The sequence below is a fragment of the Nocardia arizonensis genome (assembly GCF_001310275.1).
GTDB lineage: Bacteria > Actinomycetota > Actinomycetes > Mycobacteriales > Mycobacteriaceae > Nocardia > Nocardia arizonensis.
Window position 1 is genome coordinate 171,777 of the sequence record NZ_LGYZ01000087.1, and the last position, 56,319, is coordinate 228,095.

Consider the following 56,319-nt stretch of genomic DNA (forward strand, 5'->3'; position numbering starts at 1 on the left):
CAGTCATTTTGGCTGGACCCTCGCACTGCGGTCCGAGCACACGGTGGAGGTGGCGGTCGGCGCCCCGGACATCGCGCTTGTGCCTGAGGACTACTGGCTCGATGACGCCGAATTCGGTGCGGCGGAGGTTCTGCTCGCGACCATCCCCGCCACGGCGTCTCCGGAAAAGGTGCTCGATCGGCACGCGCGGATCGGCTGAGAGGCGAATCATGGACAAGGTTGTCAACACCGCCGATCGGGCCGTCAAGGAGGTCGAGACCGGGATGACGATTGCTACGGGCGGATTCGGGATCTGTGGCATCCCCGCGGTGCTGCTCGAAGCGCTCGCCCGCCGCAGTAGCCGGGAACTCACCATCGTCTCCAACAACTGCGGACTCGCCGGAATCGGCAACTCGCTGCTGCTGGAGAATCGCCAGATCCGACGGCTCATCGCATCCTACGTGGGCGAGAACAAGGAACTCGAACGACAGTATCTGCAGGGCGAGGTCGAGATCGAGCTCACCCCGCAGGGAACACTCGCCGAACGGCTGCGCGCTGGCGGTGCGGGGATCGCCGCCTTTTACACTCGGACCGGGGTCGGCACCCAGGTCGCTGGTGGCGGGCTGCCGGTCCGGTACGCCGAGGACGGGTCCGTCGCCGTCGCCTCCGCCGCGAAGCCGACCAAGCTATTCGCCTGGGACGGTGCCGAGCAAACGTTCGTCCTCGAAGAGGCGCTGCGGCCGGACGTCGCCCTGATACGAGCGTGGCAGGGCGACCGGCACGGCAACCTCGTGTTCCGGAAGGCCGCGCGCAACTTCAACCCGCTGTGCGCGATGGCCGCGCGCTGGACCGTCGCCGAGGTCGAGCATCTGGTCGACCCGGGCGACATCGACCCCGACCAGGTGCACCTACCGGGGATCTACGTCGACCAGGTGCTGCCGCTCACCCCGGAGCAGGCCGCGGACAAGGGCATCGAGCGCCGAACGGTCCAGGCGCACCCGGCCGGCGAGCTGGCCACGCACGAAGGAGCACGTTGATGGCATGGAACCGTGACCAGATGGCCGCCCGGGCCGCGGCCGAACTGCACGACGGTGACTACGTCAACCTGGGCATCGGGTTGCCGACGCTGGTCCCCGGGCATGTGCCGTCGGGGGTCCACATCGTCCTCCAATCGGAGAACGGCATTCTGGGCCTGGGCCCCTACCCTCGGGAGGGGGGAGAGGACCCCGACCTCATCAACGCCGGGAAGGAGACGGTGACGACGACAGTCGGGGCGAGCTTCTTCGACTCGGCGACGAGCTTCGGCATGATCCGCTCTGGAAAGGTAGACGCGGCGATCCTGGGCGGAATGCAGGTCAGCGAGCGGGGCGACCTGAGCAACTGGGTCGTGCCCGGCAAGCTCGTCAAGGGCATGGGCGGGGCCATGGATCTCGTCCACGGCGCCCAGCGGGTCATCGTCCTCATGGAACACGTCGCCAAGGACGGCACACTGAAGATCATGCGCCACAACACCCTTCCGCTCACTGGCGAGGCCGTGGTCCATCGCATCATCACCGACCTGGCGGTCCTCGACGTGACCGATGAGGGCCTGCGTCTGGTCGAATGCGCGTCCGGCGTGCGAGCCGAGCAGGTACGGGCGTCGACGGACGCGCCGGTACTGGAGAATTGACCGCCTCGCCGAGCGAAGCGGCAAGCAGCCGAACAAGCACGGCTGGCAAGGCTCGTTGATATCAGCAGCCAGTGCAGACCTGGCCAGCCGCACCCCACTGACCGTAGCTGTGTCCAGACGGCCGTCTGATGGTGGGGATGCACTGCGTCGCGTCGTCACACCTCACGCAGCCTGCTCCGACGGGTGGTGGCTGCCCCGATCGGAGGCCGTCATCGCAAAAGACATGTCCAACAACATCCGATTGCACCACAACCGACAGCAAGGATTGAACCATGAAGGCACTTGTATACGGCGGACCCGGACTCAAGGAGTGGACTGACGTCCCAGACCCGGAGATCCTCCAGCCGACCGACGTTATCGTCCGGGTCGACACCACGACCATCTGTGGGTCCGATCTCCATATCCTCAAAGGAGACGTCCCCTCGGTCGAGCCGGGCAGGGTGCTCGGCCACGAGGGCGTCGGTACAGTCGTTGAGATCGGTACGGCCGTCAGCACCTTGACAGTCGGTGACCGAGTGATCATCTCCTGCATGACTGCTTGTGGCTCCTGCGGGTATTGCCGTACCGGCCTCTACTCGCACTGTCTCGCCGACGAAGGTGTCCCTGGTCTCGGGTGGGCGCTGGGTCACGTCCTCCACGGCACCCAGGCTGAGTACGTCCGCGTTCCGTTCGCCGATCACTCCGTGCACAAAGTCCCGGCGGGAGTCTCCGATGAGGCAGCGGTGATGCTCTCCGACATCCTTCCTACCGGCTTCGAGATCGGCGTCCGTTACGGACGAGTCAAGCCCGGCGACGTCGTCGTTGTCATCGGTGCCGGGCCCGTGGGCCTGGCAGCGATCATGACCGCAGGCCTTTACGGAGCCTCGCGCATCATTGCAGTGGACCTGAACGACAACCGCCGGGACCAGGCTCTCGCCTTCGGGGCAACAGACGCGGTCGACGCGGGCGCTGCCGATTGGGCGTCACAGGTGCGATCAATGACGGATGGCTTCGGGGTGGACGTCGCGATTGAGGCGGTCGGCGTGCCGACCACCTTTGAGGCCTGTACCCAGATTGTTCGGCCCGGCGGAACGGTCGCCAACGTGGGTGTGCATGGTGCGCCCGCCGAGCTGCGCCTGCAGGACCTGTGGATCCACGACGTCACGATCACCACGGGCTTGGTCAGTACGTCGACGACGCCAATGCTGCTCAACCTTGTCGCCCAGAACAAGCTCGAGGCGGAGCGGTTCGCCACCCACCGGTTCGGCTTCGAAGAGTTCCCGACGGCGTATGACACGTTCGCCAACGCCGCAGAGAGCAAGGCACTCAAGGTCATCCTCAATCAGTGACATTGGGATGAGCGGCGCCTCTTTTGTCAGCGCTTTTGCGCGCTGCTCGCCTGGCGTCGGCTCAACGCTGGCCGATACGGCACCGGGAACACGAGCGCGGTGCCGTACCGGCCGAGGTCGAAATCCTGCTCGACGGCGGCGTACGCCGCGGCAGCGACGTCGTCAAAGTCCTCGGCTCGGCGCCCAGGCCGTCATGATCGCCTACCTCTGGGTATGGCCGCCGTCGGTGATATTCAGCATCGGCGTCCACAGCACCGCCAACCTCGTCATGGCCGCTATCGCCGCCACGCTTTCCCCGCGAACCGTCGGCCCTTGAGTACCAAGGCCGCGCAGTTAGTGGTGTTGCCCGGTTGTCAACCGGGCAATACTTCGACGCGGATGCTGGTCCGGTAGCTGTGCCGGTCGACGTCGCCCTTGGCTCGGTGTTTCGAGACGGCGCGTTTGACGATTCGCGGGTTGGATCGGGCCCGTCGTGGGGGCATCGGCCGGGCACGGACCGCACGGCCGATCTCACCGACCAGACCGGCGGCGAAGACACCTGCGGGGTGAACGAGCTGATCGCGGGCAGTGTGCAGGGCGATGGTAAAACTCGCGCGGTCCGGTACCAGGTCGGTGCCGGTGACGGCGTCGTGCATCGCGATCCGCAGGGCCTGGTAGGTGGTGAGTAGAGCGTAAACCTCCTGTTCGACACCGGCGGGAGTACGGGCGCGCAGGACACGTCCGCCGAGGATGCTCGATTTCAGTTCCATATACCGGTTTCGATCTATCGGGTAAGGCCAGCGGGTTGCCCCGCTGGCCTCCCCTCAGCACTGCCCGTGCGGCTTTCACCGCGAGTCAGCGCAAGCAAGCCGCGAGGGCGACGTGGGAGTGCAGGCGGTGCGACTGCGCTGGCGAGTGAGGAGTTCACGCTGGCAGGCCGCGTGGACGAGGCGGGTGTGGTCACCGTCCGGTGAGCTGGGCCGTCCGTGGTGGGTGAGGTAGTCGGCGTTGATCGCCCTGCGGATGATCTGCTGCCACCACCGTTCCCATTCGTGGGGGGACTGCGGCGGTTGGTCGGCGGTCAGGATCGGTCCCCGGCAGATCGGGCAGCGGCCGTCCTGCTTGGTGAGCAGGCGCAGCGTGTAGCTGTCCAGCGGGGGTTTGACGCGCCGTCGCCGGTTGGCCCAGTACTCGGCCAGGGCGGGGTCATCTGGGGATGCCGCGCCCTTGACCATGGTGTGCCGGACGATGCCGGTCCAGGAGGGTTTCGCCAGGTAGGTGCCGCTGGCGGCATCACCGAACACCCAGCGATCGTTTCTGAACTTGTTGTATTTGCCGAAGTAGCGGGCCACGATCCATTTCTTCGGCTTGTTGGCGTGGCTGAAGGTCGCCCATTTGTAGCTGAGCGCCCACAGGTAGCTGTCCAGACTGGAGAATGTGCTGGACGAGACCACGCCCCGGTAGTAGGCCGTCCAACCCCGGGTGATGGGGTTGATCCTGGCGATGACCGCCGCCGCGTTCGCCCCGCGCAAGGCGCGGAACTCGGTGCGGAGCCGTTCCCGGATTCGCTGGATAGCCGCTTTCGACGGTTTGATCAGCAGCTTGCCGTGATACCGCCTGATGTTGAAGCCCAGGAAATCGTATCCATCGTCATCGATGTGTACGATCTTGGTCTTTTCCTCGTTGAAGGTGAGACCCCTGGGTGCCAACCATTCAGCGATTCTGGCCTTGACTTCCTGCGCCTGCCGCTGGCTGTGGCAGAGTGCGACCAGGTCGTCAGCGTACCGAATTACCATCGGTGAGCCCGGTTTGATTTTCCCCGCCTCGCTGGTTCCGGCGGGGTAATATCGGACTCCGGCGGCCGTTTCCAACCCGTGCAGAGCGACATTCAGTAGGAGTGGGCTGATCACACCACCCTGGGGTGTTCCCTCATCGGTTGGCGCGAACCCTTTTCTTTCCTCTATCACCCCGGCTTTCAGCCATTTCCGGATCAGATCCCTGGCCGGGAAAGACCCGAGCGCTTCCAATAACCGGTTGTGATCGATCTTGTCGAATGCCGCTGCCAAGTCCGCGTCCAGAGCCCAGACCCGCTTGGTCTTGGCGGAACAGCAAGTCTGGAAGATCGCCCCGATCGCGTCATGGCAACTTCGCCCCGGCCGAAACCCGTAAGATTTGGGCTCGAACCGGGCTTCCCACTCTGGTTCCAGTGCATTACGGACCCTGCCTTGATGGCAGCGGTCCGCGATGACCGGAATTCCGAGCGGCCTCAATTTTGCACGGTTTCCCGCCTTGGGTATATACACCCTCTTCAACGGCCGGGGACACCAGGTTGAGGCTTCGCGATGCACCCGCACCGCCAACTCCACCCTGGCCCGGGAAGTCAAAGCGACTTCCGCATCGACCCCGGCGGTTTTGCGTCCTGCGTTCAGCTGCGTCGCTTGCCGCACGCTGACCAGCGTGTTGCTCCAGCTCCGCAGCATGAGTTTCTGTAGGTCCCTGACCGTTGCCAGGGAACCCTCCCGCGTCGCCTTGAAGATCCGCTGCCGTAGCCGCCGTACGTTCTCCTCGTGCACGCGCCAGTCGATGGCGGCCCAATCGAGGGTCACGTCCTTGGGTCCGTTCACCATTGGTGTCTAACTTGTCCTTCGGTTCCGGGGTTTCGGCTGCTTGTTCTCAAAGGCTCACCTGCCCACGTCAGCGCCCTTTCGGGCCCGGGCACCAGGCCCGGTATCCGGCCAGTTATCCAGCGGCAGCGGCTGGAGGTGCCGCCGTCATGCCTCTGGTTTCCTGCTGACTTTCGTCCACCGCCACCAGGATTTCACCCGATAGCGATGACGCCGTTCTCGGCGTGACCGGCTTTTGCTTCTTGGGCATCTTGTTCCCGCCAGAGAATTCCGCCTCCCTTACGGTTGGCCTACCTGTCCGCCCCCAGGCGTTCAGGACTCTGCCGGGTTTTCCGTGTTCCGCACGTGCGAGATGCGGCCGGGGTGGGTGCCTCCTATACTCCGGGGCGGTGGTGTCCTCCCGATCAGCGATGGGTCTCCGATCGGCACCTGCCGTTTCTCACCGGCCAGCCCTGTCATCCGCCTCACGCATTCCACCGGCGGAAGCCACTATTACGAAGCATGCGGAAATTCACCTACATTCACCCGTCCGGCCTTCTCCTCGCCCGCCGCCGCTGGATGGAACAGCAACAGCTTCGGCTTCTACCCCGGGCTTCACACCCCGCAGTCACCCGCGACGCATGCCAGGGCGGAGACAATCCCATAGACACTGGATCGGGTTCACGTCTTCACCAATGGAACCTCCAAACAACGTGACCACTCACATCGTGCGACTTTCACGTCGCACCCCACCGCTGGTGGTAGAGGGCTACCAGGTCTTTCGCCGGGTAGCGGCGCGGGTCGAGCAAGGTGTCCATGACTCAGGATCGCTACTTCGGGCGCGGTCGGCAGCATCCGCAGGTGGCAGCGATGCTCGACCGAGCACTGTCCATAAGCGATGAATAAACGATGGATTGAGGCTCAGCGAAGTACCTGAACTGCGCAACCTCCGAGAACGGTCAACTGTAAGTGACGGGACAACCGAATTATTCCGAGGTCGTCCGGGCGGACGATCAGTGGACGTTGAGGTAGAAGACGAGGACGGCTATGAACGCGGCGGTGAGCAGCAGGGTGGACAGGCGGGGGCGGCCCAGCGTCGGGGGGCGGCGACGCCCGAGCCACACGGAGTCGACCGAGGGGTCGAGGGAGTGGCGCGGGGGCGGGCCATCGGGGGTCTCGGCCTGCGCGGGGCCGGATATCTCGGAGTCGTCGGAGGAGTCATCGCCGGATCCCATGAATGCACCGTAGTGCCGAGGGGCGCCATCGCGCCCGGTTTGCCGGGCCGGTTTCCAATGCCGTTGCTATTCGGTGACGTTCCCGACGCCCGAACGGCGAGTCCGGTATCAGGTGAGGCGGCGGCGGAATGCCTCGGTGCCGGCGCCGGAGGCGAGATCGACCGTGACCACGCGCAATTCGATACCCGACCGGTCGATGTCGAGAACCATGAATCCGAGCTGGTTGTAGGTCTCGAACAGGGTCGGATGGCCCGCGTTCGCCCCGGTCTTCGGTTCGGCGCCTACGGTTTTGGCGGCGGCGCCGGAGATCAGCTGGCGGGTGCCCTTGGCGGCGGGGCTCGGTTCGAGCACCTGGAGGGAATGATCGTGACCGGAGAGGATGAGATGGCAGCGGCCGATCACCAGATCCTCGAAGAAGCGCTTGACGTGCACACCGTTGATCGGTTCTATCGCCAGGCCCTCGTAGTTGCCCGCGTCGCCGTGCGGGCCGTTGTTGAGATAGGGCTGGTGGGTGCAGGCGATCTTCCACGTCGCGGGTGATTCGGCGATGGCGCGGTCGAGCCAGGCCCGCTGGGCGTTCATATACTCGCCGTCGGGCGACCAGTACGGGGACAGAAACGGCGGAATGTAGGCGGCGATGGGGTTGACGTCGAGGACGAAGAATTCGACCACCGGGTTCTGTTCGGGCAGCCGCACCGAGTAGTAGCGGCTCGGCATCCACCAGCGCGCCGAATTCGCGTGGTATTCGACCTCGTGATTGCCGCGCAACAGCCAGCCGCCGTCACCGGGCAACACCGAACTGGTGTCGTGATTGCCCAGCACCATCGCCCACGGGAAGTCCAGGCCCGTGTTGGGATTCTCGAATTTGTCGGTGAACTGCACGTCGGTGCCGCTGGTCGGGCCGGTTTCGTAGATATTGTCGCCGAGGCCGAGCGCGAGTCCGAACGGTGCTCTGCGGTGGTATTCGCGCGCAGCGTCGGCCACCGCCCACTGGGTACGGGTTCCGGTGCCCGCGTCGCCGGTGACCAGCACGCGCACCGAACCCCCGGTGGGAAATTCGAATTTCCGTATCCCCGCCGACACCGGTACCGCCTGCGCCGGGGCGAGGCCGACCAGTGTCGCGCCCGCCGCGACGGCGGCGGCGCCCGCCAGCAGTTCCCGCCGTCCGATCCCCTGCCCGCTGCTCATCCGATGCCCTTTCGTTGGTCCGCCACGCGCCGCCCGCGCCACCCCAAGCCATCTTGGACGATCGACCAAGGCAGGTCCACCCGGGACGGCGCAGTTCACCGAGTGTCAATCCGACGACTACCGGTCCGCCCTTACATCCGGGCGACCGCTTCGAGCACACCTTCGCCGTATCGGGCGAGCTTGTTCTCGCCGACCCCGCTGACCGTGCCGAGTTCGGCCATCGAGCCCGGTTTGCGCGCGGCGATCTCGCGCAGAGTGGAGTCGTGGAAGACGACGTAGGCGGGCACACCCTGTTCCTTCGCCGTCGCCGCCCGCCATTCGCGCAACCTCTCGAACAGCCCCGCGTCGGCCGGGCCGAGATCCACGGCAGCGGCCTTGGCGGACTTGGCCGGTTTGGCCGCGCGCACCGATTTGGAGACCCGTTCCAACTCGCGGCGCAACCGCACCCGACGCCCGGAGAACAGCACCTCGTTGCTGGCCTCGGTGAGGGTGAGCACACCGTATTCGCCGTGCACAGCGAGCAGTCCGTGCGCGAGTAGTTGCCGCACCACACCGCGCCATTCCGCATCGCGCAGATCGGTGCCGACCCCGAAGACCGACAGTTCGTTGTGCGCGTGTTGCAGCACCTTGGGATTGGATTTGCCGAGCAGGATGTCGATGATATGACCCGCGCCGAAGCGCTGCCCGCGCTCGCGATCCAGCCGCAGCACGGCCGAGAGCAGTTTCTGCGCCGCCACGGTGCCGTCCCAGGACTCCGGCGGGGCCAGGCAGGTGTCGCAATTGCCGCACTCCCCGCCGGGCTGGCCGAAATAGGCCAGCAGCTGCCCGCGACGGCACGAGACCGTCTCGCATAATGCGAGCATGGCGTCCAGATGCAATTGCAACTGCCTGCGATGGGCGGCGTCGCCCTCCGAGTTGTCGATGAGTTTGCGCTGTTGCACGACATCGTTGAGTCCGTAGACCATCCACGCCGTGGAGGGCAGTCCGTCGCGGCCCGCGCGCCCGGTCTCCTGGTAGTAGCCCTCCACCGATTTCGGTAGGTCGAGGTGGGCGACAAAGCGGACGTCGGGTTTGTCGATACCCATGCCGAACGCGATTGTGGCAACGACGACCAGACCGTCCTCGCGCAGGAACCGAGCCTGATTCTCGGCGCGGGTGCGATTGTCGAGACCGGCGTGGTACGGGATGGCGGTGACGCCGTTCTCGGTGAGGAAGGCGGCCGTCTTTTCCACCGAGTTGCGCGAGAGACAGTAGACGATTCCGGCGTCGCCCGCGTGTTCGGTGCGGATGAAATCGAGCAGTTGCCGATCCGCGCGGTTCTTCGGCTCGATGCGGTACTGGATATTGGGGCGGTCGAAACTGGCGACGAAGCGCCGGGCCGAGCCGAGATCGAGCCGGTGGATGATCTCGTCACGGGTCTTCTCGGTGGCGGTGGCGGTCAACGCGACCCGCGGCACCCGCGGCCAGCGCTCGTGCAGGACCGACAGCGCCAGGTAGTCGGGCCGGAAATCGTGACCCCACTGCGAGACGCAGTGCGCCTCGTCGATGGCGAAAAGCGAGACCGTGCCGCGATCGAGCAACTGCATCGTGGCTTCGGACCGCAGCCGCTCCGGCGCCAGATAGAGCAGGTCGAGTTCGCCCGCGACGAATTGCGCCTCGACCATGCGGCGCTCGTCGGGATACTGGGTGGAATTGAGGAAGCCCGCGCGCACACCGAGCGCGCTCAACGCGTCGACCTGGTCCTGCATGAGCGCGATGAGCGGTGAGACGACGACGCCGACGCCGGGGCGCACCAGCGCGGGCACCTGGTAGCACAATGACTTTCCGCCGCCGGTCGGCATGAGCACCAGCGCGTCGCCGCCGCCGATGATGTGCTCGACGATCGCGGCCTGATCACCGCGGAAGCTGTCGTAGCCGAAGACCCGACGCAGAACCTCTTGCGCCGCACCGTTTCCGGAGTCGGCGCCTTCGGTCACCGCGGCCGGGATCACTTCGGGGGGAGTCACCCGGCCCATATTACGAGCGACCCGCGACCTCCGTTCGGCGGGCGCGGAGCGTGACCGGGGCCGACGTCGGCCGCGCGGTTATTCGCGCACGTAGTAGCGCAGGGTCGCGTACGCGGTGATCGCGGCCACCACGACGCCGACCGGAGCGATGGTCAGCGCGACGATCGCGATGTCGTCGCCGGTGATACGCGGGAACACATTGCTGTCGAACAGCGGGCCCAATGCCCGGTCGATGACCAGCGGCCGGGCGGTGAGCAGTCCCAGAATCGCCAGCAGCGAGCCCGCCAGCGCCGCGACCACCGCCTCCATGAGGAACGGCAATTGGGTGTACCAGCGGGTCGCGCCGACCAGTCGCATGATGCTGACCTCGGTGCGCCGGGTGAAGGCCGCGATCTGCATCATGTTCGCGATCAGCAGCAATGCCGCCAGCGCCATCACCACTGCCAAGCCGAACGCGGCATTGCGCAGGCCGTCGAACAACCGCAGCAGCCGGTCGACGAACTCGCGGTCGTTGGCGACCGTGCGGACGCCATCGCGATTGTGGAAGCTGTTGTAGATGTGTTCGTACTGGTCGCCGTCGGTCATCTTGACCCGCATCGAGGCGGGCAGCGGCGTCTCGGAGATGTACTGCACCATCTCCGGCTGATCCTCGAACAGCTTCTTGGCCTCTTCCAGCGCGGCGGCGCGGTTGAGGAACTGCACACTGACCACGCCGGAGGTCTTCTTCATATCCGTCAACAGCGATTTGCACGGTTCGGCCGCGCAGTCGGGATCGTCGGCGGATATCGCGTCATCGAGGTAGAACCGCACCTCGAGTCGACCGGTGAAGTACTGCTCGGTCTTGTCGGCCATGCGCACCGACAGCAGGCCGCCGCCGAGCATGGCCAGCGAGACAGCGGTGGTGAGGATCATCGCGATGGTCATGGTCACATTGCGCCGCAGGCCGGTGAAGACCTCGCTGAACAGGAAACTCGCGCGCATTATCGACCTACCCCGTATACGCCGGTGGCCTCGTCGCGCACCAGACGGCCGCGATCCAACTCGATCACCCGTCTGCGCATCGCGTCGACGATGTGGTTGTCGTGGGTGGCCATGACCACGGTGGTGCCGGTGCGGTTGATCCGCTCGAGCAGGTACATGATGTCGGCGCTGGTGTCCGGGTCCAGGTTGCCGGTCGGCTCGTCGGCCAGCAGCACAAGCGGCCGGTTGACGAAGGCGCGCGCGATGGCGACGCGCTGCTGTTCACCGCCGGACAGCTCACTGGGCAGCCGCTCGGCCTTTCCGCCGAGCCCGACCAGATCCAGCACCTCGGGCACCGTCCGCTCGATCACCTGGCGACGTTTGCCGATCACCTCGAGCGCGAACGCCACATTCTGATAGACCGTCTTCTGCTGGAGCAGCCGGAAGTCCTGGAAGACGCAGCCCATGCGCTGGCGTAGTTTCGGCACTTTCCGCCCGGGCAGGCGGTCGACCCGGAAATCCGCGACACGGATCTCCCCCGCGGTGGGTTTCTCCTCCTTGAGGAGCAGACGCATGAAGGTCGACTTCCCTGAACCGGACGGCCCGATGATGAAGACGAACTCGCCCTTTTCCACATCGACCGTGATGTTGTCCAGCGCGGGTCTCGTCGAGGTCTGATACGACTTGGTGACGTTGCGCATGGTGATCACGGGGAGCCAGTGTAACCAGACCGGCGCCGTGACCCGCGCGGTCGCGCCGGCTACCGCCCCGCGGGCTCGGTCACGGCGGCCGCCGGAATGGTGTTCACCAGCAGACCGGTACCGATCGGAGCCGTTGTGTCGGGTTTCACGAAGAGGTAGAGCACGAAGATCGCGACCCACGCGATCATGAGCAGCGCGGTCGACTTACGCGGCCGCATCGATTCCCGCATGATCACCGTCACTTTAAGCTGTCTCACTGATTCCCTCCCGGCGCAGCGCAGCGGCGACTCGCACGCGCAGCTCACGGCCGACTTCGAACTGCTTGCCCGGCAGTGTGCGGGCAACCATCCGGATGTTGACCCGATCCATTGCCAGATCATCGATACCCATGACACTGGGTTCGTCGAGCAGCAACGGTTTCAGTCGCGGGTCCGCGTACGCCTCGGTGCCGACCCGGTGCAGGATCTCGTTCACGCGGGTGATGTCGACGGTGGCCGCCACCGGCACGTCGATCGCGGCGCGCGCCCAATCCTTGGAAAGATTGGTCACTTTCACGATCTGACCGTTGGGGACGGTGATCACCTCGCCATCGGAATTGCGCAAGGTGGTGATCCGCAACGTGACGTCCTCGACGGTACCCTCGGCCATCTCGGTCGAGCCCTGGACCGAGATGCTCACCACATCGCCGAAGCCGTACTGGCGTTCGGTGATGAGGAAGAAGCCCGCGAGGATGTCCTGCACGATGCGCTGCGCGCCGAAACCGAGGGCCGCGCCGAGCACGGCCGCGGGCGCGACCAGTCCGGTGACCTGAAAACCGAGACGCTGCAACAGTTCCATGCCAACCAGCACGTACACGACGGTGAGCACGACCCACGTGAGCACCTGCGCCAGCGCGTGCCGATGCTTGGCCGCCTCCGACCGCACCAGCGCGTCGCTGCTGCGGAATCCGGCGTCGATCTTCTGGGTGACCCGGTCGCGGACGAAGGTCGCGAAACGTCCGAACAACACCACGCCCAGCACGAGCAGGATGATCTCCAGCCCGCTCGAACGTAGCCAGTTCGTGGTGTCGGACGAGATGCCGAGCGCGATCACCGGATCGGCTCCTGTGATGTCTCACCAACCGCAACACACACGCCAGACAGGCTACAACGACGCACGCGACACCACCGCGCGTCGCCGCGATTCGACACTGCCGACACGCCGCGACGAGCCCGCATTCTGTTCCACGACAATCTAATTGGCCTGCTCCCGCATCCGCCAGCGGATTCCCGACTCGATGAAGGAGTCGATATCGCCGTCCAGCACCGCGGTGGGATTGTTCACCTCGTAGTTGGTGCGCAGATCCTTGACCATCTGGTAGGGATGCAGCACGTAGGAGCGCATCTGGTTGCCCCAGGAAGCGCCCTCGGTGGTCTTGAGCGCGTCCATCTGGGCGCGCTCCTCCTGTCGTTTACGTTCGAGCAGTTTGGCCTGGAGCACTCGCATGGCCGAGATCTTGTTCTGTAGCTGCGACTTCTCGTTCTGGCATGTGACCACGATGCCGGTGGGGATATGGGTCAGGCGCACCGCCGAGTCGGTGGTGTTGACGCTCTGACCGCCCGGGCCCGAAGAGCGGTACACGTCGACGCGGACATCGCCCTCCGGGATCTCGATGTGGTCGGTGGTCTCCACGACGGGCAGGACCTCGACCTCGGCGAAGGAGGTCTGGCGGCGGCCCTGGTTGTCGAAGGGACTGATGCGGACCAGTCGGTGGGTGCCCATCTCGACCGAGAGGGTGCCGTAGGCGTAGGGGGCCTTCACCACGAAGGTGGCGCTCTTGATGCCCGCCTCCTCGGCGTAGGAGGTGTCGTAGACCTCGACCGGGTAGTCGTGGCGCTGGGCCCAGCGCACGTACATGCGCATCAACTTCTCGGCCCAGTCGGCGGCGTCGACACCGCCGGCGCCGGACCGGATGTTGACCAGCGCCTCGCGCTTGTCGTATTCGCCCGACAGCAGTGTGCGGACCTCCATCGCCTCGACGTCGCCGTGCAGCGCCGCGCGCTCGGCGTCGGCCTCGGCGAGCGCGGCCGTCCTGGCCTCGCCCTCCTCGCCCTCGGCGAGTTCGTACAGCACAGGCAGATCCTCGAGCCGCTGACGCAACTCCTCGACGCGGCGCAGTTCGCCTTGAGCGTGGGAGAGTTCGCTGGTGACCTGCTGGGCGTGGTCCTGATCGTTCCACAGGTCCGGGTCCGCGGCCTGATGCTCGAGTTCATCGATGCGGCGCCGCAACTCCTCGATATCGAGAACCGCCTCGACCGTCTTCAGAGTGGTGTCGAGTTCGGCGAGGTCGGCGGAAACGTCGGGATGCACGAGGGTCAAGCCTAGCGGCCGTCCCGACGCACCTGCTCTTCAGGCCGGACGAGCCGATGCGGGACGGGAAGCCCTCGGTACGTGGATCGGATTACTCATGTGTACGAGAGTAGCGGGACGAGCCCGTCGGCAGCGAGGCGATTTCCTCAGCCGTTGACCGCGCAACGCGCCGGGACGCAGACCACGCAGGGTGTCGAGCGCCTCGGCGCCGGCCGGGTCGGCGGGCAGTGCACGACCAGGGCAAGTCAACCGCAAGGGCGACAGAAGGTTCACGAGTCAGCCCGCCCGGTCTCCTGCGGCACGTTACGGGTAGCTGATCCCGATCACCAGCCGCTGCAACCAGATAAGTCGACGGTTCACCCCGAGACCGCACGCAGCCCAACGCGGTGGCGCCCTGCGAGCTCGTCCAGAGCAACGACAGTGGCGTCGTCAGCCGGGAGATAGACGAACAACCGCTGATCGTCATCCGCGGGAAGATCGAGAGTTTCGTACGACAACCGCAACCGACCGGCCTCGGCATGCTCGACACGGGTGACACCGTTCGCGGCGGGCAGGCTGGGCACCGTAGCGACGCGACGCGTGAATTCCGCTCCCGCGACGATCTCGAGCTCATCGGCCAAGGCCGCCATCGCCGGATCACTACGGAACGGCCCCTGCTTCAAAGCAGCCACCTGCTCGTCTGCGATGTGGTCCCAATCCGGATAGAAGTCACGCGCCAAGGGATCGCCGAAAACGAACAATGCGAGATTGGCCGTGGACGGATCATCGAGAAGGCCGGTCGACGCCATCAACCGGTGATAGCCCTCGGTGTAAGCGAGAACGTCGCTGAGACGATTCACCACCACCGCGGCAGCAGGCTCCAGATGGTCCAGAACGGCACGGACCGAAGGGCGAACACTGCGGGTCGGGCGCGCATGGCCGATGCAACTGAAGCCAGGCTCGCCGGCTTTGGTCAAACGGAACAGGTGGATACGCTCACTCGGCGCCAGCAGTAGTGCATCGGCGATGGCCGAGAGCACCGACGGTGACGGGTGACGGTCACGGCCTTGCTCGAGCCGAACTATGTACTCGACGCTGACGCCGGCAAGGGTAGCGACCTCCGCACGACGCAGACCGGGCGTGCGACGCCGTGGCCCCGACGGTAAACCGACACGGGCAGGTGTGACCGCCTCTCGTCGGCTACGCAGGAACAAGCCCAACTCGTTCTCGGCCACTTCCCCTCCTCAGGGTTCCACACGGCTGCCCGATACCGCGCTGCCGCTTGCTCGAGGGCACCGAACCAACGCCCGACACCGACGTCAACGAGGGTGTAACCGAGATCTCATTCCGGCCGGCGTCGCCAGTTCCGAACGGCGCAGGCCGGGGTGCGGCGGCGCGGCCCCTCGGGCAGGCCGACCCGCGCGGGCGTCGCCGCTTCACGCCGGGTCCGCGGTAACAATCCCAGCTCACCCTTCGAACCTAACAAGGTTCGCCGCGCCGAGGGTGTCCCTGCCACTACCACTCTCACGGCGGTCTCCCGAGTCGCCCTCGGCCGCAGCAGACTCGAGCGGGCCGGGCCGATCGTGGTCGGGCCCGGAAATCGCGTCGGAGAAGGAGTGCGAAATGTCAACTGAGAACGTGAAACTCGCGGTGATCGTCGCCAGCGTCCGTGAGGGCCGGTTCGGGCCCGTCATCGCCCGCTGGTTCGTCGACCAAGTCGACCGGCACGGCGAATTCGAGGTCGACGTGATCGATCTGGCCGATGCCGAGTTGCCGGCGGCGCTGCCCGCGGCGCCTCCGCGATTGGAACCGAATCCGGTCCGCCCCGCCGGGATGAACGACCTGACCGCGCGGTTGGCGGCGGCCGAGGCGTTCGTCATCGTGACCCCGGACTACAACCGCAGCTATCCGGCCGCGTTGAAAACCGCCATCGACTGGCATTTCACACAGTGGGACACCAAGGCGATCGGATTCGTCGGCTACAGCGGCGCCTCCGGCGGTTTGCTCGCCATCGAACACCTGCGCCAGATCTTCACCGAACTCAATGCCCACACCGTGCGCGACTATGTCTCGTTTCCGCGCTACTACCTGCTGTTCGACGAGCGTGGGGAATTGCGCGATCCGGCCGAGCCCGTGGCGGCCGCGGAGATGATGCTCGAACAACTGTTGTGGTGGTCGCGGGCGCTGCGCGCGGCGCGCGCGAGTTCCGCGATGGCCTGAACGCCGCTCGGGCGCGGATAGGGTCGACATGTGGCTGCTCACTCCTCCGACCTGGAACTCGCCCTGCGATTGGCCGACGAGGCCGACGCAATCACCACCGCGCGCTACGGCGCACTCGATCTGCGGGTCGACGCGAAACCGGATCTCACCCCGGTCTCCGATGCCGACCTTGCGGTCGAGCAGTCGATACGCCGCCTGCTCGGGCATGCCCGACCCGAGGATGCCGTGCTCGGTGAGGAGTTCGGGGGCGACGCCCGGTTCCACGGGCGGCAGTGGGTCATCGACCCGATCGACGGCACCAAGAACTTCGTGCGGCGGGTGCCGATCTGGGCGACGCTCATCGCCCTGCTCGACGGTGGCGTCCCGGTAGTGGGCGTGGTGAGCGCGCCCGCACTGGCGCGTCGTTGGTGGGCCGCCGCAGGCTCGGGCGCTTGGACGCAGGTGCATCCCGATGCGCCGCGGCCGATTTCGGTATCGGCCATCGGCGCCCTCGACTCCGCGAGTCTGGCCTACTCGAGTTTGTCGGGTTGGGGTGAACGACGCGAGAGGTTCCTCGCGCTCACCGATGAGGTGTGGCGGGCGCGCGGCTATGGCGATTTCTTCGGCTACTGCCTGCTGGCCGAGGGCGCGGTGGATATCGCCACCGAACCGGAGGTGTCGCTGTGGGATCTGGCGGCGCTCGACATTCTGGTGCGGGAGGCGGGCGGGCGGTTCACCGCACTCGACGGCACGCCGGGGCCGCACGGCGGGAACGCGCTCGCCACCAATGGGGCACTGCACGATCAGGTGCTGGAGCGGCTGAGGTCCTGAACGGGGTCGGGTGAGCGGCCGCCGTCCTTCATCGCGCGGCGGCCGCGGTGGAATGTCAGCCGCCGGACAGGCTCGGCGGCCGGGCCGATCCGGTGCCCGAACCGGTACCCGATCCGGTGCCGGAACCCGAAGCCGAGCCGGTGCCGATCTTGAAGACGCCGGAGCCGAGGTCGACGCCCGCGCCCGCCTCCCCCGAGCCGAAATCGAGCACGGGCACGCCGGAGCCGAAATCGATGACCGGACCGCCGGGATCGAAATCGACGGGTTGCAGTGGCAGGCCGGGTTCGGCCGCGGCCGTGGCCGAACCGAGTCCGATCGAGGCCGCGACAACGGCCAGGACGACGAGTCGTTTCATGACGAGAATCTCCATTACTTGGCGAACAAGGTGCCGACACGGTAGCGGAAAATCGAACATTCTGAAGTAGATTCGTTTCACTGTGTGCCGCGATAGCGCCGCGCGGGCAATGCAGCGGCGCGCCACGGGATTACACGCCGTTCCACATGTGTACCGACCATCGCGCGGACCTGCCGGAACAATCCGTTCCACATGGGGTCGACGCATTTATTACTCCAGAGTAAGGTAGCCTTACCGAGGAGTAAGATAGCTGGGGCAGCCGCACCCGACCCACCCGAGAAAACAGGTGATGATGAGCACTCGAGACAGCGCAACGACGCGACGTCAAGACAACGGCCGCAGCAATGAAAGCGCTGTCGGCCTCTCCCAGCCCAAGCGGGACTGGATGGGCACCGCCATGCGGGTCATGACGACGATTACCGGCTCGGACCTCGCCGAGAAGTACAACTTGCGCAAACCGATCGAGCGCGCCACCTACGAGGGCACGAAGACCGGCTTCCGCACCCTCGGCGCCGCCACCCGGGCATTCGCCAGGGTCTCCGGCGGCGGTCAGCCCAAACGTCTGGCGGACAACGAGTCGAAGAAGAAGGATCTCTTCGACATCACCCCGTCCGACGAACAGCAGATGATCACCGAGACGGTGCGGGAATTCGCCGCGGAAATCCTGCGCCCGGCCGCCTACGAGGCCGACAGCTCGGCACGGGCGCCGCGCGACCTGCTCGAACGCGCCGCCGAACTCGGTATCACCCTCATCAACGTGCCCGAAGAGCTCGAGGGTGCGGCCTCCGAGCGCGGCGCGGTCACCAACTCGATGGTCGCCGAGGCGCTCGCGCACGGCGATATGGGCCTGGCGCTGCCGATCCTCGCGCCCAGCGGCGTGGCCGTCGCGCTGTCGCAGTGGGGCACCGACGCTCAGCAGCAGACCTATCTGCCCGCCTTCACCGGCGAGAACGTGCCGCAGTCCGCGGTGGTCATCAGCGAGCCGCGCGCCCTGTTCGACCCGTTCGCGCTGCGGACCAAGGCCACCCGCTCGCCCAGCGGATACCGCCTCAACGGCGTCAAGAGCCTGGTCCCGGCCGCAGCCGACGCCGAACTGTTCGTCATCGCCGCCGAACTCGACGGCCGTCCCGCCCTGTTCATCGTCGAGTCCGACGCGCCGGGACTCGTCGTGGAAGCCGATCCGAGCATGGGTCTGCGGGCCGCCGGCCTGGGCAGGCTGCTGCTCAACGATGTCGCCGTCGGCATCGACGCCATCCTCGGCGACGGTGATGCCGCCACCCACGCCGCCGACTACGCCGACGCCGTGCGCTTGGCGCGTCTCGGCTGGGCCTCGCTCGCCGCGGGCACCGGACAGGCCGTCCTCGACTACGTCATCCCCTACGTCAACGAGCGCGAGGCGTTCGGCGAGCCCATCTCGCACCGCCAGGCGGTCGCGTTCATGGTCGCCAACATCGCCATCGAACTCGACGGTCTGCGCCTGGTCACCCTGCGCGGCGCCTCCCGCGCCGAACAGGGTCTGTCCTTCGCGCGCGAGGCCGCCCTGGCCCGCAAGCTTGCCACCGACAAGGGCATGCAGATCGGCCTGGACGGTGTGCAACTGCTGGGCGGGCACGGCTTCACCAAGGAACACCCGGTCGAGCGCTGGTACCGCGACCTGCGCGCCATCGGTGTCGCCGAGGGCGTCGTCCTCATCTGACCGGCCCGTTCCACCTCATTCAGGAGACTTCCATGATCAACCTCGAACTCCCCAAGAAGCTGCGGGCCAGCGCGAATCAGGCACATCAGGTCGCCAAGGAGATCTTCCGGCCCATCTCGCGCAAATACGATCTCGCCGAACACGAGTACCCGGTCGAACTCGACACCATGGCCGCCATGGTCGAGGGTCTCAACGACTCCGGCACCCAGAAGATCGGCGGCGCGGCGGGTGGTCGCTCCGACGAGGCGGCGCCGTCCACCGAACTGCTCGGCAACAGCAACGGCGGCAATATGGCCGCGTTGATGAACTCGCTCGAGACCTCGTGGGGCGATGTCGGCCTCATGCTGTCGATCCCCTACCAGGGCCTGGGCAATGCCGCCATCGCCGCGGTCGCCACCGACGACCAGCTGGCGCGGTTCGGCAAGGTGTGGGCCGCCATGGCCATCACCGAACCCTCCTTCGGCTCGGACTCGGCGGCGGTCACCACCACCGCCGTGCGCGACGGCGACGAGTGGGTGCTCAACGGCGAGAAGATCTTCGTCACCGCCGGTGCGCGCTCCACCCACATCGTGGTGTGGGCCACGGTCGACAAGAGCCTCGGCCGCGCGGCGATCAAATCCTTCGTCGTGCCGCGTGACGCTCCCGGCCTGTCGGTGGCGCGCCTCGAGCACAAGCTCGGCATCAAGGCGTCCGACACCGCGGTGCTGCTGCTCCAGGACTGCCGTATCCCCGCCGACAACATCCTCGGCAGCCCGGAAGTCAATGTGGAGAAGGGTTTCGCGGGGGTCATGCAGACCTTCGACAACACCCGCCCGCTTGTGGCCGCGATGGCCATCGGCGTCACCCGCGCCGCACTCGAGGAACTGCGCACCATCCTCACCGACGCGGGCGTCGAGATCTCCTACGACACCCCGCCCAACAACCAGCACGCCGCCGCCGCCGAATTCCTGCGCATGGAAGCCGACTACGAATCGGCCTACCTATTGGCCCTGCGTGCCGCCTGGATGGCCGACAACAAGAAGCCCAACTCCCTCGAGGCATCGATGTCCAAGGCCAAGGCGGGCCGCACCGGCACCGACGTGACCCTCAAGGCCGTCGAGCTCGCAGGCACCATCGGCTACTCCCAGCACACCCTGCTGGAGAAGTGGGGACGCGACTCCAAGATCCTCGACATCTTCGAGGGCACCCAGCAGATCCAACAGCTCATCGTCGCCCGCCGGGTGCTGAACCTGACCAGCGCCGAGCTGAAATAGCCTGTAATACAACGGAAACCGGTGCGAGTCCGCTTCGCGACTCGCACCGGTTTTTCCGTTCGGGAACTCGCTGATCCGATCATGATCGCCCGCAGGCCGCCGCCAGGCAGTCTTCCGCCGCCCACTGTTTCCAGGCCGCCACCACCGCCAGCCGAGCCCGCTCGTGGCTGTCATCCAACAGATGTGCGTAGACCTTCGACGTGAACCCGGGATCGGCATGACCCAGATAGTCCGCCTGAGGTGCCCGAAAGTTCTCGGAGACAGTGACCCAACGTAGAATTTGGGAACCTGAGGAAGAGGAAGCCGCGTTCTGGGGTCGCATGGCGCGGCGGCGGCCCATGAATTGGTGGACGTAGCGGACGAAGAATGGGGCGAATTCGAAGAACACTTCGACAAACGAAAAGTCGAACTCGGCTCCTGCGGAAGACCTTACGGCACAAGCTGTCAACATTTCTCTGGCAGGTCTGAGCGTGTTGCGAACCCGACTGATCTCATGGGTTCGCGCTCGATGAAGATCCCCGGGATTGCTCGTAGCACGCCGGGCTGAGTCATCACCGTGCGGCCATGCGGTCAGTGCCCCGCCAGGACCCGTTCAAGGGTGGCGTAGCCCGCTGGTTCCCAGGTCGGTTTGCCCCCGGGCAGACGACGCTTGCCGTTCTGTCCGATCTGGATCAGGCCCAGGGCGCGCAGGACAGCCCAGCCGCGAGCCCGGGTGATGGTCGCTTCGTCGGCCTGCTCATAGGCGTCGAAGAACCGGCTCGCCGCGCCGGCAGGCAACAGGATCCAGGCGGCTGAAAGGTCGGTCGCGGGATCGCCTGCGCACATCTCGCCGAAGTCAATCACCCCAGCGAGCGTCCCGTCCCGGACGATCACGTTCGCCGGATGCAAGTCACCATGCAGCCACAGTGGCGCGCCCTGCCAGACCGGCGCTGCTACGGCCTTCTTCCAGACTTCCCGTGCACTGTCAGCGCTCGCGTGGTCGGCGAGGATCTCGAACCCGCGGTCGACCCCTTCCTGCAATCCGGCCAGAGGGATGCCGCGCGTAGGGTTAGTCGGCGCGTCTGCGGGCGCCCGGTCGTGCAGCGCGCCAAGGAACTCGGCGAGGACCTCGGCAGCATCAATGCGTGTGATCGGCTCGTGATCGGCCGGTTCACCCTCGACCCAGCGCGCGATCGTCCAGGTGTGCTCGAACAGACTCGAGGGTTTGCCGATACGCACCGGGGTGGGAGTTGGCAGCGGCAGGTAGTTCGCCAACACGGGCAGCCACGTCTGCTCGGTGTGCAGCAGGGCAGGCGCGCGCTCGGTACGCGGCAAGCGCACGGCCAACTTCGGCCCGAGTCGCCATTGCTGGTTGTCCCAGCCTCCGGCGACGTCCCGGAGTTCGAGGTCTGCGAGATCAGGATGCTGTTCCCGCAGCAGCGCCCGCACCAGGTCCTGCTCAAACTTGAACTCGTCCATCAATAAGCCTCCGACCGCTCCATGCGCAGGGACGCTAGCATCGGTCTTCCCCGGAAGGTCCAGGCGTGTTGCGTGCTGACGTGTTCTGACGCACCGCATGGAATCCGGTGCCGGTGATCTGCTCGGTGAAGAATGGCTGCTGTATTGGACGTCGCGGGATGCGGTGGTGCCGCGGGAGTTTCTGCCGAAGTTGGATGAGTGGGCCGTCATCGACAGCCGTGAGCGTGCGCTGAGTATCGAGCCGGGGACGCCGGTTCTGATCGACCCGGCCGGGCGTGTCGATGCCCGGCCGGCGTATTTCCTGCGCCGGTCGAAGTTCGGGTTCCTGGCCGAGGAGTCCAAACGGGCCTATGCCAAGGACTACCGGCTGTTCTTCACATTCCTTCCTCATCGTGAAAAGTATTGGGAAGACGCCGATTACGGGGAGATCGACGATTACGAGTCGTGGCGACACCGGTCGCCGGACAACCCGCGCCGCATCGGCGGCAACAAGTGGGCACGGGAACTGGCGGCGTTCAAGCTGCTCTACGGGTGGGCTGTCGCGGTCGGGCACATGAACCGGTCGCCGGTGCTGACACATACGGTGCGCCGCCGCGACGGCACCGTGGTCGAGATCGCCAATAACCAGCCCAAGGACGTGCGAAACCCGTGCTCGATCACATTGGCGGGCAACATGAAACGGCACCGGTCGCGATGCGGCCGGTGCCGGTCGAGTAGGGACGAGGTCAGGCTGTGGCCGTCCAGCCTTCGAGGTCGGCGGCGTCGCCTTCGTACTGGTCGCCGCGTAGCTCGAGGGTGCTGTCGGCGCTGAGGTAGGCGGTGACGTCCTCGGGTTCCAGGACCTCGACGGCCAACGCGAGTTCGACATCGACGCCCTGCGCCAGGGTGAAGCCGACGAGCAGGCCGACGACTTCGGTGTCGTGACGTTTCAGCTTCACCAACGCCCCGAGGTCGTTGTAGTCCAGACTCGCGGCCTTCTTGATGATGCTGCCCATGCCTGGACCCTAGTGGACATTCCGCACAACCGAGCGCGTGACACCGCTCCGACGCTGGGCGAGACCGTGGCGTCGAGCGGGAGCCACCGCGCCGGAAAGTGTCAGCAGGTGTAGTACTCGCCCGCGTTCACCCCGCGCGGCGTGGCCTCCTCGGCGAGACAGCCGTAGGTCACCACACCGGCGTCACTCGCGTGAAATCCGGTGCCCGCCTGCTTGTTCACGCAGTACAGGCCGGCCGAATCCATCCGGCACTTGGTGCCGTGTACGACGATCTCCGAACCGTAGGGCAGTTCCTGGCCGTAACCGCGCACGAACGGACCCGGGTCACCGTGCAGTCCGCCGACGGTCAGGGTCTGTCCGCCGAACTCGACCCAGCCGCCGACCCAGTTGCCCTGCTGCCCTTGCGGCTTCGATGGCGGGTTCTTCAGGTCCACCAGGCAGACCAGGGTGTGGTTGCCTTCGTGTCCGTCGGTCGTGCAACGGATCTTGCCGGTCGGACTCGTGAAGGCGCGATCACCGTCGCCGAGCGCGCTCCTTGTCCCGTCCTCAGTGCCGGCCCAACCGTATTTCGCGCCGTCGATCTGACTTCCACCGTCGACCCAGCTCGACACCTCGCCCAACGGCGCATTGTCGCTCGGCGCGGTCTCGGCCTTCGCGGTGGTGCTCGGCGCGACCGCCGCGGCGGTGGTCGAACTCGGCGCCTCCGGGACGGTGGGTTCGGTCGTCGATGAGCAGGCTGCCGTGAGAATTACCAGTGCCGCCAAGGCCACGATACGCATGCGAAGCACCCTAGCGCCCGGGTCCCGCGTCTCGATCGGCCGCCGCGTGAACTACGAATCCGCAAGGACGGAAAGATAATTCACCAAGTGTGCGAACCTGCGGCTCCCGAATTGTCAAGTACTACGTAATTCCATAATCTCGTCGGCGTGAACCTGGAAGGACGTGTCGCGGCGTTGGAACGCCGCATCGCGGCACTGGAGGCCGCCACCCGGCCGGGCCATTCGAGCGGCGCGGTCGCCGAAGGACCGAATTGGGCGATCCGACGACTCACCGCCGATTTCGCGGAAGCCGAGGTCGTCAACGGCGGCATACTCTTCGCGGGCTCCGGTCATCTGCCCGCGGGCGACGGCTACGGCTGGCAGATGAGCTTCAGCACCGACGACCTGCTGCTCGACGATGCCGACAGCGCCGCCGAATGCCTTGCCGCACTGGGGAGCCCGGTGCGCCTGCGACTGCTGCGGGCCATTCTGTACGGACGGCGCACCGCCGCGGAACTCGCCGAACTCGACGGTGTCGGCACGTCGGGGCAGATCTATCACCATCTGCGCCAACTGGCGGCGGTAGGCTGGTTGCAGACCGCGGGACGAGGACGTTTCGAGGTTCCGCCCGGACGGGTGGTACCGCTGCTTGTGGCCTTGGCCAGCGCCCGCCGCTGAGCCGCGCGACACGAACCGACAACGAGTGATGTCCATTTTGTCGGCTTCAAACGTGATGCACGACACATCCTGCTACGGTGTGCGCACTGGATCGTTTCAGATTCGCGCGGCCGGGTGCCTCGCGAGTTGCCGTGGAGGTGTCGGATATGAGGATCGCGCACGTACTCGAAGTCGTGAAAGCGCTCGGACTGCTGCGAAGCAATGGCATCTCCGATCCGACCAAGCCGCTCGAGACGTTGCGCACCCTCCGGGAATCCAAGGTCTTCGGGCCGCAGGCGACCCTCGTGCAGCACACGGCCCGAATCTCGCCGGACGCGCCCGCACTCGTCGACGAGCGCGGTGAGCTGACCTACGGCGAACTCGACAAGCAGGCCAACGCGATCGCCCGCGGTTTGCGAGCGGCCGGTATCACCGAGGGCACGGTCATCGGCGCGCTGTGCCGCGACCACCGCGGACTGATCCTGGCGATGGTCGCCGCGGGCAAGCTCGGCGTGCGAATCGCGCTGATGAACACCGGTTTCGCCAAGCCACAATTCGCCGAGGTGTGCGCCAGGGAGAATGTCAAGGCCGTACTGCACGACAGCGAATTCCTCGGCCTGCTCGACGCCCTGCCCGCCGACCTACCGCGCTATCTCACCTGGGTCGACGAGGGTGCCGAACTACCCGGCGACGAACAGACTTTCGACGATCTGATCGCCGCGAACTCCAGCGAGCCGCTGCCCGCCCCGAGCAAGCCGGGCGGGTTCATCATCCTGACCAGCGGCACCACCGGCCTGCCCAAGGGCGCGCCACGGCACAAGGCATCACCGTTGGCGACCGCGCAGTTCGTGGATCGCATCCCGTTCCCCATCCGCGGCACCCAGGTCATCGTGTCGCCGATCTTCCACAGCACCGGTCTCGGCACGTGGCTGGTCGGCGCGGCCATCGGCAACAAGGTGGTGGTGCGCCGCCGCTTCGACGCCGAGGCGACGCTGAAGATGGTCTCCGACCACAAGGCCGAGATGCTGGTGGCGGTGCCGACCATGCTGCACCGCATGACGGAACTGCCCGCGGAGGTCCGCGCGCGCTACGACCTGTCGTCGCTGAAGTGCATCCTGCTCGCGGGCTCGGCGCTGTCGCCGGAACTGTGCGTCAAGGCGACCGAGGTGTTCGGGCCGGTGCTGTACAACCTCTACGGGTCCACCGAATGCGCCATCGCCACGGTCGCCGTTCCCGATGAGCTCGCCATCGCGCCCGGCACCGTCGGACGCTCCCCCGTGACCTGCGAGGTCCGCCTCTACGACGACCAGGACCGCCGGGTGACCTCGATCGACACCACCGCGCGCATCTTCGTGCGCAGCGGCGCGCCGTTCGAGGGGTACACCGACGGCCGCCACAAGCAGATCATCGACGGCTACATGTCCAGCGGCGACGTCGGCCATTTCGATGAGCACGGCCTGCTCATGGTGGACGGACGCGACGACGACATGATCGTCTGCGGCGGTGAGAACGTCTTCCCGCAGGAGGTGGAGAACCTGCTGCTGGAACGAGTCGACGTGTTCGACGTGGCGGTCATCGGGGTCGATGATCTGGAGTTCGGCAAGCGGCTGCGCGCCTTCGTCGTCGTCGCCGAGGGTCACACTCCCGACGGCGAGGAGATCAAGTCCCACGTCAAGAACAATCTCGCCCGCTACAAGGTGCCGCGCGATGTCGTCTTCCTCGAGGACCTCCCGCGCAATCCGACCGGCAAACTGCTGCGCCGGGTACTCGTCGAATACGAGATCGACGCCTAGTTCGGCCTGAGACGACAACCACAGCGTTCCCATTTGCGGTTGCTATTGTTGGCGACAGCACTGGATCTCGAAGTTGCGGTCCACATCACCGCTCACCCCGTGGGTGGATCGCGGAAGGTTGTTGTCGATGTCGTCTCTCTCCTTCCCTGCCCTAGGTGGCACCGCCCGGAAGGCGGCCGATGCCGCGCTGGGCGTGAACGTCATGGTCAAACGGCGGCTGTTCAACCCGCTGCGGCCCGACCACGCCGCCCGTTCGGCCTTCAACGTGTTGAAGTTCGGCCCCTTCGCGGGCGTGGTCATGCATTCCGCACAGACGAGGCCGGGGGCAGCGGCCATCGTCGACGAACGCGGCGAATTGACCTTCGGACAGCTGAACGAGCAGTCCAACGCGCTGGCACGGGGCCTGCAAGCGCGCGGTATCGAACCCGGCGACGTGATCGCGCTGCTGGCGCGTGACCATCGCGGGATGGTGCTCAGCCTGCTCGCCACCGGCAAGCTCGGTGTGCGCGCGGTGCTGATGAACACCGGATTCGCCAAGCCGCAGTTCGCCGACGTGGCGGCTCGCGAGAAGGTCAAGGCCGTCCTGCACGACAGCGAATTCCTCGATCTCATGAGCGCCATCCCCGAGTCGATTCCGCGCATTCTGACCTGGGTGGACGAGAAGGACGGCGCCGACGCCGCGACCGCGACCCTGGAGTCGGTGGCGGCCGGGCACTCCTCGGCGCCGCTGAGCGCGCCCGCCAAACCGGGCGGCCTGGTGATCCTCACCAGCGGCACCACCGGCACGCCGAAGGGCGCACCGCGCGACCGGGTCAGCCCGTTCGCCTCGGCCCAGTTCGTGGACCGGGTGCCGCTGCCGAGCAACGGCACCATGATCATGGCCGCGCCGATCTTCCACGGCACGGGTCTGTCGCAGTTCACCATCGGCCTGGCGCTCGGCAACCGGGTGGTCTTCCAGCAGCGGCGCTTCGACCCGCGGCTGACGCTGGCCAATATCGCGAAGTACAAGGCGGATTCGCTGGTCGTGGTGCCGACGATGTTGCAGCGGATTCTGGATCTGGGCGATGACGTACTCGCCCAGTACGACACCGACAGCATCAAGGTGATCTTCGCCGCGGGCTCGGCCATCGCGCCCGACGTGGTCACCCGCGCGCTCGACCGCTTCAACGACAGCCTCTACAACCTCTACGGTTCCACCGAATGCGCGGTCATGACGGTGGCGACGCCGGAGGATCTGCGTAAGGCGCCGACCACCGCGGGCAGGGCTCCGGTCGGGATACGGATCGTGCTGCTGGACGAGAATCGGCGGCCGATCACCGAGCCGAATGTCACCGGGACGATCTTCGTCGACAACGGCTTCGCCTTCACCGGCTACACCGACGGGCGCACCAAGGAAATCGTCGACGGCATGATGTCCAGCGGCGACGTCGGCCATTTCGACGCCGAGGGTCTGCTCTACATCGACGGCCGCGACGACGACATGATCGTCTCCGGCGGCGAGAACGTCTTCCCGCTCGAGGTGGAGAACCTCATCGCGGGCCGCGACGACGTCTTCGAGGCCGCGGTCGTCGGCGTGGCGGACCGGGAGTTCGGCAAGCGACTGCGCGCGTTCGTGGTACCCGGGCCGGATTCAAAGCGCGACCCGCAGGAGATCAAGGATTTCGTCAAGGCCAACCTCGCCCGCTACAAGGTGCCGCGCGAGGTGATCTTCCTGGACGAACTGCCGCGTAACGCCACCGGCAAACTGCTGCGCAAACCGCTCATCGAAATGGAGGTCGACGCGGTCTGAGACGCAGGCGTACGTCGTCGCGGCCGGTTCCGGGCGGACCGGCCGCGGTCGTTTCGACGTCGGGATCACCGATGGGCAGCGTTGATAACGGCTCGGTTACCATCAGCGGGTGAGTATCGAGTTCGGCCGGCCGACCGCGGTGGACCGCGGCGCCGTCGCGCGGGTGCGCGGTGGCTCGGCCGGTGCGATCTCGGGGGCGCTGGCACTGGCCGCGCACGGCTGGGCGAGCGGCGCCGTTGCGCCCGACAGCGCGGCGGTCATGCTGCTGGCCGCGGTCGCAGCGGTCGTCGGTGCGCTGGTCGCCGGGCTCGGTCCGCTGCGCGACACCGCGTTCGGCCTGGTCGCCGCCCTGGTCGGCGGGCAGTTGCTCGGCCACCTCGCGGCGGGTTTCGGTTCGGGGCACCTGCATCACGGTGACGCTCGGCTGACCCCGCACATGGTGCTCGCCCATATTCTCGCGGCCTTCGCCGCCGCCGCCCTCATCCGCGGCGCGGAGACCGCGTACCGGATCGGGACCGCCGTCCTGGCCCATATCGTCCCGCTTCCGCGGCACCTGCCCGCGCTCGCCGAACCCGAACCGCCGCGCACCGCGCACCGCGATCGGGTCATCCTGCGGATCTTCGCGGCCGAATCGCTGCGCACGCGGGGTCCGCCCGTGCTCGTTCGTCTCTGATTCCTTCTCCGGTGTGCGGACCTGTCGTCCGCGAATCGCTCAGCTGCGAGAACCCTGTCTCGATACGCGTCTCGCTGGGCTGTTCGCGCAATGACGGCCGCCGCACCGGATTCCCATTCTCAGAATCGAAATGATCGTGAGCACAACAGAAAACGTCACCCGCGACGCCGAGAGTCCGGCGCCGCCACCCGAATACGCCCGACCGCGGCGGACACCCGGCGCGGGAGTGCAGGCACTGGCCATGCGACTGCACTTCTACGCCGGCGTCTTCGTCGCGCCGTTCATCCTCATCGCGGCAATCACCGGCGCGCTCTACGCGATATCGCCCACGCTGGAACAGATCACGTCACACGACCTGCTGAAGGTGGAGCCGGGCGCCTCGGCTCGTCCACTGTCCGACCAGGTCGCCGCGGCCGTGGCCACTCGGCCCGACCTCGCGCTGGTCGCCGTCGCGCCCGCACCGGAGGCCGACGACACGACCAGGGTGCTGTTCAGCGATCCGTCACTGGGCGAATCCGAACGGCGCGCGGTCTTCGTCGACCCCTACAGCGCGCGGCCGATCGGCGAATCGGTGGTCTACGGCAGTTCCGGGGCGCTGCCGTTGCGCACCTGGATCGACCGCCTGCACCGTGACCTGCACCTCGGCGAATTCGGCCGCCTCTACAGTGAACTGGCCGCGTCCTGGCTGTGGGTCATCGCACTGGCCGGACTGGTGCTGTGGATTCGACGGGTGCGCTCGCGTCGCGACCGCGATTCGGCCCGTTGGCTGTTCGCCCCCGACCGCACGAAGGCGGGTCGGCTCCGGGCGATGAACTGGCACGGCGCGATCGGCGTGTGGGTGCTGCCGCTGCTGCTGTTGCTGTCGGTGACCGGGATGACCTGGTCCACCTACGCCGGGGCGAACATCGGCGAGCTGCGCCAGCAGCTCAGCTGGAAGACACCGTCGGTCAGCACCGCGCTGCCCGGGACCGCGGCACACCCGCCCGCCGCCGGCGACCATCACGGCGCGGACGAGTCGACGCCGCGGACCATCGAGATCGCCACGCGCATCGCCCAACTCGACGCGGTTCTCGGCGCGGCACGGGAGGCGGGCGTCACCCGGGGCGTGGAGGTCTCGGTGCCCTCGAACGACGACACCGCCTTCACCGTGAAGCAGCGTCGGATGCCGGGCACCTACACCGTGGATTCGGTGGCCGTCGACGGCGCGACCGGAGCGGTCACCGCGCGTCTGGATTACGCGGACTGGCCGCTGATGGCGAAATCGACCAACTGGGGCATTCAGTTCCACATGGGTCTGATGTTCGGGCCGCTCAATCAACTGCTGCTGCTGGCCGCGATGACCGGGCTGATCGTCGTGATCGCGCTCGGGTACCGCATGTGGTGGCAGCGTAGACCGGCGCGCGGCAATGCGGGCTTCGCCCTCGGACGCCCGCCGCGGCGCGGGGCGCTGCGCAAGGCATCGCCGTGGGTGGCCGTGCCGCTGATCGCCGCCGCGGCGGTGATCGGCTGGTTCGCGCCCCTGATCGGAATCAGCCTGCTCGGATTCCTCACGATCGACCTGATACTCGGAATCATCGGGCGCACAAGACAAGTCGAGAAGACCTCCTGACATCCGCCGCGCCCGCACACCGGGCGCGGCGATTCGACACGCGGCCGCGCGCGGACTGCCATCCGGCAGCTCCGCCGGTGCGTCACGTCCGCGTCAGGACGTGCACCGAGAACTCCGCACTTTCCGAAAGGACCACTACCCCATGAAGATTCGCTCACTAGCTCTCGTCATTGCCCTCCTGACCACCGCCGTCGGGATCACCGCGGCCGTCGGCACGGCCGCGGAACCGGACGCCATCGGCTTCACCGCGCGCGCCACCGACACCGCCTCGATCATCACCATCGACTCCGGTTCGCTGCTCGTGGAGGACAATGCGCTGAAGATCGAATCGCCCGACGGCACCGTGGTCGCGGGCGCGCCGCTGACCTTCCGTATCGATGATTTCGAATTCCCCATCGCCGCGGCGATCTCCGGCCGGGAGGCGACCCTCACTCCGCGGCTGTCGATGGACAGCGCCGTATACAAGCCCGTCGCACTGCCCTACGAGGACAAGGCCCCCTGGAAGAACGCATTCGACCGCGAACAGGCCGCCTGGAGCCGTATGACCAGCACCATCGGTATGGGCGCCACCCTCGGCACCCTCGTCGGCGGCATCGCGGGCGGCGCCATCGGCTGCGTCCTGGGCGGCGTCGCAGGCGCCACCGTCGCCTCGGCCACCATCGTCGGCCTCTTCGGCCCCTTCGTCCCCGCCGCGGTCGTCGGCTGCGTGGGCGGCATCGTCGCCGTCGGCGCCCTCGGCACGCTCATCGGCCAGATCGCCATCACCGCTCCGGTAGCCATCGGCGCCGCCATCCAATACGTCGTCACCACCAACCAGCCCTTCACCCCACCCGCGAAGTAACCGGATCGATCGGTATCGGTTCCGGCTCGGCGACGGCGGGAACCGACACCGCGTCTTCTCGACCGCGGGGCGCACGCGCTCACGGGTCAGACCACCGAATCGCCTTCGGGGGGTTCGGGGTCGGCGGGCGGTTCGGGAACCTGGATGGGGCGGACAAGGGCCCAGGTGACGAAGAGCGCCGAGACGATCACCAGGGCTATGCCGGTACTCGACCATCTGCGGCACCAGGACCGCGCTGATCATGCCCGGGATCACCACGATCAGCGGAATGAACATCTTGGGATAGGCGCCGATGATGGGGGTGCGCCGGGCCGCGGAGATGGAGTGGGTCGCCAGCGCACGCTGCGCACCTTCGAGCCGTAGTAGAACGGCATCATCACCACGCCGAAGAACAGCCTGGCGGGCACCGCGCCGATCCGGAAGTAGTGGAAGGTCGGGAAACCGTATTCGGCGCCGTTGGCCGACATGCCCATGATCTCGACCACGCCGAGGTTGGCCGAGATGAACGCCAGACCGGTTACTCGACGACACCCGCCGCCGGGCCAACGGACCGACGAAGACAGCCGACTTCCACGGCCGGAAGCTATTTTTCGGCAATCGCCGGGACACGCGGACTCCGGCTCGCGACATGCCGTGTGGCCGCCACATCGGACGGTCGAATCGACACAACCGATCGCAGCGGGTCCGCCGCACGGCCCCGACGATGGCACGCCCGTACCGAACGGCACGCCGACACTGTCCGGGACACGCCGTGCCAGCACCGCATTCGCCGAAGGGCGTGCGCGATCGAAGATCCTGACGCACAGTCGAATTTGACGCATGAACGGCCTACAAAACAGGTCGTCGGTTACGGGAGGGCACTATGATTCACACCACTACCCCATGCAGCGGCCTACTCGGGCTCCAGTGGATCGATCGACTTCGCCCGCCCCTGGGCCGACCGCGCGTCACGCAATCCCCACCCGACCGCGGGGCGCCGCTGACGATCGAGATCGGCGCCGCGACCGGGGTGGGGCCGACCGCCTTGTCCGCTTTCGACGCCGCGCTGCGTGAGCTGGGAGTGGGTGATGCCAACTTGATTCGCCTTTCTTCGGTGATTCCGCCGCGCGCCGTGCTGCGCCGCGGCGCCCGGGTGCGCAAACCGATCCACTGGGGTGATCGGCTGTATTGCGTCTACGCGTCCCGACACGTCGACGAATACGGCGACACCGCCGCCGCGGGCATCGGCTGGGCTTTACGCGACGACGATTCGGGGGCAGGACTTTTCGTCGAGCACGAGGCCGCCCGCGCCGAGCAGGTCGAAGCTCTCATCCGAACGAGTCTGGACGATATGACCGGACACCGGCCGGAGACTTTCGGCCCGGTACGATCGGCCGTCTCCGAAATTCGGTGCGAGGGCGACCCGGCCTGCGCGCTCGTACTGGCCGCGTATCGGACCGCGGGCTGGGAGCTGGAACGATGACGCGCGACGCGGGTCGCGACGAGGTGCACGTCACCGTCGAGACGACGATTACGGAGGACCGGATCGAGATGTTCCACCGACTCTACGAGGAAGCGTTCGGTCCGTTGCGCACAAAAGCGATCGCCCGACAGGTACTGCACCGCTCGGAATTCCGCGAGGAGATGATCGACCCGCGGGTGCAGAAATATGTCGCGCGCACAGGCGACGGCGAGCCGATCGGCGTCACGACGCTTACCAGACACCTGGAAACGGTGCCGTGGATCAGTCCCGACTATTTCGCGGCGCGATATCCGGAACACGCCGCTCGGAACGCAATCTATTACGCGGGATTCACACTTGTTGCCCCAAGTGCGCGACAAGGCGCGGCATTCCATGCCATGATCAAATCGGTTGTCCAGGTGTTGGTGGCCCAACGCGCCGCGGTCGGTTGGGACATCTGCTCGTACAACAACACTGAGCTCTCGTTCGCCGACAGCATCCGCGCGGTACTCGATGAACAAGCGAACGTCGAAGTCACGGTGGAGGATTCACAGACGTATTACGCCGCACGGTTCACCGAGGACGCGACGACCAAGGGGGGCTGATGACAGTCAGCGAAGTGCAGTCCACATCATCGCCGCCGTGCGGCCTCAATGCCTGGTGCGCACTGCTTCTCGTCGGCTGGACGACGGTGATCGCGCTGCCGCTGCTCATCGGTTCCGCACTGCTCGCCCTGGTCGTCATGATCGTCGTGGTGGCCGGGGCGCTGGTCATGGTCGCGGGCGGACTGCGCAAGCACCGGCCCGCGCGCCCGCTGCCTTGGCACCTGCTGTCGGCCTCGGCGGTGCTGTTCGCCACCGGGATCACCCTGCGTGACTTCACCCCGGGCTATAACGGCCCCTGGGACGATCTGTGCACGCTGGCGGGCTACTGCGGAATCGGCGCGGCGGCTGCGCTGTGGCTGCGGCCGCGCCACGTCGGGCGCGACTACGAACTCATGCTCGATTCCGCACTCATCGGACTCGCCGCGCTGCTGGCCTCGTGGACCTTCCTCATCTCCCCCATCCTGCGCACCGCGACGACCACCACCCACACCGTGCTGGCGGCGGTGTATCCGGTGCTGGACGCGCTGCTGCTCACCCTGATCGCGCATTCGGTGGCGACGGCGAACCGCTCGGAGACCTCGCTGCGACTGGTGCACCTGGGACTGATCGCGGTGCTGGTGGGCGATCTGGGCTACAGCCTCGAGACCGCCGGCACCGCGAGCATCGGGCACGATCTGCTACTGACCCCGCTGCTGCTGGCCTACGCGACCGTAGGCATAGCGGCACTGCATCCGACCATGGCCTCCCTCGGCGCGCCGCGGCGTATCCACCCGCACCGGTCGCGCCAGCGCGCGAGTTTCATCGCCGTCGCGCTCATCGTGGCCTCGCTGGTGCCCGTGGTCGGGTCGAGCCTGGGCTCGGTCGACCGCATCGTGGTGTCCTCGCTGTTCGCCCTTCTGCTGATCGGGGTGCTGGTGCGCAGCGAGCGCGCCATCCAGCGCTCGGCGCGCAGTGAGCGGCGCGCCCAGTACCAGGCCGACCACGACATGCTCACCGGCCTGCTCAACCGCTCGGCGCTGCTGCGCGCACTAGGCCGCGAGGGCGGGCACAGCGATCAGCCGGTCTGTCTGCTTTTCATCGACCTCGACGGATTCAAGCTGGTAAACGACAGTTACGGACATGCCGTCGGCGACGAACTCATCGCGGACGCGGCCGCGCGCATCCGGCGCACGGTGCGCCGCGACGATGTGGTCGCCCGCTACGGAGGCGACGAATTCGTGGTGCTGGCGCGGCTGGAACGCGGGCGCGCCGCCACCCTGGCCGAGCGCCTGCTCGGCGCCTTCGTCCGGCCATTCGAACTCAGCGCGGGGGAGGTGCCCATCACCGTGAGCATCGGAATCGCCTGCGGTGGACCGCGCGATTCGGAATCCGCGGTCTACGACCTGATCCGCGCCGCCGATTCGGCCATGTACCACGCCAAGGAGTATTCGATGGGCTACGCCTTCCACGAGGACGCGCACCGCGGCGCGCTCACCGCCGGGCCGAATGCCTCGACCGAGTCCTCGACCTCGCGCCGGACCCGTCGGCGCGAAACCGCGGTCTGACCGTCTGGGCCGGCCGCGCCCGGTCAGGCCGGACGGGGCAAACCGAGGGTCGCGTGCACGAATTCGATGAACAGCGGCGCCTTGGCGGGCAGTGCCGCCGCGCCCTCTTCTATGATCACCCGCCGGGTGCGCTCGACGATGGCATCCGGAATGAGGGCGATGAGCGCGTCGGACAGCTCCGGCAGCGACGGGTCCTCGGCGCGCGCGAGTTCGTAGCAGTCGCGGTACAGCTCACCGCAGACGTCGGCGGCATAGTCGCGCAGCTCGACCGTGGCCCGATCCATACACAGTGATTCCACGATCACCACGCGCGAGAATCCCGGCTCGGCGGCGACCACATCGCAGAATGTGGTGACCACCGCGGCGATCCTCGCGCCCGCGTCGGCCTCGCCCAACTGCGTCATCGCCTCGGCGATGCGCCGGGCCAGCGACGCCTGCGCCACCCGCATGGCCTCGAGGAAGCACTCCTCCTTACCCGCGAAGTGCTCGTAGAACTTGCTGCGCGAAACCCGCGCCAGCGCGACGATATCGGACAGAGTTGTCGCCGCGTAGCCCTTGTCCTCCACCGAGGCGACGATCGCCTCGACGAGCCTGCCGCGCTGCGAACCAAGCGCGGCATTCCGTGCGACCCGATGCCTTTCGGCAAAGTCGTTCCAACGCAACAACATCCGATTCTCCGCCGAGGTCGGCGCGGTGATCTCCACTATTCGGACAACTCGTCGAGCAGTTTGCGCGCCTCGGCCAGTTCGGCCTGCAACTGGGCGACCTTGGCCTGTTGCACACCGCGCGCTGCCTCCAGTATGCCCGCGACCACGTCGGCCACCTCGGGATGCAGTACCTTGGCGGCCTGTGCGACGGCCGCGCTGGACACCGCGAGACCGCGGAGCGTGCGCTTCTTGCCGTTGACCACGTCGACGGTCCATTCGCCGTCGGCGGTACCGGTGAGGGTCACGGTGACCTCGGCCGTCGCCCTCGGCTTACGCGCCGTCGTCTTGGCCGCGGCTTTCGCGGCGGGCGCCGCGGCCCCGCTCGCGGCCGCTTTGGCCGCCGCCTCCTTTGCCCCGGCCTGCTCGTCCGTATCGGACACGGCGGCAACGGGTTTAGAGGGCGCGGTGACGGCCGCCGAGTGGGCGGACGGTGTCGCGACGCTGGTCGAGGTCGACGGCTGGGTCACGGGGGAATCATCCTTCCTGTTGGGCGTCTTCGACGGGGCGGCGCTCTTGGGCGCCGGGCCCGCCGCGCGAGGCGGTTTGGTCATGGTGACCTCACTCGGCGAGAAGGACAGTACATCCTTGGAGCCGGTCGGCCTGACCTGCAGGAAATCACCGTCGGCCGGATCGCCGAGCGCGACCACCTTGCCGGAACGGCCCGCCTGCACGCCCACGGCCGCCGCGGTGAACCACACCATCGGCGGCCGGCCGCCTTCGATCTCGGCAGCTATCTGCTCGATCTCTGTGTCCGACAATGGTTTGGGCCTGGTCCGTGGCGACGGCATGGTGCACTCCGAGCGGTTTCGTGGATAGCTGCGTGCACAGATGATGCCGCACGCCACCGACAGTTACACAGGCCGTCGGCAAATAGGCCGCCGTGAGCACCATCCGCGAGCCCGAAGCGAATCTCTAGTTACTTGCGCGCGCTCACCCGCCCGAGGGCGGCACGCACAGCGCCGGGTACCAGATATCGGTGATCACCGCCGCGGCCCCTTCCGCGGTGAACTCGACGGCCTCCGGTTCGGCCCACCGGGTGAAGAACCGTTCCACCTGCGCGACGAACAGTTCCACCCGCAGCCGGGCCTCGTCGCGGCGGTCCGCGGGCCAGCGCGCCGAATAGGCGGGCATGGCGTCGGGCAGTGCGTGGATACCCGCGCGCGCGATCTCGCGGAACCCCGGATCGAGCGCCATCGCCTCGTCCCAGGCGGGCAGCAGATCCCGGTATTCGTGGAACCAGGCGATGGCGCGACCCACCCACCGCGCGAACTCCGCGCGCGAACCCGTGTCGAGCACCCGGTCCAGATCGGCCCAGAATTCCCGCCAGGTCGGCATCGTGCTCTGCGCCGCCAGCGCGCGCAGCACATCGGCCTTGCCGGAGAAGTGCAGATAGAAGGTCGCGCGACTGCATCCGACCGCGCCCGCGATGTCGTCGACCCGGACCGCGGCATAGCCCTGCCGGGCGAACAGGGTGCGCGCGCTGTCGATCAAACGGCCCCTTGTGCGCGATTTCTGTTCGTCACGCAGCGTCGGCGCGACGCGGTGCCCGTCGCCGTGTTCCGACTCCGACGCTGTGGACGCCATGCCCCACCTCGACCTTTCCCTGCCGCGCGTATTCGGTGGACATCATGTCATTCAGTAGACACGACGTCCAGCGACTGTTAGTTTGTTGCCGACATCACTGTGTGTTCGAACCTGTGTCGACAGTGTCGGCGCCCACAAGCCCGCGGGTCCGCCGATGGCGGTGCGTACCCGAGGAACCGATATGACCAAGTCCACGATGCAGGCGCTGCAACTCACCGGTCCCCAAACCCTGGAGCTGCGTGAGGTTCCCGTCCCCGAGATCGGGCCGTCGGATCTGCTGCTGCGCGTCGCCGCGGCGGGCATCTGCCATTCGGATCTGCATGTACTGCACGTGCCGTTCCGCATGCGCGAGGAACCCCTCACCCTCGGCCACGAGATCGCCGGCACCATCGAGGCCGTCGGCTCCGAGGTGGTCGGGCGACGCGCGGGCGAACGCGGCATCGTCTACCTGTGCTGGTCGTGCGGGATCTGCCGGGAGTGCGTCAGCGGGAACGAGAATGTCTGCATGGCCGCGGGCCGCACGGCCATGCCGCCGTGTCCCGGACTCGGCCCCGACGGCGGCATGGCCGAATACGTCCGCATCCCGGCGAGTTCGTTCGTGCCCATCGGCGATCTTGACTTCCTCCAGGCAGCCCCGATCGCCGACGCCGGATTGTCGAGCTTTCACGCCATCGCGGGCGCCCGCGAACAATTGCGTCCCGGTTCGACCGCAGTGGTGATCGGCATCGGCGGACTCGGCCACGTCGCGGTGCAGATCCTGCGGGCCACCACCGCGGCCACGGTCGTCGCGGTCGACATCAGCGAGGACAAACTCGCCCTCGCCACCGACTGCGGCGCACACGAGGGGCTGCTCGCGGGCGCGGGCACGGCCGCGGCGATACTCGATCGCACCGACGGGCGCGGCGCGGCGGCGGTCTTCGACTTCGTCGGCGCCGACCAGACCGCGAAACTGGCCGTGGAGTCGGTGGCGCCCAATGGCGCCTACCGGATGATCGGACTCGGCGGCGGCGCGCCGGAGATCACCGCAGGCCCCGCGGGCGGTCCGGGCTGGCCGTGGGGCGCCACGGTGCGGAAATCCTACGGCGGCACCAGATCCGACCTGATCGACTCGATCGGGCTCGCGCGCACCGGTCGGCTGCGGGTGGAGATCGAGCGCTTCGACCTGGCCGACGGACGCGAGGCGCTGGATCGACTTGACCGCGGACTCATCCGCGGGCGGGCCGTACTCGTCCCGTGACGCGCCACCGCCGACCCATCGAACGAGGAACTAATCTGTGACGAAATCCCTTGACCCGCAACCGTCTCCGGCGCAGATCGCCGCCGAACTGACCGGTCCCGGCGGACCGTTCGAGATGGTCGTCGAGAACGTGCTCGGCGCGCCCGTACCGCTCATGCGCCATCGCCGCCGCGCCCTGTCCGAGGTCCTGCTGGAGTCCGAGGCCCTCGGCGAGCGCGACTACCTCGTGACCGAAGGGCGGCATCTGTCCTACGCCGACCACGCCGCCGCCGTCGCCGCGCTGGCCGCGGCACTGCGCGAGCGGTTCGGCGTCGGCGCGGGCGATCGGGTCGGCATCCTCGCGGCCAACAGCATCGAGTGGGTCGTGAGTTTCTGGGCCGCGCAGCGGCTCGGCGCGATCGTCGTCGGCTACAACGCCTGGTGGACCCCGCGCGAGATCGACTACGGCCTCGGCCACACCACCCCGACGGTGCTGATCGTGGACGCCAAGCGCGCGACACGACTGACCGACCTGTCCGTCGAGGCGCGGGTCCTGACGATGGAGCACGACATTCCCGCGCTCATCGAGGAATTCGATGGCGCGTCCGCACCGCCGGCCGCGCGCGCGGAGGACGATCCGGCGATCGTGCTCTACACCAGCGGCACGAGCGGACGCCCGAAGGGCGCGGTGCATTCACAACGAAACCTCTTGGCGGTCATCGAGTATCACCGTTTCAACGACGCGCTCACCGCGCGGATGCGTGGCCGAAGCGACGACGGATCGCCCCGGGGACGACGTTTCCTGCTGACCTCACCGCTGTTCCATATCGCGAGCCTGCACAACCTGGTGATCCCGCGCATGGTCACTGGCGACACCACCGTCATCTACCAGGGCGCCTTCGACGCCGACCGGATCGCCGCGCTCATCGAGCGCGAGCGCATCACCAACTGGGGCGCGATGCCGACCATGGCGAGCAGGCTGCTCGAGACCGACCTATCGCGCTACGACCTGTCCTCGCTCGCGGCGTTTTCGCTGAATTCCGCGCCGTCGTCGGAGGCGCTGCAACAGTCGCTGCGGCAACGGCTTCCGGTCGCCCAGCACGCGCTGGTCACCAGTTACGGTATGACCGAATGCAGTACGGCGGCCACCCTGGCGAGTCCGGCCGAGCTGGCCGCGTTCCCGGACACCGTCGGCAGACCGGTCGTCGGCGTCACGCTGGAGATCCGCGACGCGGCGGGCGAGCCGGTCGCCGACGGCGTCGAAGGCGAGATCTGGCTGCGCAGTCCCTATGTGATGCTGGGCTATTGGAACGACGAGGCCGCCACCGCCGCGGCCATCACCCCGGATCGTTGGCTGCGCACGGGCGATATCGGCATCGTGGAAGAGGGCAGGCTGCGGCTGTCCGGGCGGCGGTCGGATCTGATCCTGCGCGGCGGGGAGAACGTGTACCCGACCGAGGTCGAGCAATGTCTCGACGAACATCCCGCGGTGCGCGAATCCGCGGTCCTCGGCGTCGCGGACGCCGATCTGGGGCAGCGGGTGGCCGCGGTGGTGGTGCTCGCGGACGCGGACGCGGTGACGGACAGCGATCTCGCCGATTTCGCCCGCGAGCGGCTGGCCTACTACAAGGTCCCGACCCAGTGGCGGCTGATCACCGCGGAACTGCCCCGCAACGCCACGGGCAAGGTGGTGCGCACCGCGGTCGCCGACCTGCTGGCGGAATCGGGCGACTGACCCGCGAGAGGCATTCGCCTATTCCCGGACCGCCGGGTCCGCCTTCCTCGCCGCCGCACCGACACCTCGCGCGACCCGCGGGTCCACACCCGCGTCGTGAGGGCACGCACGGCTACGATTGCCCAGGTCACCGCCGTTCCGGTGACCTGCTCGACGTGGTGTTTGACCAAAAGGTTCCCGGGAACCCGACCGTAAAGCCACCGAGAAAGGGTTGTCACCATGCTGTTGCGCCGGCTTGCCAGACCACTACTCGCGTCCGCCTTCATCGTCGACGGCGTCGATACGCTCATCCACCCGCAGCCCCGCGCCAAGGCCGCCGCCGCGCTGGTGCAGCACGGCGAACGCACGCTGCCGGACAACGTCGCCGCCAAACTGCCCGCCGATCCGGGCACTGTGGTGCGGGTCAATGCCCTTGCCCAGGTTTCGGCGGGGACCCTGCTCGCCTTCGGCCGCGCACCTCGGCTGGCCGCGCTGGTCCTCGCGGCGACCGTCATCCCGGCCACGGTGACCGAACAGGATTTCTGGGCCGAGTCCGATCCCGATCGCAAGGCCGCCAAGCGCAACGCCTTCCTCAAGGACGTCAGCCTGCTCGGCGGCCTGATGATCGCGAGCGCGGACACCGAGGGCAAGCCCTCCCTCGGCTGGCGCGGCAAGCGCGCGGCGCACCAGACCGCCGCCGCGGTCGCGGCGGCACTGCCGCTGGGCGCCGCCGATTCGAGCACGAGCGCGGCACTGCGCGAACACGCGCACGACGCGGCCGTTCGAGCCCGCGAACTCGGTGGCATCGCGGCCGACAAGGGCGCCGAACTCGCCGAGACCGCCCAGGAACGCGGCTCCGAATGGGTCGGACTCGCCAAGGAGCGCGCACCCGAGGTCGCCGCCCGGGTCCGCGGGTCGAAATGGGCCGGACTCGCCAGGGAACGCGGTGCGGAACTCGCCGAACTCGCCAGAGCCCGCGGCGCCGACGCCGCCGAACTCGCACGCGATCGGAGCGCGGAATTCGGTGATATCGCCCGGGATCGCGGTGCGGAATTCGCCGAGGTCGCGCGGCACCGCGGCGCCGAGATCGCCGAGGTCGCGCGGCACCGGGGCGCCGAACTGGCCGAGGTCGCGCGGCATCGCGGCGCCGAACTGGCCGAGGTCGCCCGCGAGCGCGGGGCCGAACTCGCCGAGGCGGCCCGCGAGCGCGGCGTCGATCTCACCGAGGCGGCCAAGCAGCGCGCCCCGGAGATCGCCGCCACCGCCCGTGAGCGCGGCGCGCACTTGGCCGAGGCCGCGCGCGACCGTGTCGAGTCCCGGCGCGGCTGAAACCATGCGATACCGGAGAGTGCTCCGGTAGTGTTCGGGCCCCGTACCGCACAGGTACGGGGCCCGAACGATGCGGGTGGGTACCCGGGTCGCGCGGTATCACCATCCGAGATTTCGGCGAGGCCCGACGACGATTCGCCGAGGGGTTCCGGTACAACAGACAAGTAGTCGCAGGAGTCCGAGCGCGGCCGCATCGCCGCATACCCGATCCGTCGAACGCAGCCGGACCGGTTTCGCGCGAGCGGTGGCCTCGGAATCCGCGCGGGGGCGTCCGCGCTCGAACCCGTCCCCGCACCCGTGTCCAAGGGCCCCGGCCGTCAGATTGTGAGCACCGCAGTGGATCTCGACCCTCTCGACCGATACCGCGATCACGACGAAGTGCTGGCCTGCCAGCTCAGCGGACCGAAACTGCGCCGTCTGGTGCGCACGGCCGTCGGACTGTCCGAGGAGTCGATCGACCTGCTGACCCGCATCAGCGAACGCCTGCGCACGGCGGAGGGCGCACTGCCCGACACCGCCATGACCTAGTGCGGCGCAGGGCCTTTCGCGTGACCGGCGGTGGCCGGGCGGATATTCGCGCGTACGGCCGTGAGATCGGCGTAGCCGTTCACGGCCATGAGCAGGTCGGCCTCGGCCAGGATCGTGCGCAACACGTGCACGAGGCCGGGCACGCCGCCGAGGGCGAGGCCGTAGACGTAGGGTCGGCCGAGCCCGACCATGGTCGCGCCGAGGCCGAGCGCCTTCACCGCGTCCGAGCCGTTGCGCACGCCGGAGTCGAACAGCACCGGCACCCGGTCGTCGACGGCGGCCACCACCTCGGGCAGCATCTCGAGCGCGCCGAGACCGCCATTGGCTTGGCGCCCACCGTGATTGGAGCAGTAGATGCCGTCGACGCCGTGGTCGAGGGCGCGGCGGGCGTCCTCGGGATGGCAGATGCCCTTGAGAATGATCGGCAGCGTCGTCAATGACCGCAGCCAGGTGAGGTCGTCCCAGGTCAGCGCATTGCCGAAGGTGCCGACCCAGTGCAGCACGATCATCTTGAGATCGTCGGTGGCGGCCATCTGCCGGAAGACCGGATCGCTGGTGTAGTTGGCCAGTACGTGCCCGCGCAGCTGCGGGAAATTGCCGGTGGCGAGATCGCGCGGACGCCACCCGGGAACCCAGGTGTCGAGGGTGACGGTGATACCGCGGTAACCCGCCCGCTCGGCCCGCTGCACCAGACTCGCGGCGAGGTCGCGGTTCTTGGGGGTATAGAGCTGGAAGAAGCTCGGCGTGTCACCGGCGTGCGGGACGACCTCCTCGAGCGGATCCTGCATGAGGGTCGAGAACATCGCGGGCACACCGGTGCGCGCGGCGGCCTCGGCGACCGCGATATCGCCGTGCCGGTCGCCGGTGACCAGTCCGATCACCCCGACCGGCGCCATGAACAACGGGGAGGCGAAGGTGTGCCCGAAGGCGGTGACCGACAGATCGCGTTCGGTCGCCCCGACCAGCATGCGAGGCACGAGCCCCCAGTCGGCGAAGACCTCGGCATTGCGGCGCTGGGTCAGTTCGTCGCCCGCGCCGCCTGCGATATAGGAGTACAGCGACGCGGGCAGCGCGGCCTCGGCCTTGGCCGCCAGACTCGCGTAGTCCATGGGGAAGTCCGGCAGGTTGCCGCCGAGCGCGGCGAAGTAGATCTCGTTCTGGTAGTCGGCGAACGCCACTGTTCGGCCTTTCCGTCGGCGCGAGTGTCCACGGACACGTTACCGACGGGTCAGGGTGTGGTGTCCAGGTGGACGGTGATGCGGGTGATCACCGCGCGCCGGGGCGCGAAGTCGACGATCGCGATGCCGTGCGCCCGGCCGAGGGCGACCGACGCGGTGACCGTCCGGCCGGCCGCGATCAGCTTGTCCCACCGCATATCCCGAATGGCCGCGGTGAATTCCGCGACCGGCAGCGCGGTGCCCGCGGGCAGTTCCAGGACGGCGTAATCGTCGAGCAGCGACCGCACCCGCTCGCTGTCACCGTCGGCGGCCGCGGCGACCACCGCGCACACCGCCCGCTTGCCCGCGCCGCCGACACCGACCAGCGCCCGCATCATGCCGAGCGCGCCGCCGACACCCTGGTTGAGCACCAGCCGTGGCCCGAGTTCGGCCGCGGCCGCCACGCCGGACACCCCCGTGCGCAGCAGCCGGCCGACCATCGGTCCCAGTTCCCAGTACGCGGCGAGCCGGGCTATCTTCCAGACGCCCCCGACCTCGGCGAGGTCGTAGCGCAGATGCATGGGCACGCACACGGTCGCGCCGGTGGACATGGTCGTGGCGATGGACAGGTCCCGCAGTACCGTGCGGCCGTCGACGAGATCGCGCCGCACGTCGAAGGCGATGGTGTTGGGGCCGATGAAGGTGTCGTAGAACCGGCCGATGGCGACCTGACCCACGTGCGGGCGCGATCCGACCGGATCGTTCACGGCGGCGTCGGGTCCGAACAGCCCGACCCAGGCGGCCCGGTCGTGCGCCGCCACGGCGCGCGGTGAGGCGCGCACGGCCGACAGCAGTTCGTCGGCGATCGGTTCCAGCGGCATGACGGTGTCCTCCAAAGTCCTCGGGCTCGACTCCGTCCAATGTTAGAACATGTTCTAGTTTTAGGCTGCGGTGAGTGGCGGGGAAGCGCCGGGTTACGTATCGACGTTCCGTATCACCACTTAGGGGAGTTCGCGGTGTCGCGGTCGGTTCGAAACGGGCCGCACCGACGCCGCGCCGTCAGCCCAGGGCGGTGACGCCCCAGACCGCCCGCGCCCCGGACTCACCCACCCGGTAGACCTGTACGGTCGCGGCGATGCCCGCGACCAGGATCAGCACAGCGAGCACGGCCCAAACCTGCCGGGCCAACGGCCGCCCGCGTCCCTCGCGCAGGTGCGCGAAGACCAGCGCGGCGGCCAGGAGCAGCAACGGCACCACGAAATAGATCATGGTCGAGCCGAGATCGGCGTGCGTTCGCACCGGCCCGGAATCACCGAACCGCTCCGCGAACGCCTCACCCGCCTCGGCCGTGATCGGGGTCATGACCGTGGTGAGCACGGCCAGCCCGGCGACCAGCCAGACGAGCCCGCGTCGCGCGGCGGGCCACACCGCCGCCACGACCAGCAGGACCGCGGTCATGGGGATGAGCACGATGATCGCGTGGACCAGCAGCACATGGGCGGGCAGGCCGTTGATCGTGTCCATGGAGCGCCTTCCGGGACGACCGCGAGCGGTCTGCGATACCTGTCGCCCTGATCACGATCGTCACGGTCGAAGGGTTCACCTCGGAGGCGGCCGAACGGACGGGCACGGTGCAGTATTTCGCACCGTGCGTCCGCCGGCGACTCGGCGCGGATATCAGCGGGTGCACAACGGCGCTATATCCGACAGCCCGCCGGTGGTGGGCGAGGTCAGGTAGACGCACCGGCTCTGGCCGACGGCGTCGATCGCGGCGCCGACTCCCGCCCACTGCTCGGCGCCGAGCGCCGGGGTTCGCGAGAGCACGAAGCCGGACAGCCGGGTCGGATCCGTCACCAGCGCCCACGAATAGTCAGGGCCGAGTGCGGTGACGATGTAGTTGGTCGGACCGTCGAGACTCTCCTGTGTCGGCACGCCGGGGAAACTGACGTGCAATTGCGCGTTGGTCACCGGGTCGTTGACCCGGGCGGTTCCGCTGATCTCGTTCGGGGCGCCGGACCAGGTGGTACAGCGGTTTCGCACGGAGATGTCGCCGCGCGGATCGAGGGCATAGGTGGCCTGGGTGTCGCGGGCGCACACGAGATTGAAGTACTGGGGCACGGCGGCGAGTTGGTACCAGGTGCCGAGATAGCGCTCGACGTCCAGTGCGGGCACGGGGGCGGGCGGTGTGAGGAGATCGGGGGCGGAGGGTTGCGCGCCCGCGACCGCGGCGGTGAGGGTGGCGGCGAACAGACCGGTGACGGCGGCGGCGATGCGGCGGCGGACGCTGTGGTTGACCATGACGGTGGGAACCTCCTCGTATCGGGGTGGATATCCATCTGATCGGACGCCTCTAGCACTACCCACCCTACCCACAACGATGCATAATTGATGCGAACCCAAGTCACCATCGGGCAGCGAATCGATGTAGGAGGTCGAATGCGATACAGCTGGCTCCCCCGTACGGCAGGCGTGGTGACGGCCGCGTACGGCATCGCGGTCGCGGCAAGACCGGCGGTCATGCTCGCGCCGTGCGGCTGGTCCGACGATTCGGCCTCGGCCCGCGCAATGGCCCGCATGGTCGGATTGCGCGATGTCGCATCGGGTCTGGCGCTGGTGGCCGCGCGCGAACCGGGCCAATTGCGCATCGCCGCGGCCGTGCGGGTCGGCTCGGATCTCGCCGATACGGCGGTGCTCGGACTCGCACTGCGCGGCAGCCCGCAACAGGCCAAGGCTCTCGCGGTCACCGCCGGTTGGGCCGCTTTCTGCGCCGCGACTTCGATGGTCGCGTTACGACGGTGACGACCGGTTCGGCGCCGTTCGCGTCCGCGACGCCGCGAGGTCGCCGGGCCACGGACCGGGCCCCGCGCGCGACCGGGCAGAATGGGGCAATGCCCGCCCGCTCCGCCCCTGTCTCCGACGCGGCCGGGTACACGGTTCGCGCGGTCGCCGAGCGACTCGGCATACCGACCGCGACACTGCGCAGCTGGAACCGCCGCTACGACATCGGCCCGCCGCAGGATCGTCCCGGCAGGCACCGGCTGTACTCCGAACGCGATATCGCGCTGCTGAGCCAGATGGTCACGCTGATCCGCGACGGCGCCACCCCGGCGGGCGCGGCGGCCGCCGTGCGCGGCCCGCTGCCGGTGCGCGGCGACCGGATCAGCCTGCTCGACGCCGCGTTCGCACTCGACACCACGACGGTGTCCGCACTGCTCACCGCCCATGTGCGCGACTACGGCGTGGTCGACACCTGGGAAGAGCTGTGCCGACCGGCCTTCGCCGATATCGTCGCCCGTCAAGACGGCGGCGAGGGCTGCATCGACGTGGAACACCTGCTGTCGTGGTGCATTACGTCGATACTGCACCGCACCACACCGCCACCGGAACCGGCGCGGTCGGACTCGATCCTGCTGGCGTGCACCAGCGGCGAGACACACGCGCTGGCTCTGGAGGCGCTGCGCGCCGCACTCGCCGAACGCGAGATCGGCGCGCGCATGCTCGGCGCCGACGTGCCGACCACCGCGCTCATCGATGCGCTGGCCCGCCACGGCGATCCCACCTCGGTGGTGCTGTGGTCCCAGCAGGAATCGACGGCGCTGGCCTCCGCGGTGCGCGCCTGCGTCGGCGCGGGCGCGCGGGTGCTGGTCGGCGGTCCCGGCTGGGACGAGGTGATCCTGCCCGAGCGGGTGCTGCGGGTGGGGAGTCTGATCGAGGCCGCCGACCTGCTGTCCTGAGCGCCGCCGGTCAGGTCGCCGTTCCCGGGCATGTCGCCGAAGTCACGGTAGAGCATCTACTTCGGGTGGCACGATCCGAGTTAACGATGCATAATTGATTCATCCGATTCAGGAGGAACTCATGAGCGAGCCATCGACGGATCGCACTCGGCGGGTGGCCGTCATCGGCTCGGGCGTATCGGGACTGACCGCTGCCTGGGCGCTCGCGCCCACGGCCGAGGTCACCCTGTACGAGGCGCAGGATCGACTCGGCGGCCACGCCGACACCCACTTCGTCACATCCACCACGGGCGCCGAACTCGGCGTCGACACCGGCTTCATCGTGCACAACGACCGCACCTACCCCACCCTGCTGCGCCTGTTCGGCGAACTCGGCATCGCCACACAGGAATCCGATATGAGCATGTCGGTGCGCTGCGACGGCTGCGGACTGGAATACGCGGGCGCACGCGGCCTGCCCGGACTGTTCGCGACGCCGCGATCACTGGTCCGCGGCCCCTATCTGCGCATGCTCACCGAAATTCCGCGCTTCCACCAGTTGGCTCGCGCCGAATTGGAGACCTCCGGCGACGAAGGCAGCACCCTGCACGAGTTCGTTCGCGCCGCGGGATTCTCCGAGTACTTCCTCGCGCACTTCCTCACCCCGCTGGTCTCGGCGGTCTGGTCCTGCGATCCGAGCACCGCACTGCGCTACCCGGCCCGCTACCTGTTCACCTTCCTGCGTCACCACGGCATGCTGACCGTCTTCGACTCGCCGACCTGGCGCACCGTCACCGGCGGATCGGCCACCTATGTGCAGGCGGTGGCACGGCAACTGGACTCGGTGCGCGTCGGCACACCGGTGCACACACTGCACCGCACAGCCGACGGAGTCGCCGTCCGGGACGCGGCCGACGGATTCAGCAACTTCGATGCCGCGGTGATCGCCACTCATCCGGTACAGGCGCTGACCATGCTGGCCGAACCGACCGACGCCGAACGCCAAATCCTCTCCTCCATACCGTATTCGGTGAACCACACGGTGCTGCACACCGACTCGTCGGTGCTGCCGAAAGCGAGGAACGCCCGCGCCTCGTGGAACTACCGCCTGCCCTCCTGTGCCGCGCGCCCCGATCGGGTACTGGTGAGCTACGACCTCACCCGGCTCCAGCGCCTCGAAACCGACTGCGACCAGCGCTATCTGGTGACCCTCGGCGACCACGACCGGGTGGCCGACGACCTGATCGTGGACCGGATGGTCTACGAGCATCCCATCTACACACCGGAATCGGTGGCCGCCCAGCGCAGACTCGGCGAGATCGGCGACAACCGCGTGGCCTTCGCGGGCGCGTACCACGGCTGGGGATTCCACGAGGACGGCGCGGCCTCCGGTCTGCGCGCGGCCCAGCGCGTCGGCGCGCGCAAGGCCGACGAGTTGGTCGCCGCACGGGCCTCATGAGCGCACGGACGTCGCGGCAGAGCGCGCGTATCGTCCGTACGCGCATCCGGCACGTGCGCATCGCCCCGCTCCGGCACGAGTTCCGCTACCGCAGCTACAGCTGGCTGGTCGACCTCGACGATATGCCCGCGCCGCCGCGGTGGCTGCGCCCGTTCGCCGATTTCCGCGCCGCCGACCATCTCGGCGACCCGGCGGCCACGCTGCGCCGCAATGTCGAGGACTACCTCGCCGAACACGACATCGACCTGCGCGGCGGCCGGGTGCTCATGCTCACCAACGCCCGCGTGCTCGGTTACGTGTTCAATCCACTGACCCTGTACTGGTGCCGTGACGACACCGGCGCGCCGGTCTGCGTCATCGCCGAGGTGCACAATACCTACGGCGGCAGGCACCGCTACCTGCTCCGGCCCGACGACTCCGGCCGCGCGCACACCGACAAGCAGTTCTACGTGTCGCCGTTCAACGACGTCAGCGGCGACTACCGCATGCGAGTGCCCGAACCCGACGACCGGCTGCGAGTCTCGATCGTGCTCTCCGACGGCGACCCGATCTTCGCCGCCGCGATGACCGGCCGTTGCCATCCGGCCACCCCCGCGACGATCCTGCGCGCGACACTGACCGCGCCCCTCGCTCCGCTCGTGGTCTCGGCGCGTATTCGCTGGCAGGGCGTGCGCCTGTGGGCACGCCGCCTGCCCGTCGCCCCCCGACCCACACCCGCACTCCAGGAGCCTTCGCGGTGACTATCCGATCCCAGCCGACCCCCGTCCAGCGGCCAGGACCACCGAGCCGGTCCGATGTCGAATCCGTGCCGTCCGGTCCGCGGGCGCGGGTGGCGGCGGCGGGCGCGGAGTATCTGTTCCGGCGCGTCGTCCGCACGCTCCCGCTACGTGTCGAGATGCCCGACGGCGCGCTGCTCGGCACCGACACCGCCGATCCCGCGCAGCCGCGGCTCATCCTGCACCGCCCGCGCGACTTCTACGCCCGCCTCGGACTCGGCGGCCTGATCGGCTTCGGCGAGTCCTATATGGCAGGCGACTGGTCGGCCCCCGACCCCGCCGCGACACTCGAGGTGTTCGCCGCCAGGGTCGCCACGCTGATTCCGGCCCCGCTGCAACGCCTGCGCCGCCTCTACGTCGCACGGCATCCGGCGGCCGAACGCAACAGCGAGGACAGAAGCCGCGACAACATCGCCCGGCACTACGACCTGTCCAACGACTTCTTCGCACTGTTCCTCGACGAGACCCTTACCTACTCCAGCGCCCTGTTCGCCGACCTTGACACCCCGCCCGCCTGGACCGATCTCACCGACGCCCAGCGCGCCAAGATCGACCGCATCCTCGACACCGCGGGCGTCGGCCCCGGCACCCGGTTACTCGAGATCGGCACCGGCTGGGGCGAATTGGCCCTTCGCGCGGCGGCGCGCGGCGCGACGGTGCGGTCGGTGACGCTGTCGGTCGAGCAGCGCGCACTCGCCGAGGAACGGATCGCGCACGCCGGTCTGGCCGATCGCGTCGACATCGATCTGCTCGACTACCGCTGCGTGGCGGGCGAATACGACGCGGTGGTCTCGGTGGAGATGATCGAGGCGGTCGGCTACGAGTACCTCGACACCTTCTTCGGCGCCATCGACCGGGTGCTGGCTCCGGGCGGACGGGCGGTGATCCAGGCGATCACCATGCCGCACGAGCGCATGCTCGCCACCCGCGAAACCTACACGTGGGTGCAGAAGTACATCTTCCCCGGCGGATTCCTGCCCTCCCCCGAACTCATCGGCGAATCGGTCGCCCGCAGCACCCGTTTGGCGGTGCGGGAGAGCTTCTCGATGGGGCCGCACTACGCGCGCACGCTGCGACTGTGGCAGCAGCGCTTCGACTTCCACCGCGACGAGGTGGCCGCCCTCGGTTTCGATCCGGTGTTCCGCCGGATGTGGCGGCTGTATCTGGCCTACTCCGAAGCCGGTTTCCGCAGCGGTTATCTCGATGTCCGCCAGATCCTGCTGACCGCGGCCGATCAGTCGGAGCGACCGAGCAGATGACGCAGGGTCGCCTCGAGTTCGGGACGCCGGAAGGTGTGCCGGAGCCGTTCGAGGCGCGCGGGCACGACCCGTTGGCTGGCTTGGGCCAATTCGCGCGACCCCTCCGAGCCGAGCAGCAGGCCGGGACCGAAGTCCGGCACCGGGACCAGTGCGGGCCGATTCAGCACGCCCGCGAGTACCCGCGTGTAGTCGGCGTTGCGGACCGGCTGTGGCGCGACGGCGTTGACCGCGCCCGACAGTTCCGAATCCCACAGCGCGCGATGGTAGATGTCGACGAGGTCGTCGATGCCGATCCAGGACAGCCACTGTTCGCCGTCGCCGATGCGGCCGCCGAGTCCGGCGGAGAACAGCGGCCGCAGCAGTTTCAGCGTGCCGCCGCGCGGGGATTGCACGATGCCGGTGCGCACCCGCACCACCCGCACGCCCGCACCCGCCGCCGATGCGGTGGCCGCCTCCCAGCGCGCCACCAGATCGGCGAGGAATCCGTCACCGCGCGAAGCGTTCTCGTCGAGCACCTCGTCACCGCGGTCGTAGCCGTAATAGCCGATGGCCGAGGCGCTGACGAAGGTGCGGACGCCGGAATCGGCGGCGAGTTGGGCAAGTGCGCGGGTCGGGCCGATGCGGCTGTCGGCGAGCAGGCGCTTGTGCGCCTCGGTGAAACGGCCTGCGATCGAAGCGCCCGCCAGGTGGACGACCGCGTCAACGCCGTCGAGCAGGTCGGGAGCGGGATCGTCCGTACGCCAACGTCTTTCGTCGGTATTGGCGGGCTTGTGCCGGACCAACCGGATCACCCGGTGACCGCCGGTGCTCAGGAAGGCCGTGAGCGCCGTGCCGACCAGGCCGGACGCGCCGGTCACCGCGATGGTGGCGGGCGCGTATCCGTGGTGGGCGGCGCGCTGGTGCGCGGCGAGGTCGTCGGCGAGTTGGCGGTGGCGGTAGGCGAACATGGAGCGCAGCGCGAAGGCGGGAACAGGGGTACGCACCCGGTCGACAACCAGGGTGTGGTCGTCGTCGACGACCTCGAACTCGTGGATGTGACGCCAGCGCATCAGCAGTCCGGTCGGCAGCGAGGCCAGTCCGTCGGTGCCGAGGACGTCGACGAAGCGGTGCGGCGGATCGTAGCCCTCGGGATCGTGGCGGGCGATCCAGCGCAATCCGCCGGGCAGTCCGAGCACCGCGCGCCCGTCGCGCAGGGAGTCCGCCTCGGTGATCGGCGTGAGCGGTTGCCAGGGCGGGGCGAGCCGGGTGAACGCCCCCGGCCTGGCGTGCCAGGCGAAGACCTCGGGGCGGGGTACGGCGACGACGCTCGAACACTCGATGCCCATATGTCCGACTCTAGCCAAGTCGGACCGTCTCGCACCGTTAGCGCATCATTTCGGCGCGTTCGGTCCGAATTCTCCGGGAGAATGAACCGATGAACGATGCATCCGGCGCCACCCGACTCCTCGACTCCCTGCTCGACCGGGCTGTCGTCCCCGGCTACACCCGGCTCGGCGTCGCGCTGCGCCGCCGCCACTGGCCCGCCGACCCGCCGCCGCACGCGCTGCGCGGCGCGACCGTCGCGGTCACCGGGTCGAATTCCGGCATCGGCCTGGCGATCGCGCGGGGACTGGCCGAACTCGGCGCGCGCGTGGTGCTCGCGGTGCGCGACGAGAGCCGCGGCATGCGCGCCCGCGCGACCATCCTCGCCGCCCACCCCGACGCGGACGTGCTCGTCACCGTCTGTGACGTCTCCGATCCCGCCTCGGTCGAGGACTGCGCCGCCCGGCTCCGCGACCGGCTCTCCGCCCTCGACGCGCTGATCCACAACGCCGGCGTACTGCCACACGAGCGCACCGAATCCGTGGACGGTCACGAACTCACCCTCGCCACCCACGTCCTCGGCCCGCTGCGCCTGACCGACCGGCTCGCCCCGCTGCTCGCCGCCACCGAGGACGGCCGCGTGATCTTCGTGTCCTCGGGCGGAATGTACACCCAGCCGCTGCCGAGCGAAGACCTCGAATACCGCGAGGGACGCTACCGCGGCACGACCGCCTACGCGCGCACCAAACGCCTCCAGGTCGCCTTCACCCCCCTCATGGCCGAACGCTATGCCCCCAAGGGCATCTCGGTACACGCCATGCACCCCGGCTGGGTCGACACCCCCGGAGTCGCCGACGCCCTGCCCGGATTCCACCGCCTGGTCGGCCCGCTGTTGCGCACCCCGGCCGAAGGCGCCGACACCGCGATCTGGCTCGCCGCCACCCGCCCCACCCCGCCAACGGGCCTGTTCTGGCACGACCGGCGCCCGCGCCCCGACCACCGCCTCCGTCGCACCCGATACACCTCGGGCCAACTGTGGCGGCTCTGGTTGGACTGCACTCGCGCGGCCGACGTCACGCAGACCTGAATTCGGTTGCTGTCGCGACGGCTTCGGCGGCCACGTCCGCACCCGGAGTCGCCAGACCGTTGGCCTGGCTCGCGGTGGTGAACTCTCCCCAGGTCGCACCGACCTGCACCCGAGCCGCCCGGCGATCGGGGTCGATGTGGACGGCATTCATCCTCGACATGTCCACGACGACGCCGTTGTCGATGGTGCCGTATCCGCCGGGGCTGTGCCCGCCGCCGCGGATCGCCAGCGGCAGCCCGTTCGCCTGGGCGAATGCCAAGGTTCGGGTGATGTCGGTGGTCCCACGGGGACGAACGATCAGCGACGGCTCGCGGTCGATCGCGGCGTTCCACACCCGGCGGGCGGCTTCGTAGTCGACGTCGCCGGGGCGGATGACGTCGCCGTCCAACTGCCCCGCCTGCCATGCCGCCCTCGGAATCGCGGGTGCGGGCTCGCCCGTGGCGTGGTGGTCTCGGTTCCCGGCACAGTGCATGGTCGATTCCTTCCTGCCCGACGGCTCGTCACTGTTGTGGTCAGGACCGCCGTGAACAGCGTCAGTGTTCCCGGACTCCGCTCGCGCCGTATAGAACGGAATCAACCGTGCGGCGATCCGCTCGTGAAACCGGATCCGCCGCCTGGATTTCTATCGATCGACCGAGCCCCCGAAACCGATCGTGTCGTCCGTGGTGACGGTGGGCAGACACAGCACGGCGTCGAAGGCGTCGGTAACGGACAACTCCAGAGTCGTGCTCTGGGATCGGATTCCGGTCAGTAGCGGTCCGGTCTCCGTATCGTCCGGGGGGCGCCGCAGATCCGTCATCGTGATCTGGTCGCCGAAACCGGCCCGGGTGAGCGCGGATTCCACAGTGCCCGGCCGGGGCGGGTCGAGGGCGGTGTCGCGGACCGTGAAGCCGGCGGCGTGGCCGGGGGACGGATACATCTCCGCGACATGGTCGTCGCTATGGGTCAATGCGATCGCCCGGTAATCGGACCCGAGCGCACGTTGCAGGTGCAGACCCATCGGCAGCACGGTTGGCCCGTTGTCGAACCGGACCGGCGCCTTCTGGATGTGATTGTTGTGGGCGACGAGGATGACGCGTTCCTCGGGGCCGCGGCGAGCGAGATGCCAGAGCACCGATTCGGCGAGGAACACCTCGCGGGCGGAGAGATCACCGGCGGTATCCGCTCCGCTGGTCAGGGCCGCCACGGCACGGAACATGTAGTCCGCGTGACACACCGCGTCGAGGCGGCGCAGCGCGATATCGAACCCGTCCTGACCACCGCGTGCCACATACTGCGGTTCGAGCGCCGTCATCCGTATTCGCGTACGCGCCAGTGCCGCGGTGAGCGCGTCCTTCGCACCGGTATCGAGCCGCGCCCAGCCGGGAGCGGCGGCCACGCCTACCAGGAACTCCGGGGGGGCGGCGCGGCCCGTCCGCCAACTTGACGACCAACTGCACCGCCATACCGGCGGGCACACTGCTGTGCGCGGAGGGTTCGTGGCCGACGGGATAGGCACGGTAGGGCCGCGCCAGCAGTGGCCGCAGCCGCGCATCGGGCGCCATATCGATTCGCTGCCGACTCCCCCGGCCCGGTCCGACGCCACCCGCTGCGTCTGCCGTCCTGGCTACCGTCACCTCCGGGTGACAGTCGCGGCGACGGATGTCGTTCCGACCGTGCGGCAAAAGCCGGCTCGTAGCATTGTCACCGCACGAGTCGGCCGCGTATTGAACGGAATTCACCTCGACCCGCTCGTGCCGGCCGCGTCGAACGCGTCCGCGGCACGGCCCCCGCGAAATCGCCGCATCGACGCACGCACCGATACGGAACGGCGCATGTCTTCCGATCGATTCCGGGGGCCATACGGCAGCATGGTCACCAATCAATGGGAGACCCGCCCGGATCGCAGGATCAACCAATCGGTATTTCCACATCGGAGGTTCCTCGTGTCGCTCGAGAGGAAGGCGCCCAGGAGTGCGGACCGCAGTCGGGCGACCGCGTGGCTACTCTCGGATGCCGGCCCGCGCGATACGGGCGGCGCGCTCTGGCGTCGGCTTCGGTCCGGATTACCCGAACACTGGTCGTATGCCGCGCCGTGGAGGCAGGTCGTCGAACGACGGCGCATCATGCTCATGGACGACCTGGCGCGGCTCGCGCCGGAAAACGACGCTGACCGCGACGAGCGGGCGTTTCTCATTTCCGAGCTGTTGCGGGATGCCGCCATGGCGGCGCAACAGAAGGTCGGTCTGCGCAAGTGGTGGTGGGGGACGGAAATCGAGCGGGCCTGGGCGCGGTTGCGCGAGGTGGAGGAGCGAACGATCGATCTGTTGGACGAGAGGGAACTCACGACGCGCGCTGTCGACGTCGCCGCGCACGGCAGTTTCTACCTCGAAGGCGACAACAAGCAGCTGCTCCATCTGGACGCGTTGCGTGTGGCAGCGCAGAGCAAGGATTCCCCGGTCCCGCCGCGCGAGCTGCGCGCGTCCATGATCGGTGTCTTGCGCGCATCCCATGAGCAGGCGGACCGCATCAACCAGGAGGCGCGGAATCTGCGGAACCGGCTGGTGCTCGCTTCGGCCCTCTGCCTGCTGTTCGCTGTGGTCCTCGTCGTCGTCCAGTGGCGCGCGGTCGGGACGCGGCTATTGGAACCACCCGCGTCGTGGTCAGGTTCCAGTGGGTTCTTCCTGGTCGTGGTGATGTTCTTCGGTGGTCTGGGCGCGTTGTTCACCGCGATACCCGCGATCTCGCGGGTCCCGTCGGATTTCAGTCCGTTCAATCTGCCGGTGCAGCAGGCATTGCTCAAGGTCATGCTCGGTCCGCTGGTCGCCGTGCTCGGCATGATCATCGTGAACACCGAGTCGCTGCGGACGGAGTACGTGCGGACATGGCCGGGGCTGCTACTGGCGGCCGCCGTGTTCGGCGCCGGACAGCAGGCGGTGACCACCTACGTCGACAAGCGGGCAGGCGAGATCCTCACCGCCACCGCCCCCAATCCGATAAGCAGGTCGGACTAGTGTTCCGAGTCTGAAATACGTTGGTAAATCGCGATATTCGCGAGTGGTGACGGCTGGGCGTGTGAGGTAGGGCCAACACGTACGTCAAAGCGGTCTCGATCGCCGAGAACCTACATCTCGTTGTGTGCCACGACCACGACCTGTGCGGGTGCACCGTTCACGCTGCGCATCATGTGCGGGATCGATGCGTCCAGGTAGGCGCTGTCGCCTACGTGCAGAATGGTGGTCCGGCCGCCGTATTCCAACTCGATCGTTCCGACGTGCACGAAAACGAATTCCTGACCGGAGTGGGTCCGGTGGGTGTCGTCGGCGAATTCGTAGGTCGGATAGACCAGGAACGGCGACATCGACTTGCCGAGCATCGACGCCGCGACGGTTCGATACCGTTGCTCCCCGGGCGGACCCGCGGCGCGATCCACGGCGATATTCGCCGCACCCGCCCGGTCGGAGAACAGTTGCCCGACATCGACTCCGAGTGCATGGGCGATCTTCATCGCGACGGCGATGGACGGCGTGCTGAGCGCCCGCTCGACCTTCGACAGATAGCTCTTGGTTATGACACTTTGTGTCATAACGTCTACTTTGTGTCCGCGATAGGAGATCCCATGGGAAACACGCTCGGCGACTCGAAACAGACCCTCATGCGGCGCGCTCGAGCCGATATGGCCGTCCAGTTCGGCGATTCGACCTGGACGGTCCGGCAAAAGGTCGCCTTGACCTGCCGTGCCCTGTTCGACGCCGGTCACGCTTCGGGATTGACGGGCCAGATCACCGCACGTGCCGACCGGGCAGGCACCTACTACACCCAGCGCCTCGGCTTGGGCTTCGACGAGATCACCGAAGACAATCTGCTCCTGGTCGACGAAGACCTGAACGTGCTCGACGGCGGCGGAATGGCCAACCCGGCCAACCGTTTCCACAGCTGGATCTACCGCGCTCGCCCCGATGTGCAATGCATCGTGCACACCCATCCGTTCCACGTGGCGGCGCTGTCGATGCTCGAAGTTCCGCTGACCGTTTCG

General features: G+C 67.9%; 57 protein-coding genes and 2 pseudogenes (2 of these 59 running past the window's edge). 31 read left to right on the forward strand and 28 right to left on the reverse strand.

Translation table 11 applies throughout. The annotated features are described in order from the left end of the window. The 5 genes and pseudogenes from APZ21_RS20530 to APZ21_RS35750 form a co-directional block, all read left to right on the forward strand. Nucleotides 1-199, forward strand: the 3' end of a protein-coding gene (locus APZ21_RS20530) for a hypothetical protein (protein ID WP_054814909.1). It extends 608 nt beyond the left edge of the window; the window shows 199 of its 807 coding nt (coding positions 609-807); the start codon falls outside the window, past its left edge; the stop codon is at nt 197-199. Nucleotides 200-209: 10 nt separating this feature from the next. Then, complete coding sequence (locus APZ21_RS20535) at nt 210-1,016, forward strand: CoA transferase subunit A (RefSeq protein WP_054814910.1); 807 nt, start codon at nt 210-212, stop codon at nt 1,014-1,016. Continuing rightward, a complete protein-coding gene (locus tag APZ21_RS20540) occupies nt 1,016-1,648 on the forward strand; it encodes a 3-oxoacid CoA-transferase subunit B (protein WP_054814911.1) in 633 nt (210 codons plus the stop codon). Before APZ21_RS20535 ends, APZ21_RS20540 begins: the two co-directional genes overlap by 1 nt. 272 nt (nt 1,649-1,920) lie before the next feature. After that, nucleotides 1,921-2,976, forward strand: coding sequence for a zinc-dependent alcohol dehydrogenase family protein (locus APZ21_RS20545; RefSeq protein WP_054814912.1), 1,056 nt, complete (start codon nt 1,921-1,923; stop codon nt 2,974-2,976). Between the two features lie 101 nt (nt 2,977-3,077). Further along, nucleotides 3,078-3,179, forward strand: a pseudogene (locus tag APZ21_RS35750) (alpha-hydroxy-acid oxidizing protein); the annotation flags it as partial. A 150-nt stretch (nt 3,180-3,329) separates the two neighbouring features. Here the strand turns inward: APZ21_RS35750 and APZ21_RS20550 are convergent. From APZ21_RS20550 to APZ21_RS20600, 11 genes are all read right to left on the reverse strand, one after another. Next, the gene (locus tag APZ21_RS20550) at nt 3,330-3,725 is read right to left on the reverse strand and encodes a hypothetical protein (RefSeq protein ID WP_054814913.1); all 396 of its coding nucleotides are present in this window, start codon (nt 3,723-3,725) and stop codon (nt 3,330-3,332) included. A 75-nt stretch (nt 3,726-3,800) separates the two neighbouring features. Further along, entirely contained in the window at nt 3,801-5,582 is a 1,782-nt protein-coding gene (gene ltrA / locus APZ21_RS20555) for a group II intron reverse transcriptase/maturase (protein WP_054814914.1), read from the reverse strand. 989 nt (nt 5,583-6,571) lie between these two features. Beyond that, on the reverse strand, nt 6,572-6,793 hold the full coding sequence (locus APZ21_RS20560; protein ID WP_054814915.1) for a WLR motif membrane protein: 222 nt from the start codon (nt 6,791-6,793) through the stop codon (nt 6,572-6,574). 108 nt (nt 6,794-6,901) lie between these two features. Then, nucleotides 6,902-7,981, reverse strand: coding sequence for a metallophosphoesterase (locus tag APZ21_RS20565; protein ID WP_054814916.1), 1,080 nt, complete (start codon nt 7,979-7,981; stop codon nt 6,902-6,904). Nucleotides 7,982-8,112: 131 nt separating this feature from the next. Then, a complete protein-coding gene (recQ, locus tag APZ21_RS20570) occupies nt 8,113-9,987 on the reverse strand; it encodes a DNA helicase RecQ (RefSeq protein ID WP_239476737.1) in 1,875 nt (624 codons plus the stop codon). A 78-nt stretch (nt 9,988-10,065) separates the two neighbouring features. Beyond that, entirely contained in the window at nt 10,066-10,968 is a 903-nt protein-coding gene (ftsX, locus tag APZ21_RS20575; protein WP_054814917.1) for a permease-like cell division protein FtsX, read from the reverse strand. Then, entirely contained in the window at nt 10,968-11,657 is a 690-nt protein-coding gene (gene ftsE, locus APZ21_RS20580) for a cell division ATP-binding protein FtsE (RefSeq protein WP_054814918.1), read from the reverse strand. The genes ftsX and ftsE overlap by 1 nt, the downstream gene beginning before the upstream one ends. Before the next feature lie 50 nt (nt 11,658-11,707). Further along, nucleotides 11,708-11,905, reverse strand: a complete 198-nt coding sequence (locus tag APZ21_RS20585; RefSeq protein ID WP_156371228.1) for an Rv3103c transmembrane domain-containing protein — start codon at nt 11,903-11,905, stop codon at nt 11,708-11,710. Further along, complete coding sequence (locus APZ21_RS20590; protein ID WP_054814961.1) at nt 11,892-12,737, reverse strand: mechanosensitive ion channel family protein; 846 nt, start codon at nt 12,735-12,737, stop codon at nt 11,892-11,894. Before APZ21_RS20590 ends, APZ21_RS20585 begins: the two co-directional genes overlap by 14 nt. Nucleotides 12,738-12,881: 144 nt before the next feature. After that, nucleotides 12,882-13,997 (reverse strand): peptide chain release factor 2, encoded by a 1,116-nt coding sequence (gene prfB / locus APZ21_RS20595; protein WP_054814962.1) that lies wholly within the window; start codon nt 13,995-13,997, stop codon nt 12,882-12,884. A 356-nt stretch (nt 13,998-14,353) separates the two neighbouring features. Next, nucleotides 14,354-15,211, reverse strand: a complete 858-nt coding sequence (locus APZ21_RS20600; protein ID WP_054814920.1) for a helix-turn-helix domain-containing protein — start codon at nt 15,209-15,211, stop codon at nt 14,354-14,356. Nucleotides 15,212-15,599: 388 nt separating this feature from the next. On the opposite strand from APZ21_RS20600, the gene APZ21_RS20605 reads away from it, so the two are divergent. Both APZ21_RS20605 and hisN read left to right on the forward strand, forming a co-directional pair. Then, nucleotides 15,600-16,196: an NADPH-dependent FMN reductase gene (locus APZ21_RS20605; protein WP_054814921.1), complete on the forward strand. Its 597-nt coding sequence runs from the start codon at nt 15,600-15,602 to the stop codon at nt 16,194-16,196. A 30-nt stretch (nt 16,197-16,226) separates the two neighbouring features. Beyond that, nucleotides 16,227-17,006: a histidinol-phosphatase gene (gene hisN / locus APZ21_RS20610; RefSeq protein WP_054814922.1), complete on the forward strand. Its 780-nt coding sequence runs from the start codon at nt 16,227-16,229 to the stop codon at nt 17,004-17,006. A 55-nt stretch (nt 17,007-17,061) separates the two neighbouring features. On the opposite strand, the gene APZ21_RS20615 is transcribed toward hisN, so the two are convergent. After that, entirely contained in the window at nt 17,062-17,361 is a 300-nt protein-coding gene (locus APZ21_RS20615; RefSeq protein WP_156371229.1) for a hypothetical protein, read from the reverse strand. Nucleotides 17,362-17,647: 286 nt separating this feature from the next. Between APZ21_RS20615 and APZ21_RS20620 the strand changes: the two genes are divergently transcribed. Together APZ21_RS20620 and APZ21_RS20625 are read left to right on the forward strand one after the other, a co-directional pair. Next, entirely contained in the window at nt 17,648-19,057 is a 1,410-nt protein-coding gene (locus tag APZ21_RS20620; RefSeq protein ID WP_082393313.1) for an acyl-CoA dehydrogenase family protein, read from the forward strand. Between the two features lie 32 nt (nt 19,058-19,089). Beyond that, nucleotides 19,090-20,310, forward strand: coding sequence for an acyl-CoA dehydrogenase family protein (locus tag APZ21_RS20625; protein ID WP_054814925.1), 1,221 nt, complete (start codon nt 19,090-19,092; stop codon nt 20,308-20,310). 79 nt (nt 20,311-20,389) lie between these two features. Here the strand turns inward: APZ21_RS20625 and APZ21_RS20630 are convergent, their stop codons facing one another. Then, nucleotides 20,390-20,698: a hypothetical protein gene (locus APZ21_RS20630; protein WP_054814926.1), complete on the reverse strand. Its 309-nt coding sequence runs from the start codon at nt 20,696-20,698 to the stop codon at nt 20,390-20,392. 182 nt (nt 20,699-20,880) lie between these two features. Beyond that, entirely contained in the window at nt 20,881-21,768 is an 888-nt protein-coding gene (locus APZ21_RS20635; RefSeq protein ID WP_054814927.1) for an aminoglycoside phosphotransferase family protein, read from the reverse strand. A gap of 97 nt (nt 21,769-21,865) precedes the next feature. On the opposite strand from APZ21_RS20635, the gene APZ21_RS34270 reads away from it, so the two are divergent. After that, nucleotides 21,866-22,579, forward strand: coding sequence for a site-specific integrase (locus APZ21_RS34270; RefSeq protein WP_156371230.1), 714 nt, complete (start codon nt 21,866-21,868; stop codon nt 22,577-22,579). Here APZ21_RS34270 and APZ21_RS20640 read toward each other — a convergent pair. Next, nucleotides 22,494-22,763: a hypothetical protein gene (locus tag APZ21_RS20640; protein WP_054814928.1), complete on the reverse strand. Its 270-nt coding sequence runs from the start codon at nt 22,761-22,763 to the stop codon at nt 22,494-22,496. The genes APZ21_RS34270 and APZ21_RS20640 overlap by 86 nt on opposite strands. Before the next feature lie 101 nt (nt 22,764-22,864). Beyond that, a complete protein-coding gene (locus APZ21_RS20645; RefSeq protein ID WP_054814929.1) occupies nt 22,865-23,542 on the reverse strand; it encodes a hypothetical protein in 678 nt (225 codons plus the stop codon). A gap of 147 nt (nt 23,543-23,689) precedes the next feature. Here APZ21_RS20645 and APZ21_RS20650 point away from each other — a divergent pair, with 147 nt between their 5' ends. From APZ21_RS20650 to APZ21_RS20675, 6 genes are all read left to right on the forward strand, one after another. After that, nucleotides 23,690-24,199, forward strand: a complete 510-nt coding sequence (locus APZ21_RS20650) for a winged helix-turn-helix domain-containing protein (RefSeq protein WP_054814930.1) — start codon at nt 23,690-23,692, stop codon at nt 24,197-24,199. A 146-nt stretch (nt 24,200-24,345) separates the two neighbouring features. After that, complete coding sequence (locus APZ21_RS20655; RefSeq protein WP_156371231.1) at nt 24,346-25,971, forward strand: acyl-CoA synthetase; 1,626 nt, start codon at nt 24,346-24,348, stop codon at nt 25,969-25,971. A gap of 127 nt (nt 25,972-26,098) precedes the next feature. Continuing rightward, a complete protein-coding gene (locus APZ21_RS20660) occupies nt 26,099-27,760 on the forward strand; it encodes an acyl-CoA synthetase (RefSeq protein ID WP_054814964.1) in 1,662 nt (553 codons plus the stop codon). A gap of 109 nt (nt 27,761-27,869) precedes the next feature. Next, a complete protein-coding gene (locus APZ21_RS20665) occupies nt 27,870-28,433 on the forward strand; it encodes a hypothetical protein (RefSeq protein WP_054814931.1) in 564 nt (187 codons plus the stop codon). Nucleotides 28,434-28,563: 130 nt separating this feature from the next. Beyond that, entirely contained in the window at nt 28,564-30,042 is a 1,479-nt protein-coding gene (locus APZ21_RS20670; RefSeq protein ID WP_156371232.1) for a PepSY-associated TM helix domain-containing protein, read from the forward strand. A gap of 142 nt (nt 30,043-30,184) precedes the next feature. Beyond that, on the forward strand, nt 30,185-30,883 hold the full coding sequence (locus APZ21_RS20675) for a DUF8020 domain-containing protein (RefSeq protein ID WP_054814932.1): 699 nt from the start codon (nt 30,185-30,187) through the stop codon (nt 30,881-30,883). A 338-nt stretch (nt 30,884-31,221) separates the two neighbouring features. On the opposite strand, the pseudogene APZ21_RS36450 reads toward APZ21_RS20675, so the two are convergent. Beyond that, nucleotides 31,222-31,404 (reverse strand): annotated as a pseudogene (locus APZ21_RS36450) (Na+/galactose cotransporter); the annotation flags it as partial. A gap of 341 nt (nt 31,405-31,745) precedes the next feature. On the opposite strand from APZ21_RS36450, the gene APZ21_RS20685 reads away from it, so the two are divergent. Genes APZ21_RS20685 through APZ21_RS20695 form a run of 3 tightly spaced genes read left to right on the forward strand, consistent with a single transcriptional unit; the run spans nt 31,746 to nt 34,473 of the window. Next, nucleotides 31,746-32,345 (forward strand): pyruvoyl-dependent arginine decarboxylase, encoded by a 600-nt coding sequence (locus tag APZ21_RS20685; RefSeq protein WP_239476738.1) that lies wholly within the window; start codon nt 31,746-31,748, stop codon nt 32,343-32,345. 23 nt (nt 32,346-32,368) lie between these two features. Further along, complete coding sequence (locus APZ21_RS20690) at nt 32,369-32,929, forward strand: hypothetical protein (RefSeq protein ID WP_239476739.1); 561 nt, start codon at nt 32,369-32,371, stop codon at nt 32,927-32,929. After that, a complete protein-coding gene (locus tag APZ21_RS20695) occupies nt 32,929-34,473 on the forward strand; it encodes a GGDEF domain-containing protein (RefSeq protein WP_082393316.1) in 1,545 nt (514 codons plus the stop codon). Before APZ21_RS20690 ends, APZ21_RS20695 begins: the two co-directional genes overlap by 1 nt. A gap of 23 nt (nt 34,474-34,496) precedes the next feature. On the opposite strand, the gene APZ21_RS20700 is transcribed toward APZ21_RS20695, so the two are convergent. The 3 genes from APZ21_RS20700 to APZ21_RS20710 all read right to left on the reverse strand — a co-directional run bounded on the left by APZ21_RS20700 (nt 34,497) and on the right by APZ21_RS20710 (nt 36,764). Then, on the reverse strand, nt 34,497-35,141 hold the full coding sequence (locus APZ21_RS20700; RefSeq protein WP_054814967.1) for a TetR/AcrR family transcriptional regulator: 645 nt from the start codon (nt 35,139-35,141) through the stop codon (nt 34,497-34,499). Nucleotides 35,142-35,176: 35 nt separating this feature from the next. After that, nucleotides 35,177-35,938 (reverse strand): DUF6319 family protein, encoded by a 762-nt coding sequence (locus APZ21_RS20705; RefSeq protein WP_239476740.1) that lies wholly within the window; start codon nt 35,936-35,938, stop codon nt 35,177-35,179. Nucleotides 35,939-36,110: 172 nt separating this feature from the next. Then, nucleotides 36,111-36,764: a TetR/AcrR family transcriptional regulator gene (locus APZ21_RS20710; RefSeq protein WP_054814936.1), complete on the reverse strand. Its 654-nt coding sequence runs from the start codon at nt 36,762-36,764 to the stop codon at nt 36,111-36,113. Between the two features lie 196 nt (nt 36,765-36,960). On the opposite strand from APZ21_RS20710, the gene APZ21_RS20715 reads away from it, so the two are divergent. From APZ21_RS20715 to APZ21_RS20730, 4 genes are all read left to right on the forward strand, one after another. Then, nucleotides 36,961-38,001 carry an NAD(P)-dependent alcohol dehydrogenase gene (locus APZ21_RS20715; RefSeq protein WP_054814968.1) on the forward strand — a complete coding sequence of 347 codons (1,041 nt, stop codon included), beginning with the start codon at nt 36,961-36,963 and terminating at the stop codon, nt 37,999-38,001. 37 nt (nt 38,002-38,038) lie between these two features. After that, the gene (gene casG, locus APZ21_RS20720; RefSeq protein WP_054814937.1) at nt 38,039-39,715 is read left to right on the forward strand and encodes a steroid-24-oyl-CoA synthetase; all 1,677 of its coding nucleotides are present in this window, start codon (nt 38,039-38,041) and stop codon (nt 39,713-39,715) included. A gap of 219 nt (nt 39,716-39,934) precedes the next feature. Beyond that, complete coding sequence (locus APZ21_RS20725) at nt 39,935-41,023, forward strand: DoxX family protein (protein ID WP_054814938.1); 1,089 nt, start codon at nt 39,935-39,937, stop codon at nt 41,021-41,023. A gap of 324 nt (nt 41,024-41,347) precedes the next feature. After that, the gene (locus APZ21_RS20730; protein WP_156371233.1) at nt 41,348-41,551 is read left to right on the forward strand and encodes a hypothetical protein; all 204 of its coding nucleotides are present in this window, start codon (nt 41,348-41,350) and stop codon (nt 41,549-41,551) included. Here APZ21_RS20730 and APZ21_RS20735 read toward each other — a convergent pair. From APZ21_RS20735 to APZ21_RS20750, 4 genes are all read right to left on the reverse strand, one after another. Beyond that, nucleotides 41,548-42,729: an alpha-hydroxy-acid oxidizing protein gene (locus tag APZ21_RS20735; protein ID WP_054814940.1), complete on the reverse strand. Its 1,182-nt coding sequence runs from the start codon at nt 42,727-42,729 to the stop codon at nt 41,548-41,550. The two genes, APZ21_RS20730 and APZ21_RS20735, sit on opposite strands and share 4 nt — an antisense overlap. Nucleotides 42,730-42,779: 50 nt before the next feature. Continuing rightward, the gene (locus APZ21_RS20740; protein ID WP_054814969.1) at nt 42,780-43,589 is read right to left on the reverse strand and encodes a nuclear transport factor 2 family protein; all 810 of its coding nucleotides are present in this window, start codon (nt 43,587-43,589) and stop codon (nt 42,780-42,782) included. Nucleotides 43,590-43,767: 178 nt separating this feature from the next. Continuing rightward, nucleotides 43,768-44,232 (reverse strand): DUF2231 domain-containing protein, encoded by a 465-nt coding sequence (locus tag APZ21_RS20745; protein ID WP_054814941.1) that lies wholly within the window; start codon nt 44,230-44,232, stop codon nt 43,768-43,770. Nucleotides 44,233-44,385: 153 nt separating this feature from the next. Further along, entirely contained in the window at nt 44,386-45,006 is a 621-nt protein-coding gene (locus tag APZ21_RS20750) for a lipocalin family protein (RefSeq protein WP_054814942.1), read from the reverse strand. Between the two features lie 138 nt (nt 45,007-45,144). On the opposite strand from APZ21_RS20750, the gene APZ21_RS20755 reads away from it, so the two are divergent. From APZ21_RS20755 to APZ21_RS20775, 5 genes are all read left to right on the forward strand, one after another. Further along, nucleotides 45,145-45,507: a hypothetical protein gene (locus APZ21_RS20755; protein WP_054814943.1), complete on the forward strand. Its 363-nt coding sequence runs from the start codon at nt 45,145-45,147 to the stop codon at nt 45,505-45,507. An 89-nt stretch (nt 45,508-45,596) separates the two neighbouring features. Further along, nucleotides 45,597-46,442 carry a MerR family transcriptional regulator gene (locus tag APZ21_RS20760; RefSeq protein ID WP_054814970.1) on the forward strand — a complete coding sequence of 282 codons (846 nt, stop codon included), beginning with the start codon at nt 45,597-45,599 and terminating at the stop codon, nt 46,440-46,442. 121 nt (nt 46,443-46,563) lie between these two features. Continuing rightward, entirely contained in the window at nt 46,564-47,880 is a 1,317-nt protein-coding gene (locus APZ21_RS20765; protein ID WP_054814971.1) for an NAD(P)/FAD-dependent oxidoreductase, read from the forward strand. After that, on the forward strand, nt 47,877-48,620 hold the full coding sequence (locus tag APZ21_RS20770; protein WP_054814944.1) for a DUF1365 domain-containing protein: 744 nt from the start codon (nt 47,877-47,879) through the stop codon (nt 48,618-48,620). The genes APZ21_RS20765 and APZ21_RS20770 overlap by 4 nt, the downstream gene beginning before the upstream one ends. Then, on the forward strand, nt 48,617-49,915 hold the full coding sequence (locus tag APZ21_RS20775; protein WP_054814945.1) for an SAM-dependent methyltransferase: 1,299 nt from the start codon (nt 48,617-48,619) through the stop codon (nt 49,913-49,915). The genes APZ21_RS20770 and APZ21_RS20775 overlap by 4 nt, the downstream gene beginning before the upstream one ends. On the opposite strand, the gene APZ21_RS20780 is transcribed toward APZ21_RS20775, so the two are convergent. Continuing rightward, on the reverse strand, nt 49,891-51,240 hold the full coding sequence (locus APZ21_RS20780; RefSeq protein ID WP_054814946.1) for a TIGR01777 family oxidoreductase: 1,350 nt from the start codon (nt 51,238-51,240) through the stop codon (nt 49,891-49,893). The genes APZ21_RS20775 and APZ21_RS20780 overlap by 25 nt on opposite strands. Nucleotides 51,241-51,329: 89 nt before the next feature. On the opposite strand from APZ21_RS20780, the gene APZ21_RS20785 reads away from it, so the two are divergent. Next, nucleotides 51,330-52,304 (forward strand): SDR family NAD(P)-dependent oxidoreductase, encoded by a 975-nt coding sequence (locus APZ21_RS20785; RefSeq protein WP_054814947.1) that lies wholly within the window; start codon nt 51,330-51,332, stop codon nt 52,302-52,304. Here the strand turns inward: APZ21_RS20785 and APZ21_RS20790 are convergent. Both APZ21_RS20790 and APZ21_RS20795 read right to left on the reverse strand, forming a co-directional pair. Then, nucleotides 52,291-52,776 carry an FAD-binding oxidoreductase gene (locus APZ21_RS20790; protein ID WP_082393318.1) on the reverse strand — a complete coding sequence of 162 codons (486 nt, stop codon included), beginning with the start codon at nt 52,774-52,776 and terminating at the stop codon, nt 52,291-52,293. The two genes, APZ21_RS20785 and APZ21_RS20790, sit on opposite strands and share 14 nt — an antisense overlap. Before the next feature lie 150 nt (nt 52,777-52,926). Then, nucleotides 52,927-53,682, reverse strand: a complete 756-nt coding sequence (locus tag APZ21_RS20795; RefSeq protein ID WP_054814949.1) for an erythromycin esterase family protein — start codon at nt 53,680-53,682, stop codon at nt 52,927-52,929. A gap of 727 nt (nt 53,683-54,409) precedes the next feature. Between APZ21_RS20795 and APZ21_RS20800 the strand changes: the two genes are divergently transcribed. Then, a complete protein-coding gene (locus APZ21_RS20800) occupies nt 54,410-55,297 on the forward strand; it encodes a hypothetical protein (protein WP_156371235.1) in 888 nt (295 codons plus the stop codon). Nucleotides 55,298-55,407: 110 nt separating this feature from the next. Here APZ21_RS20800 and APZ21_RS20805 read toward each other — a convergent pair whose 3' ends face one another. Continuing rightward, entirely contained in the window at nt 55,408-55,869 is a 462-nt protein-coding gene (locus tag APZ21_RS20805; RefSeq protein WP_054814951.1) for a helix-turn-helix domain-containing protein, read from the reverse strand. A 33-nt stretch (nt 55,870-55,902) separates the two neighbouring features. Here APZ21_RS20805 and APZ21_RS20810 point away from each other — a divergent pair, with 33 nt between their 5' ends. After that, nucleotides 55,903-56,319 carry the 5' portion of an aldolase gene (locus APZ21_RS20810; protein ID WP_054814952.1) on the forward strand. The gene runs 369 nt beyond the window's last position, so the window shows 417 of its 786 coding nt (coding positions 1-417); its start codon is at nt 55,903-55,905; its stop codon lies off the right edge, out of view.

Excerpts from the sequence above, each read along its gene's own strand:
- APZ21_RS20750 (WP_054814942.1), bottom strand. The coding sequence starts at position 45,006 with ATGGTCAACCACAGCGTCCGCCGCCGCATCGCCGCCGCCGTCACCGGT.
- APZ21_RS20565 (WP_054814916.1), bottom strand. The coding sequence starts at position 7,981 with ATGAGCAGCGGGCAGGGGATCGGACGGCGGGAACTGCTGGCGGGCGCC.
- APZ21_RS20560 (WP_054814915.1), bottom strand. The coding sequence starts at position 6,793 with ATGGGATCCGGCGATGACTCCTCCGACGACTCCGAGATATCCGGCCCC.
- APZ21_RS20780 (WP_054814946.1), bottom strand. The coding sequence starts at position 51,240 with ATGGGCATCGAGTGTTCGAGCGTCGTCGCCGTACCCCGCCCCGAGGTC.
- APZ21_RS20615 (WP_156371229.1), bottom strand. The coding sequence starts at position 17,361 with ATGAAACGACTCGTCGTCCTGGCCGTTGTCGCGGCCTCGATCGGACTC.
- APZ21_RS20790 (WP_082393318.1), bottom strand. The coding sequence starts at position 52,776 with ATGCACTGTGCCGGGAACCGAGACCACCACGCCACGGGCGAGCCCGCA.
- APZ21_RS20605 (WP_054814921.1), top strand. The coding sequence starts at position 15,600 with ATGTCAACTGAGAACGTGAAACTCGCGGTGATCGTCGCCAGCGTCCGT.
- APZ21_RS20540 (WP_054814911.1), top strand. The coding sequence starts at position 1,016 with ATGGCATGGAACCGTGACCAGATGGCCGCCCGGGCCGCGGCCGAACTG.
- ftsX (WP_054814917.1), bottom strand. The coding sequence starts at position 10,968 with ATGCGCGCGAGTTTCCTGTTCAGCGAGGTCTTCACCGGCCTGCGGCGC.
- APZ21_RS20715 (WP_054814968.1), top strand. The coding sequence starts at position 36,961 with ATGCAGGCGCTGCAACTCACCGGTCCCCAAACCCTGGAGCTGCGTGAG.
- APZ21_RS20745 (WP_054814941.1), bottom strand. The coding sequence starts at position 44,232 with ATGGACACGATCAACGGCCTGCCCGCCCATGTGCTGCTGGTCCACGCG.
- APZ21_RS20805 (WP_054814951.1), bottom strand. The coding sequence starts at position 55,869 with ATGACACAAAGTGTCATAACCAAGAGCTATCTGTCGAAGGTCGAGCGG.
- APZ21_RS20645 (WP_054814929.1), bottom strand. The coding sequence starts at position 23,542 with ATGCGTATCGTGGCCTTGGCGGCACTGGTAATTCTCACGGCAGCCTGC.
- APZ21_RS20700 (WP_054814967.1), bottom strand. The coding sequence starts at position 35,141 with ATGTTGTTGCGTTGGAACGACTTTGCCGAAAGGCATCGGGTCGCACGG.
- APZ21_RS20670 (WP_156371232.1), top strand. The coding sequence starts at position 28,564 with ATGATCGTGAGCACAACAGAAAACGTCACCCGCGACGCCGAGAGTCCG.
- APZ21_RS20640 (WP_054814928.1), bottom strand. The coding sequence starts at position 22,763 with ATGGGCAGCATCATCAAGAAGGCCGCGAGTCTGGACTACAACGACCTC.
- APZ21_RS20535 (WP_054814910.1), top strand. The coding sequence starts at position 210 with ATGGACAAGGTTGTCAACACCGCCGATCGGGCCGTCAAGGAGGTCGAG.
- APZ21_RS20785 (WP_054814947.1), top strand. The coding sequence starts at position 51,330 with ATGAACGATGCATCCGGCGCCACCCGACTCCTCGACTCCCTGCTCGAC.
- APZ21_RS20675 (WP_054814932.1), top strand. The coding sequence starts at position 30,185 with ATGAAGATTCGCTCACTAGCTCTCGTCATTGCCCTCCTGACCACCGCC.
- APZ21_RS20760 (WP_054814970.1), top strand. The coding sequence starts at position 45,597 with ATGCCCGCCCGCTCCGCCCCTGTCTCCGACGCGGCCGGGTACACGGTT.
- APZ21_RS20770 (WP_054814944.1), top strand. The coding sequence starts at position 47,877 with ATGAGCGCACGGACGTCGCGGCAGAGCGCGCGTATCGTCCGTACGCGC.
- APZ21_RS20800 (WP_156371235.1), top strand. The coding sequence starts at position 54,410 with ATGCTCATGGACGACCTGGCGCGGCTCGCGCCGGAAAACGACGCTGAC.
- APZ21_RS20710 (WP_054814936.1), bottom strand. The coding sequence starts at position 36,764 with ATGGCGTCCACAGCGTCGGAGTCGGAACACGGCGACGGGCACCGCGTC.
- APZ21_RS20550 (WP_054814913.1), bottom strand. The coding sequence starts at position 3,725 with ATGGAACTGAAATCGAGCATCCTCGGCGGACGTGTCCTGCGCGCCCGT.
- APZ21_RS20695 (WP_082393316.1), top strand. The coding sequence starts at position 32,929 with ATGACAGTCAGCGAAGTGCAGTCCACATCATCGCCGCCGTGCGGCCTC.
- APZ21_RS20655 (WP_156371231.1), top strand. The coding sequence starts at position 24,346 with ATGAGGATCGCGCACGTACTCGAAGTCGTGAAAGCGCTCGGACTGCTG.
- APZ21_RS20755 (WP_054814943.1), top strand. The coding sequence starts at position 45,145 with ATGCGATACAGCTGGCTCCCCCGTACGGCAGGCGTGGTGACGGCCGCG.
- APZ21_RS20765 (WP_054814971.1), top strand. The coding sequence starts at position 46,564 with ATGAGCGAGCCATCGACGGATCGCACTCGGCGGGTGGCCGTCATCGGC.
- APZ21_RS20740 (WP_054814969.1), bottom strand. The coding sequence starts at position 43,589 with ATGCCGCTGGAACCGATCGCCGACGAACTGCTGTCGGCCGTGCGCGCC.
- APZ21_RS20660 (WP_054814964.1), top strand. The coding sequence starts at position 26,099 with ATGTCGTCTCTCTCCTTCCCTGCCCTAGGTGGCACCGCCCGGAAGGCG.
- APZ21_RS20725 (WP_054814938.1), top strand. The coding sequence starts at position 39,935 with ATGCTGTTGCGCCGGCTTGCCAGACCACTACTCGCGTCCGCCTTCATC.
- APZ21_RS20545 (WP_054814912.1), top strand. The coding sequence starts at position 1,921 with ATGAAGGCACTTGTATACGGCGGACCCGGACTCAAGGAGTGGACTGAC.
- APZ21_RS20625 (WP_054814925.1), top strand. The coding sequence starts at position 19,090 with ATGATCAACCTCGAACTCCCCAAGAAGCTGCGGGCCAGCGCGAATCAG.
- APZ21_RS34270 (WP_156371230.1), top strand. The coding sequence starts at position 21,866 with ATGGAATCCGGTGCCGGTGATCTGCTCGGTGAAGAATGGCTGCTGTAT.
- APZ21_RS20635 (WP_054814927.1), bottom strand. The coding sequence starts at position 21,768 with ATGGACGAGTTCAAGTTTGAGCAGGACCTGGTGCGGGCGCTGCTGCGG.
- ltrA (WP_054814914.1), bottom strand. The coding sequence starts at position 5,582 with ATGGTGAACGGACCCAAGGACGTGACCCTCGATTGGGCCGCCATCGAC.
- APZ21_RS20685 (WP_239476738.1), top strand. The coding sequence starts at position 31,746 with ATGATTCACACCACTACCCCATGCAGCGGCCTACTCGGGCTCCAGTGG.